General features: G+C 72.5%; 49 protein-coding genes, 1 tRNA gene and 1 pseudogene (1 of these 51 running past the window's edge). 39 read left to right on the forward strand and 12 right to left on the reverse strand.

What is annotated here, in order from left to right; all coding sequences use genetic code 11:
• Positions 1-252: 252 nt before the first annotated feature.
• Together IE182_RS12080 and fxsT are read left to right on the forward strand one after the other, a co-directional pair.
• Complete coding sequence (locus tag IE182_RS12080) at positions 253-1461, forward strand: aKG-HExxH-type peptide beta-hydroxylase (protein ID WP_229844753.1); 1209 nt, start codon at positions 253-255, stop codon at positions 1459-1461.
• 57 nt (positions 1462-1518) lie between these two features.
• Positions 1519-4533 (forward strand): FxSxx-COOH system tetratricopeptide repeat protein, encoded by a 3015-nt coding sequence (gene fxsT / locus IE182_RS12085; RefSeq protein ID WP_190109761.1) that lies wholly within the window; start codon positions 1519-1521, stop codon positions 4531-4533.
• A gap of 64 nt (positions 4534-4597) precedes the next feature.
• On the opposite strand, the gene lon is transcribed toward fxsT, so the two are convergent.
• Both lon and IE182_RS12095 read right to left on the reverse strand, forming a co-directional pair.
• On the reverse strand, positions 4598-7006 hold the full coding sequence (gene lon / locus IE182_RS12090; RefSeq protein ID WP_190109762.1) for an endopeptidase La: 2409 nt from the start codon (positions 7004-7006) through the stop codon (positions 4598-4600).
• Between the two features lie 27 nt (positions 7007-7033).
• The gene (locus IE182_RS12095) at positions 7034-8083 is read right to left on the reverse strand and encodes a GlxA family transcriptional regulator (protein ID WP_190109763.1); all 1050 of its coding nucleotides are present in this window, start codon (positions 8081-8083) and stop codon (positions 7034-7036) included.
• Between IE182_RS12095 and IE182_RS12100 the strand changes: the two genes are divergently transcribed.
• Both IE182_RS12100 and IE182_RS32755 read left to right on the forward strand, forming a co-directional pair.
• Positions 8082-9101 (forward strand): NAD(P)-dependent oxidoreductase, encoded by a 1020-nt coding sequence (locus IE182_RS12100; RefSeq protein WP_190109764.1) that lies wholly within the window; start codon positions 8082-8084, stop codon positions 9099-9101. The two genes, IE182_RS12095 and IE182_RS12100, sit on opposite strands and share 2 nt — an antisense overlap.
• A gap of 17 nt (positions 9102-9118) precedes the next feature.
• Positions 9119-9676: a maleylpyruvate isomerase N-terminal domain-containing protein gene (locus IE182_RS32755; protein ID WP_373303551.1), complete on the forward strand. Its 558-nt coding sequence runs from the start codon at positions 9119-9121 to the stop codon at positions 9674-9676.
• Positions 9677-9736: 60 nt separating this feature from the next.
• Here the strand turns inward: IE182_RS32755 and IE182_RS32760 are convergent.
• Positions 9737-10705, reverse strand: a pseudogene (locus tag IE182_RS32760) (rhomboid-like protein); the annotation flags it as partial.
• Here IE182_RS32760 and IE182_RS12110 point away from each other — a divergent pair.
• The 5 genes from IE182_RS12110 (at position 10586) to IE182_RS12130 (ending at position 20411) form a co-directional block, all read left to right on the forward strand.
• Positions 10586-11299: a spermidine synthase family protein gene (locus IE182_RS12110; protein WP_190109766.1), complete on the forward strand. Its 714-nt coding sequence runs from the start codon at positions 10586-10588 to the stop codon at positions 11297-11299. The pseudogene IE182_RS32760 and the gene IE182_RS12110 overlap by 120 nt on opposite strands.
• An 88-nt stretch (positions 11300-11387) precedes the next feature.
• Complete coding sequence (locus IE182_RS12115; protein ID WP_190109767.1) at positions 11388-12125, forward strand: response regulator transcription factor; 738 nt, start codon at positions 11388-11390, stop codon at positions 12123-12125.
• Positions 12122-13210: a HAMP domain-containing sensor histidine kinase gene (locus tag IE182_RS12120; protein ID WP_190109768.1), complete on the forward strand. Its 1089-nt coding sequence runs from the start codon at positions 12122-12124 to the stop codon at positions 13208-13210. Before IE182_RS12115 ends, IE182_RS12120 begins: the two co-directional genes overlap by 4 nt.
• Before the next feature lie 252 nt (positions 13211-13462).
• Positions 13463-17242 carry a multifunctional oxoglutarate decarboxylase/oxoglutarate dehydrogenase thiamine pyrophosphate-binding subunit/dihydrolipoyllysine-residue succinyltransferase subunit gene (locus IE182_RS12125; RefSeq protein ID WP_190109769.1) on the forward strand — a complete coding sequence of 1260 codons (3780 nt, stop codon included), beginning with the start codon at positions 13463-13465 and terminating at the stop codon, positions 17240-17242.
• Positions 17243-17564: 322 nt separating this feature from the next.
• Positions 17565-20411 (forward strand): M4 family metallopeptidase, encoded by a 2847-nt coding sequence (locus IE182_RS12130; protein ID WP_229844756.1) that lies wholly within the window; start codon positions 17565-17567, stop codon positions 20409-20411.
• A gap of 114 nt (positions 20412-20525) precedes the next feature.
• On the opposite strand, the gene IE182_RS12135 is transcribed toward IE182_RS12130, so the two are convergent.
• Entirely contained in the window at positions 20526-21446 is a 921-nt protein-coding gene (locus IE182_RS12135; RefSeq protein ID WP_190109770.1) for a lysozyme, read from the reverse strand.
• Between the two features lie 223 nt (positions 21447-21669).
• Here IE182_RS12135 and IE182_RS12140 point away from each other — a divergent pair, with 223 nt between their 5' ends.
• The gene (locus IE182_RS12140) at positions 21670-22164 is read left to right on the forward strand and encodes a MarR family winged helix-turn-helix transcriptional regulator (protein ID WP_373303546.1); all 495 of its coding nucleotides are present in this window, start codon (positions 21670-21672) and stop codon (positions 22162-22164) included.
• Positions 22165-22189: 25 nt separating this feature from the next.
• On the opposite strand, the gene IE182_RS12145 is transcribed toward IE182_RS12140, so the two are convergent.
• Positions 22190-22963 carry a hypothetical protein gene (locus IE182_RS12145; RefSeq protein ID WP_190109771.1) on the reverse strand — a complete coding sequence of 258 codons (774 nt, stop codon included), beginning with the start codon at positions 22961-22963 and terminating at the stop codon, positions 22190-22192.
• A gap of 164 nt (positions 22964-23127) precedes the next feature.
• Between IE182_RS12145 and IE182_RS32440 the strand changes: the two genes are divergently transcribed.
• From IE182_RS32440 to IE182_RS12170, 5 genes are read left to right on the forward strand one after another with little or no spacing between them, the layout of a single operon-like run.
• Positions 23128-25746, forward strand: coding sequence for a sensor histidine kinase (locus IE182_RS32440; protein ID WP_190109772.1), 2619 nt, complete (start codon positions 23128-23130; stop codon positions 25744-25746).
• The gene (locus tag IE182_RS12155) at positions 25743-26291 is read left to right on the forward strand and encodes a roadblock/LC7 domain-containing protein (RefSeq protein ID WP_190109773.1); all 549 of its coding nucleotides are present in this window, start codon (positions 25743-25745) and stop codon (positions 26289-26291) included. Before IE182_RS32440 ends, IE182_RS12155 begins: the two co-directional genes overlap by 4 nt.
• The gene (locus tag IE182_RS12160) at positions 26288-26710 is read left to right on the forward strand and encodes a DUF742 domain-containing protein (protein ID WP_190109774.1); all 423 of its coding nucleotides are present in this window, start codon (positions 26288-26290) and stop codon (positions 26708-26710) included. Before IE182_RS12155 ends, IE182_RS12160 begins: the two co-directional genes overlap by 4 nt.
• Positions 26691-27320, forward strand: a complete 630-nt coding sequence (locus tag IE182_RS12165) for a GTP-binding protein (RefSeq protein WP_190109775.1) — start codon at positions 26691-26693, stop codon at positions 27318-27320. Before IE182_RS12160 ends, IE182_RS12165 begins: the two co-directional genes overlap by 20 nt.
• 26 nt (positions 27321-27346) lie before the next feature.
• The gene (locus IE182_RS12170) at positions 27347-28603 is read left to right on the forward strand and encodes a styrene monooxygenase/indole monooxygenase family protein (protein ID WP_190109776.1); all 1257 of its coding nucleotides are present in this window, start codon (positions 27347-27349) and stop codon (positions 28601-28603) included.
• Positions 28604-28645: 42 nt separating this feature from the next.
• Here IE182_RS12170 and IE182_RS12175 read toward each other — a convergent pair whose 3' ends face one another.
• The 4 genes from IE182_RS12175 to IE182_RS12190 all read right to left on the reverse strand — a co-directional run bounded on the left by IE182_RS12175 (position 28646) and on the right by IE182_RS12190 (position 32008).
• Positions 28646-29767: a C40 family peptidase gene (locus IE182_RS12175; RefSeq protein ID WP_229844757.1), complete on the reverse strand. Its 1122-nt coding sequence runs from the start codon at positions 29765-29767 to the stop codon at positions 28646-28648.
• Positions 29768-29905: 138 nt separating this feature from the next.
• On the reverse strand, positions 29906-30196 hold the full coding sequence (locus IE182_RS12180; RefSeq protein ID WP_190109778.1) for a DUF8847 domain-containing protein: 291 nt from the start codon (positions 30194-30196) through the stop codon (positions 29906-29908).
• Between the two features lie 93 nt (positions 30197-30289).
• A complete protein-coding gene (locus IE182_RS12185) occupies positions 30290-31012 on the reverse strand; it encodes a TetR/AcrR family transcriptional regulator (RefSeq protein ID WP_190109779.1) in 723 nt (240 codons plus the stop codon).
• Between the two features lie 60 nt (positions 31013-31072).
• The gene (locus IE182_RS12190) at positions 31073-32008 is read right to left on the reverse strand and encodes an AurF N-oxygenase family protein (RefSeq protein ID WP_190109780.1); all 936 of its coding nucleotides are present in this window, start codon (positions 32006-32008) and stop codon (positions 31073-31075) included.
• A 177-nt stretch (positions 32009-32185) separates the two neighbouring features.
• Between IE182_RS12190 and IE182_RS12195 the strand changes: the two genes are divergently transcribed.
• Both IE182_RS12195 and IE182_RS12200 read left to right on the forward strand, forming a co-directional pair.
• The gene (locus tag IE182_RS12195) at positions 32186-33295 is read left to right on the forward strand and encodes a ferritin-like domain-containing protein (protein WP_190109781.1); all 1110 of its coding nucleotides are present in this window, start codon (positions 32186-32188) and stop codon (positions 33293-33295) included.
• Positions 33296-33447: 152 nt separating this feature from the next.
• The gene (locus IE182_RS12200) at positions 33448-34275 is read left to right on the forward strand and encodes a polysaccharide deacetylase family protein (RefSeq protein WP_190109782.1); all 828 of its coding nucleotides are present in this window, start codon (positions 33448-33450) and stop codon (positions 34273-34275) included.
• On the opposite strand, the gene IE182_RS12205 is transcribed toward IE182_RS12200, so the two are convergent.
• Both IE182_RS12205 and IE182_RS12210 read right to left on the reverse strand, forming a co-directional pair.
• Entirely contained in the window at positions 34235-34792 is a 558-nt protein-coding gene (locus IE182_RS12205; RefSeq protein WP_190109783.1) for a hypothetical protein, read from the reverse strand. The two genes, IE182_RS12200 and IE182_RS12205, sit on opposite strands and share 41 nt — an antisense overlap.
• A gap of 114 nt (positions 34793-34906) precedes the next feature.
• The gene (locus IE182_RS12210) at positions 34907-36106 is read right to left on the reverse strand and encodes a helix-turn-helix transcriptional regulator (RefSeq protein WP_229844758.1); all 1200 of its coding nucleotides are present in this window, start codon (positions 36104-36106) and stop codon (positions 34907-34909) included.
• Between the two features lie 205 nt (positions 36107-36311).
• Here IE182_RS12210 and IE182_RS12215 point away from each other — a divergent pair, with 205 nt between their 5' ends.
• The 3 genes from IE182_RS12215 to IE182_RS12225 all read left to right on the forward strand — a co-directional run bounded on the left by IE182_RS12215 (position 36312) and on the right by IE182_RS12225 (position 37620).
• A complete protein-coding gene (locus IE182_RS12215; protein ID WP_190109784.1) occupies positions 36312-36602 on the forward strand; it encodes a response regulator transcription factor in 291 nt (96 codons plus the stop codon).
• 62 nt (positions 36603-36664) lie between these two features.
• Entirely contained in the window at positions 36665-37258 is a 594-nt protein-coding gene (locus IE182_RS12220; protein ID WP_190109785.1) for a DUF6875 domain-containing protein, read from the forward strand.
• 167 nt (positions 37259-37425) lie between these two features.
• Positions 37426-37620 carry a hypothetical protein gene (locus IE182_RS12225; protein WP_190109786.1) on the forward strand — a complete coding sequence of 65 codons (195 nt, stop codon included), beginning with the start codon at positions 37426-37428 and terminating at the stop codon, positions 37618-37620.
• 355 nt (positions 37621-37975) lie between these two features.
• Here IE182_RS12225 and IE182_RS12230 read toward each other — a convergent pair.
• Positions 37976-38047 (reverse strand) — tRNA-Arg (locus tag IE182_RS12230).
• A gap of 106 nt (positions 38048-38153) precedes the next feature.
• Between IE182_RS12230 and IE182_RS12235 the strand changes: the two genes are divergently transcribed.
• The 19 genes from IE182_RS12235 to IE182_RS12325 form a co-directional block, all read left to right on the forward strand.
• Positions 38154-38621 (forward strand): response regulator, encoded by a 468-nt coding sequence (locus IE182_RS12235; protein WP_190109787.1) that lies wholly within the window; start codon positions 38154-38156, stop codon positions 38619-38621.
• 44 nt (positions 38622-38665) lie between these two features.
• Positions 38666-39484, forward strand: a complete 819-nt coding sequence (gene nrtL, locus IE182_RS12240) for an ArgS-related anticodon-binding protein NrtL (RefSeq protein WP_190109788.1) — start codon at positions 38666-38668, stop codon at positions 39482-39484.
• A gap of 17 nt (positions 39485-39501) precedes the next feature.
• Positions 39502-40893, forward strand: a complete 1392-nt coding sequence (lysA, locus tag IE182_RS12245; RefSeq protein ID WP_190109789.1) for a diaminopimelate decarboxylase — start codon at positions 39502-39504, stop codon at positions 40891-40893.
• Positions 40894-41065: 172 nt separating this feature from the next.
• On the forward strand, positions 41066-42358 hold the full coding sequence (locus IE182_RS12250; protein WP_190109790.1) for a homoserine dehydrogenase: 1293 nt from the start codon (positions 41066-41068) through the stop codon (positions 42356-42358).
• A gap of 31 nt (positions 42359-42389) precedes the next feature.
• Positions 42390-43481: a threonine synthase gene (gene thrC / locus IE182_RS12255; RefSeq protein ID WP_190109791.1), complete on the forward strand. Its 1092-nt coding sequence runs from the start codon at positions 42390-42392 to the stop codon at positions 43479-43481.
• 290 nt (positions 43482-43771) lie between these two features.
• Entirely contained in the window at positions 43772-44686 is a 915-nt protein-coding gene (thrB, locus tag IE182_RS12260; protein ID WP_190109792.1) for a homoserine kinase, read from the forward strand.
• A gap of 413 nt (positions 44687-45099) precedes the next feature.
• On the forward strand, positions 45100-47142 hold the full coding sequence (gene rho, locus IE182_RS12265; RefSeq protein WP_190109793.1) for a transcription termination factor Rho: 2043 nt from the start codon (positions 45100-45102) through the stop codon (positions 47140-47142).
• Positions 47143-47464: 322 nt separating this feature from the next.
• Entirely contained in the window at positions 47465-48580 is a 1116-nt protein-coding gene (locus IE182_RS12270) for an LCP family protein (protein ID WP_190109794.1), read from the forward strand.
• A 182-nt stretch (positions 48581-48762) separates the two neighbouring features.
• Complete coding sequence (gene rpmE / locus IE182_RS12275) at positions 48763-48972, forward strand: 50S ribosomal protein L31 (RefSeq protein WP_190109795.1); 210 nt, start codon at positions 48763-48765, stop codon at positions 48970-48972.
• 134 nt (positions 48973-49106) lie between these two features.
• Positions 49107-50186 (forward strand): peptide chain release factor 1, encoded by a 1080-nt coding sequence (gene prfA, locus IE182_RS12280; RefSeq protein WP_190109796.1) that lies wholly within the window; start codon positions 49107-49109, stop codon positions 50184-50186.
• Positions 50187-50298: 112 nt separating this feature from the next.
• Complete coding sequence (gene prmC / locus IE182_RS12285; protein ID WP_190109797.1) at positions 50299-51144, forward strand: peptide chain release factor N(5)-glutamine methyltransferase; 846 nt, start codon at positions 50299-50301, stop codon at positions 51142-51144.
• 59 nt (positions 51145-51203) lie between these two features.
• Positions 51204-51851, forward strand: coding sequence for an L-threonylcarbamoyladenylate synthase (locus IE182_RS12290; RefSeq protein ID WP_190109798.1), 648 nt, complete (start codon positions 51204-51206; stop codon positions 51849-51851).
• Entirely contained in the window at positions 51848-52501 is a 654-nt protein-coding gene (locus IE182_RS12295; protein ID WP_190109799.1) for an arsenate reductase/protein-tyrosine-phosphatase family protein, read from the forward strand. Before IE182_RS12290 ends, IE182_RS12295 begins: the two co-directional genes overlap by 4 nt.
• 103 nt (positions 52502-52604) lie before the next feature.
• Complete coding sequence (glyA, locus tag IE182_RS12300) at positions 52605-53939, forward strand: serine hydroxymethyltransferase (RefSeq protein WP_190109800.1); 1335 nt, start codon at positions 52605-52607, stop codon at positions 53937-53939.
• A 112-nt stretch (positions 53940-54051) separates the two neighbouring features.
• The gene (locus IE182_RS12305; RefSeq protein WP_229844759.1) at positions 54052-55368 is read left to right on the forward strand and encodes an MraY family glycosyltransferase; all 1317 of its coding nucleotides are present in this window, start codon (positions 54052-54054) and stop codon (positions 55366-55368) included.
• A gap of 273 nt (positions 55369-55641) precedes the next feature.
• A complete protein-coding gene (locus IE182_RS12310; RefSeq protein ID WP_190109801.1) occupies positions 55642-56079 on the forward strand; it encodes a Cg1360 family ATP-synthase-associated protein in 438 nt (145 codons plus the stop codon).
• Positions 56080-56343: 264 nt separating this feature from the next.
• Positions 56344-57156, forward strand: a complete 813-nt coding sequence (atpB, locus tag IE182_RS12315) for a F0F1 ATP synthase subunit A (protein WP_190109802.1) — start codon at positions 56344-56346, stop codon at positions 57154-57156.
• 81 nt (positions 57157-57237) lie between these two features.
• Positions 57238-57489: an ATP synthase subunit C-like protein gene (locus IE182_RS12320; RefSeq protein WP_190109803.1), complete on the forward strand. Its 252-nt coding sequence runs from the start codon at positions 57238-57240 to the stop codon at positions 57487-57489.
• 39 nt (positions 57490-57528) lie between these two features.
• A protein-coding gene (locus IE182_RS12325) for a F0F1 ATP synthase subunit B (protein ID WP_190109804.1) crosses the window boundary here: on the forward strand, positions 57529-57671 show its start. 421 nt of this gene lie beyond the right edge of the window; the window shows 143 of its 564 coding nt (coding positions 1-143); it begins with the start codon at positions 57529-57531; the stop codon falls past the right edge of the window.

The raw sequence follows: 57671 nt of genomic DNA on the forward strand, positions 1-57671 counted from the left end.
CCACGGCCGAGGCGGTCAGGCCCGCGGCCCGGGCGCCCCGGGCCTGCCGGCCTCTCGGCCGGCCGGACGGCGGGTGCGGCGCCCCCGTCGCCCCGGCCGGGGAAAGCCCCCGCAGTACTGCCCCGGGACGGGGGCGGACCGTTTGCGGGCGTCGGCGGGGCGGGGGCGGGGGCGCTGGCCCGGCTGGCGTGTACGCGGTCCGCGCCCGGCGACGTCGCGCTGCTGCTCGATGGTGCCCACAGCCGGCGGCTGGTGCTGCTCAGGTCCCTGCTGACCCGGCTGGAGCGGCGGCCCGACGCCGTACCGGCCGATGTCCGGGAGCGCTTCGAGGCGCACTGGCGCCTGCTGGAGCGCGCCGAGGCGCAGCACCCGCGCGCGGTGCGCGACACGCTCGGCTATCCCTCGGTGGGCACCTGGCTCACCCGTGCCCTGACCGCGCCCGACGGCGACGCCCTCGCCCGCTGCCTCGGGCACCTCGGGCCCCTCGCCGCGGCGGCCGCCCTGCGCGCGGGCGGCCGGTTCGCCCTCGACCTGCCGGCGCCCGCCGGGCGGCTCGTGCTGCCCGCCACCGGCCTCGTCGAGACCGGCGCGAGCGTCCTGCGGCTGACCGCCCACGGCCGCAGCGCCCACCTGACCGCCGGGGGCCGGCGCACCGGGCCCGTCCTGCTGCGGCTGCCGGGCCGGGTCCTCGGCGCGGGCACCGGCTGGCGGGGCCTGCGGCGGCTGCCCGGCAGCGCCGCCTGCCTCGACGACCTCGACCCCTACCGTGCGCCGGCCGAGGGCGTGGGCAGTGCCGCGCTGCTCGCCGCCTCCCCGGCCGAGACCGGCGGCGAGCCGTGGGGGCAGCGCTGGCGGGGGGCGCTGGCCCTGCTGCGCGCCGTGGACCGGGCCCGGGCCGCGGAGGTGACGGCGCTGCTGCGCTGCGTGGTGCCGCTCGCCCGCCCGGCGGCCTCCCCCGGCGGGGCGGGCCCGAAGGTCAGTGCGACGTTCCGGGCGGCGCCGGGGGCCGTGTTCGCCACCCTGCCCGAGACGGCGGCGGACCTCGCCGAGGTCCTCGTCCACGAGACCCAGCACAGCAAGCTCTCCGTCCTGCACGACCTCCTGCCGTTGCACGGGGCCGGCCCGCGCGAGGCGTACCGGGTGGCGTGGCGCCCCGACCCGCGGCCCTTCGCCGGGGTCCTCCAGGGCACGTACGCCCACCTGGCGCTGGCCGACTTCTGGGCCCGGGCGGCGCTGCGCCGCCCGTTGCCGGCCGCCGCCCGGCGCGGCGCCGGCACGCGCCGCGATTCCTACCTCCAGCAGGTCGCGGAAGCCCTGCCCATCCTGCTTGAATCGGCTGAACTGACGGCCGCGGGGCGGGAGTTCGTCACCGGCATGCACCGGCACCTCGCCGCCCTGGCGCGGTCCGGGGAGCGCCCCGTGGCCATTGGCGCTATGTCACCATTTGGTGACGTACGGTAATCTTGCTCCGCGCCGGCTCCCGGCCGGCGCGGTGCGGAGAACAAGGGAGACGTGCGGATGGCCACGCAGCGGCAAGCGGCCGGCAGTGCGCAGGGGCGGGAAAGCGAGCATTTCGTCGTCGTCTTCGCCGGTTTCCACCGGCCGTGGGCCACCTGGATCGCCCACCGGCTGGAGAGCCACGGCCACCGGGTCACCCTCCACCGCTGGGACCCGCCCCGCGAGGTGCCCCTGGAGGTCGCGCTCGGCGACCTGCTGCTGGCCTCCGGCCGGATACTGCTCGTCCTCAGCGACTGGTTCTTCCAGCTCGGCCCGCGCCCCGAGGCCGAGTGGAACGACGCCCTGCGCGGCATCGTCCACGCCAACGCCGAGCGCTTCGCCGCCGTCAACCTCACCAACCGCGCCCTGCTGACCGCCACCACGGTCCTGGAGCCCGTCGACCTGTGGAGCGTGGGCGCGCAGGAGGCCGAGCGCCGCCTGCTGGGCCGGCTCGGTCTGCCGGTCGTGCCCGCCCGCCGGTCCCTGACCGCCGGCGCCGGCTCCCGCTACCCCAACGACCCGCCGGCCGTCTGGGGCGAGGTGCCCCGCCGCAACGTGCGCTTCACCGGCCGCGACGACCTCCTCAACCGGCTGCAGCAGCAGCTGATGGACGCCGACCAGGGCACCGCCGTCGTCACCCTCCTGGGCATGTCCGGCATCGGCAAGACCCAGATGGTCGCCGAGTACTGCCACCGCTTCAGCTCCGACTACGACGTCATCTGGTGGGTCAACTCCGACACCCGCGGCACCTTGCGCGAACGCCTGGGCGAACTGGCCCCGGAGCTCGGCCTGGCCAGCGGCTCCGAACCCGGCGAACGCATCCGCGCCGTCCACGAGGCGCTGCGCCGCGGCGACCCGCACAGCCGCTGGCTGCTCGTCTTCGACGGCTGGGACGACATCGACACCGCCGAGGACCTCCTCCCCGACGGCCCCGGCCACGTACTGATCACCTCGCGCAACCGCCGCTGGAACGACAGCCGCACCAACGTGATGGAGATCCCCGGGTTCGAGCGCCACGAGTCCACCGGCTACCTCATGCGCCGCGCGCCCCGCATCACCGCCGTCCAGGCCGACGAGGTCGCGGCCGAACTCGGCGACATCCCCCTCGCCCTCGTCCAGGCCGCCGCCTGGCTGGGCGAGTCCGACATGGCCGTCCCCGACTACCTGCGCATGGTCCGCGACGGCGAGCTGTCCGAACTCGCCGACCAGGGAGGCTTCGACGGCGTCCCGCGCTCCTCCCTCACCTCCTGGTCGATACTGATCAACCGGCTCCGCGACTCCCAGCCGCACGCGGTGGAGCTGCTCTCACTGTGCGCCTCCTTCGCCCCCGGCCGCATCCCCATCGGCCTCGTCCGCCACCTGCGCCCCACCGAGCTGCCCGAGGGCCTCGACTGGCTCGCCAGCGACCTGGCCGGCTGGACCCGGGCCCTGGACACCCTCGTCAACTACTCGGTCCTCACCCGCGACACCCGCAGCGTCCTCGCCGGCGAGGAGCCGGGCCCCGAGCAGGAGTCGGTGCACATGCACCGCATCGTCCACGACATCGTGGCCCGCCTGACCTCCCCCGAGGACCGCAAGCTGCACCGCCAGGTCGTGCGCCGCACGCTCGCCGCCGCCGACCCCGGCAACGCCCAGGACTCCCGCCTGTGGCCCCGCTACGCCGAGCTGCTGCCGCACCTGGAGTCCTCCGGCGCCCTGAGCAGCCACAACGAACGCGTCCAGGAGACCGTGCTCAACCTGCTGCGCTACTGCTACCGCAGCGGCGAGTTCCGCACCGGCGTGGAGCTGGCCGAGCAGGTGCGCGCCCAGTGGTCGGAGCTCCTGCCGCCCGTCCACCCGCGCATGATCGAGCTCAGCACCCAGCAGGGCAACATCCTGCGCGCCAACGGCGCCTTCCGCGCCGCCTACGAGCTCGACCGCGAGCTGCTGGACCGGCTGCGCGCGACCCCCGCCCACGACGGCGCCGGCCTGATGACCGCCACCAGCTGCCTCGCCGCCGACCAGCGCTACCTCGGCCAGTACGCCGAGGCCCTCCAGACGCAGCGCGAGGTCCTGGAGACCGCTCTCGAACTCTTCGGCCCCGACGACTACCTCACCCTCCTCGCCCAGCACAACCTCGCGGCCGGACTGCGGCTCCTGGGCCGCTACACCGAGGCGTACGACATGGACCTGGAGACCCTGCGCAAGCGGGAGGCGCTGCTGCGGGCCCGGCACGCCGCCACCCTCGTCTCCGGCATCGCCTGCGCCCGCGACCTGCGGCTGATGGGCTGCTACCGCGACGCGCTGGCCAGCCAGGAGCTCAGCATGCGGCTGCACCTGCAGGTCCTCGGCCCCCAGCACCCGCAGACCCTGCGCGCCCGGCACAACCTCGTGCTGTGCGAGCGGCGCGCGGGCTCCCCGCAGGACGTGGGCGGCTCCATGGCCAGCCTGCTCGAACAGTCCGAGCAGGTGCACGGGCGCCGGCACTACGCCACGCTCGGCGTCCTCATGGACTACGCCAACTACGCCCGGGAGAACGGCGATCTGCAGCAGGCCCGGGACCTGGGCGCCGAGGGCGAGCAGGGCTTCAGGGAACTCCTCGGCCCCGCCCACCCCATCAGCACCGGCATGCTCTCCAACACCGGCCTCATCCTGCAGGCCGCCGGGGAGCGGAGCGAGGCCCTGACCATGTTCGAGGCGGCCCTCGCCGGTCTGTCCGCCACCCTCGGCCCCGACCACCCCTGGGTCCTGGGCTGCGCCCTCAACGCCGCCGGGGGCCGCAACTTCACCGGCCGCCTGGACGCCGCCGCGGACCTCAGCCGCGACACCCTGCGCCGCGCCCGCCGGGCGCTGGGCGAGGACCACCCCCTGACCCTCTCCTGCGAGGTGGCCCTGGCCATGGACCTCCGCGGCCTGCGCGAGCACGAGGAAGCGGGCAAGGTCGAGGAGGACGCCCTCCAACGCCTCACCCGCACCCTGGGGGCACAGCACCCCCACACCCTCTCGGCACGGCAACGGATCCGCCCCTACTGGGACTTCGAGCCGTACCTGGGCTGAGACCCCGCACGGGTGGCAGCCCGGCCCCGCACGGGGGCCGGGCCGCGGGCCCCGGCCGCGCCCGTCACGCCGCGACCGGGACCTCCGGGGCCGCCGTCGAGGCGGCCGTCAGCGCCAGCTCCAGGACCTGCCGGACATCGGAGACCGGGTGGACGTCGAGCGCGGCGAGGACCTCGGCCGGCACGTCGTCCAGATCGGGCTCGTTGCGCTTGGGGATGATCACCGTCGTGATGCCGGCCCGGTGCGCGGCCAGCAGCTTCTGCTTCACCCCGCCGATCGGCAGCACCCGGCCCGTCAGCGAGACCTCGCCCGTCATCGCCACGTCCGGCCGCACCTGCCGGCCCGAGAGCAGCGAGGCCAGGGCCGTCGTCATCGTGATGCCCGCGCTCGGGCCGTCCTTGGGGACCGCGCCCGCCGGCACGTGCAGGTGGACGCCGCGCTCCTTGAAGTCGCCGACCGGCAGCTCCAGCTCGGCGCCGTGGGAGCGCAGGAAGGACAGGGCGATCTGCGCGGACTCCTTCATCACCTCGCCCAGCTGGCCGGTCAGGGTCAGGCCCGCGCCGCCGGTCTCGGGATCGGCCAGCGACGCCTCCACGAAGAGGACGTCGCCGCCGGCGCCCGTCACCGCCAGCCCCGTGGCCACGCCCGGCACGGACGTACGCCGCTCGGCCGCATCCTGCGCGGACTCGGGCGTGTGGTGCGGACGGCCGATCAGGGGACGCAACTGCTCCACGCCCACCGTGAAGGGCAGTTCCTGCTCGCCCAGCTCGTGCCGGGCGACGATCTTGCGCAGGAGCCGGGCCACCGCGCGCTCCAGCGTGCGCACCCCCGCCTCCCGCGTGTACTCGCCCGCCAGCCTGCGCAGCGCCGCCTCCTCCAGCACGACCTCGCCCGGCTCCAGGCCGGCCCGCTCCAGCTGCCGGGGCAGCAGGTGGTCGCGGGCGATGACGACCTTCTCGTCCTCGGTGTAGCCGTCGAGACGGACCAGCTCCATGCGGTCCAGCAGTGCCTCGGGGATCGCCTCCAGGACGTTGGCCGTCGCCAGGAAGACCACGTCGGACAGGTCGAGCTCGACCTCCAGGTAGTGGTCGCGGAAGGTGTGGTTCTGCGCCGGGTCCAGGACCTCCAGCAGCGCCGCCGCCGGGTCGCCGCGGAAGTCGGAGCCCACCTTGTCGATCTCGTCGAGCAGGACGACCGGGTTCATCGAACCGGCCTCCTTGATCGCCCGGACGATCCGGCCGGGCAGCGCGCCCACGTACGTGCGCCGGTGGCCGCGGATCTCCGCCTCGTCGCGGACGCCGCCGAGCGCGACGCGCACGAACGTGCGGCCCATGGCACGGGCCACGCTCTCGCCCAGCGAGGTCTTGCCCACGCCGGGCGGGCCGACGAGCGCGAGCACCGCACCCCCGCGCCGGCTTCCGGCCATGCCCAGCCCCCGGTCGGCGCGCCGCTTGCGCACCGCCAGGTACTCGGTGATCCGTTCCTTGACGTCCTCCAGCCCCGCGTGGTCCCGGTCGAGGACGGCCTTGGCGCCGGGGATGTCGTAGGCGTCCTCGGTGCGCTCGTTCCACGGCATCTCCAGGACCGTGTCGAGCCACGTGCGGATCCAGCCGCCCTCCGGGCTCTGGTCGGAGGCGCGTTCGAGCTTGTCGACCTCCTTGAGCGCGGCCTCGCGGACCGCCCCGGGCAGGTCGGCGGCCTCGACGCGGGCCCGGTAGTCGTCGGACTCGCTCTCCGGATCGCCGCTCAGGCCGGCGAGCTCCTTGCGCACGGCCTCCAGCTGACGGCGGAGCAGGAACTCGCGCTGCTGCTTGTCGACGCCCTCCTGGACGTCCTTGGCGATGGACTCGGCGACGTCCTGCTCGGCGAGGTGGTCGCCGAGCCGCTTCACGGCGAGCTTCAGCCGGGCCACCGGGTCGGCGGTCTCCAGCAGCTCGACGCGCTGGGCGACGGTGAGGAAGGGCGAGTAGCCGGAGTTGTCGGCGAGCTGGCCGACGTCCTCGATCTGCTGGACGCGGTCGACGACCTGCCAGGCGCCGCGCTTGCGCAGCCAGCTGGTGGCCAGCGCCTTGTACTCCTTCATCAGCTCGGTGACCGCGCCGGGCAGCGGGTCCGGCGTGACCTCCTCCACCGGGGTGCCCTCGACCCACAGCGCGGCCCCGGGCCCGGTCGTACCGGCCCCGATCCGCACCCGGCGGACACCGCGGATGAGCGCACCCGGGTCGCCGTCGGAGAGCCGCCCCACCTGCTCGACCGTGCCGAGCGTGCCCGTGGCCGCGTACGTGCCGTCGACGCGCGGAACAAGCAGCACACGCGGCTTGCTGCCACCCGTGGAGGCCGCGGCCTGCGCCGCCTCCACGGCCGCCCGCACCTCCGTGTCGGACAGGTCCAGCGGGACGACCATGCCGGGCAGGACCACCTCGTCGTCGAGGGGCAGCACGGGCAGGGTGAGCGGTGTCGACATCGAAGCCATGATCTCCCCTTAGGCAGGCAAGTTGAGCTACATCGACTCAATGCCCGGGGTCGCCGCGATGTTCCCGGCCCCGTGTTCGCTCTGAGCGATCACGGCCGCCGGGAAGGCCCGCCGGTACTCGCTCGGCGTCACCCCGAAGTGCAGGGTGAAGTGCCGGCGCAGATTCGCCCCCGTCCCCAGCCCGCTCAGCTCGCCGATCCGCTCCACCGGCAGCGTCGTCGACTCCAGCAGCGACTGGGCCCGCGCCAGGCGCTGGGTGAGCAGCCACTGCAGCGGCGTCGTCCCGGTGGTCGCCTGCAGCCGGCGGAAGAACGTCCGCGGGCTCATCCGGGCGCGGCGCGCCAGGTCCTCGACGGTCAGCGGCCGGTCCAGGTGCTCGGTGGCCCACTGGAGCACGGGCGCGAGCCCCTCGTCCCCGCCGGCCGGCACGGAGAGCTCCACGAACTGCGCCTGCCCGCCCGTCCGGTGCGCCGGAACGACCAGGCGGCGCGCGAGCTGGTTGGCCACGTGCGCCCCGAGGTCGCGGCGGACCAGGTGCAGGCACAGGTCGAGCCCCGCCGTGACGCCGGCGCTGGTGAGCACGGAGCCGTCGTCCACGTAGAGGACCGAGTCGTCGATGCGGACCTGCGGGTACTGCTGTGCGAGCTGCCCGGCGTGCATCCAGTGGGCGGTCGCGCGGCGCCCGTCGAGGATCCCCGCGGCGGCGAGCGCGAAGGCCCCGGCGCACAGGGAGACCATGCGGGCGCCGTCGTCCGCGGCACGGCGCAGGGCTGGGGCGAGCTCCGGCGGCAGCTCGCGGTCGCCCTCGATGACGGCCTCCGGGACCGAGGGGACGATCACCGTGTCCGCGCCGGCCAGCCCCTCCAGCCCGTACGGGGTGCGCAGTGCGAAGCCGCCGCCGGCGGGCACCGGCAGGCCCGACGTCCCCCCGGCGGAGCACAGCCGCAGGTCGTACCAGGGGTCGGCCAGGTCGTGATGCGGGATGCCGAAGACGGTGCAGACCACCCCCAGCTCGTACAGGTCCCAGAACGGGACGTCGTCGTCGATCACCACTACGGCTACGGAACCGGCGCTCATGGCGGCAGCCTATGGCAGGAATTTTGCGGCAGTGGGCACTCCTGCCACTGTCCGGCCCGGGGTGCCCCTTGGAAGGGTGGAGGTACGTGATCGACACGGAGGAAAACCCGTGAACACGGGGAAACCTCGCAAGGGGGAGAAAAGTATGAATACCACCGTCACCGTCCTCGGCCTCGGACAGATGGGCTCGGCCCTGGCCCGCGCCTTCCTCGCCGCCGGCCACACCACCACCGTCTGGAACCGCTCCGCCGCCAAGGCCGGGGCGCTCGTCGCCGAGGGGGCCGTCCGGGCGGAGTCGGTCCGCGAGGCCGTCACCGCGAGCGAGGTCGTCGTGGTCTGCGTGACGACGTACGACGACGCCCACGCCGTCCTCGGCCCCGTCGCCGACGCACTGGCGGGCCGCACGCTCGTCAACCTCACCTCCGGCTCGCCGGAGCAGGCGCGCGAGCGCGCCGCCTGGGCCGCCGCGCACGGCGCCGACTACCTCGACGGGGCGATCATGACGACCCCGCCGGGCATCGGGAGCAGCGCGTTCATGCTGCTGTGCAGCGGCTCGCCGACCGCGTTCGCCGCCCACCGGGACACGCTGGCCGCCCTGGCCGCCCCGGTGGACCTGGGCGCCGACCCGGCGCTGGCCTCCCTCTACGACACCGCGCTGCTCGGCCTGATGTGGGCCTCCCTCAGCGGCTGGCTGCACGGGGCGGCGCTGACCGGTTCCGAGGAGGTCCCCGCCACGCGGTTCACCGAGGTGGCCACCCGCTGGATGAATGCGGTGGGCGGCTTCATGACCACCTACGCGCCGCAGATCGACGCGGGCCGCTACCCGGGCGACGACGCGACCTTGGACATCCACCTCGCGACGATGGACCACCTCGTCCACGCCAGCGAGGCCCGCGGCCTGGACACCGGGCTGCCGAAGCTGCTCAGGGACGTCACCGCCCGGGCCGTCGCCGCGGGCCACGGCCGCGACGGCTACGCGGCCCTCATCGAGCTCGTCCGGGCCGGGGGCCGGGCGTGAGCGACTGGGCCGGCCTGGTGGTCTCGGCCGCCGAGGAGTGCACGGCCCTGCTGGAGAGAGGGGCGGGCCGCGACTGGTCCCGGCCCGCGGGGGACGTCGACTGGTCCTGCCACGCCACCCTCGACCACCTGGCGCTCGGCCTCGTCGGCTACGCGGGCCTGCTGACCGCCCGGCCCACCGACCGCTACATCACGCTCTTCGCCTCGCTGGACGCCCACGCCCCGGTCTCAACGCGACTGGAGGGCATCCGCATCGCGGCGTCCCTGCTCGCCGCCACCGTCCGCGCCGCGGCGCCCGGCGACCGGGCCTGGCACCTGTGGGGGAACTCCGACGCCCCCGGCTTCGCCGCCATGGGCGTGGTCGAGACCGTCGTGCACACCCACGACATCGCGCGCGGCCTCGGGCTCGACTGGAGCCCGCCCGACCGGCTCTGCGCGCCGGCCCTCGAACGGCTCTTCCCCGACGCCCCGGCCGGCCACCCCGCCGGGCCCGCCCTCCTGTGGTGCACGGGGCGGGGCGTACTGCCGGGGCAGCCACGGCGGGAAGAGTGGCAGTGGGACGGGACCGTCCGCTGAGGCCGCGCCCGCCGCGGCCGCCCCCGCCCGGCCGGCCCGGCGGGCGCCGTCGCGGACGAGCGGCAGGCAGGCGAGCCCGGTCAGCAGGGCGATGGGGTGGCCCCAGCTGGAGAGCGGGTCGACGAGCTCTATCAGGTCCTGGGCGCACATCGCCCCGGCCACGCCCAGCAGGGCCCAGCGGCCGGGCGGCCGCAGCAGCCCGGAGAGGGCGCCGACGCACGCCATCAGGCCGAAGCTGATGCCGTAGTCGAGGCGGTGCAGCGACGCCTCCGGCAGCTGCCCGGCCGCGACGGCGCCCGCCACGGGCAGCTCCGTGGCCAGCGTGGCCAGCACGTGGCCGAGGAGGAAGACCCCGGCCGTCCGGGCCCCGCCGACGCGGCGTTCCAGGGCGGTCAGGACCAGCACGAAGGCCACGCCGTACGCCGAGCAGAGCCCGCCGGCCACCCACAGGGCACTGGCGACGAGGACGAACACCGGATTGTCGGCCAGGTGCGCGGCGTCCGTGCTGGAGTCGCGGAGCAACTGATCGACGGTGGCCTCGTCACCGAGGTCCGCGTAGACGGCGGTACCGAGGAGGACCAGGCCGTAGACGAGAGTGAACGGCGCGCCCTTGGGGGAGGGCAGCAGCCGGCCCAGGACCCGCAACGCGCGGCGGCGACGCCCCGCGGAGGCGGCCGCCCCCGCGCCGGCTCTTTCGTCGTCGGCGTCAACCGGAGTCACTCGGCCAAGCCCCTTTCCGCGCACTTCCCAGGACGTCCCGGGCCGTCGTACACACCCGTGATGTTCCTGAACATTAAGGTGCACAGCCGTCTGCCGAATCAACCTCTGGCCGTGACTCCGCTCACCCCTTGTCAACCTTTTGACGCCGGGGCGCGTCGGCCGGGTGACCGACGACTTCAGGAGGCTCTCATGACTGTCCCGAACGTCCGGCCCGCCGGCGGCCCGCGCACCGCCACCGAGGAGCCCGTGGTGGTCGAGCGGCGCGACGGCCCGTACGGCGAGGTCGTGCTGCGGCGGCGGGGACCGCACCACGAGATCATCGCCAACGGCTGCTTCCTCATGGACACCGCCGACGGCCGTTCCGAGCGCCTGCTCGTCGACGCGGCCCTGGCCGCCCTGCCCCGGGACCGCCCGGCACCGGCCGTCCTGATCGGCGGGCTGGGCGTGGGCTTCTCGCTGGCCAGGGCGGCGGCACAGCCGCGCTGGGGGCGGATCACGGTCGTCGAACGCGAGGGCGCGGTCATCGACTGGCACCGCACCGGCCCGCTGGCCCCGCTCTCCCGGGACGCACTGGCCGACCCCCGCACCGAGATCGTCCACGCCGACCTCGTCGAGCACGTCCGCACCGCCGGACGCCGCTACGACGCGCTCTGCCTGGACATCGACAACGGCCCCGGCTGGACCGTCACCGACGGCAACGCCGGCCTGTACGCGCCGGCCGGCCTCGCCGCCTGCCGGGCCCGGCTGACGCCCGGCGGGGTGCTCGCCGTCTGGTCCGCACAGCCGTCCACAGCATTCGAACAAGCCCTCCGGAATGCCGGATTCGCCGGGGTAATGACGGAAGAGATCAGCGTTGCCCGAGGCGTCCCGGACGTCGTCCACCTCGGCATCTGTGCCGCGTAGCCGATCCCCGCCGGGTGCCCGTACCCTGCCTTCCACACCTGCAGGACTGGTAGTGAGAACGCTACGGAAGACGCTAGGGGCGGGGCGCATGGAGCAGACACACATCGGCCCGGGTGGCGTCGCAGCCTCAGCCGGGGCACAGCGCCGGGTGCTGATCGTCGAGGACGACAGAACGATCACGGACGCCATCGCGGCCCGGCTGCGGGCCGAGGGATTTCAGGTACGGACCGCGGGGGACGGGCCCGCGGCGGTGGACACCGCGGAGGCGTGGCAGCCGGACCTGCTGGTCCTGGACGTCATGCTGCCGGGCTTCGACGGCCTGGAGGTCTGCCGCAGGGTGCAGGCCCAGCGGCCGGTGCCCGTCCTCATGCTCACCGCACGCGACGACGAGACCGACATGCTGGTCGGGCTCGGCGTCGGGGCGGACGACTACATGACCAAGCCGTTCTCGATGCGCGAGCTGGCCGCCCGGGTGCACGTCCTGCTGCGCCGGGTGGAGCGGGCCACGCTGGCCGCCCACACACCGCGCAGCGGCATCCTGCGGCTGGGCGAGCTGGAGATCGACCACGCGCAGCGCCGGGTGCGGGTGCGCGGCGGGGACGTCCACCTGACGCCGACCGAGTTCGACCTGCTGGTCTGCCTGGCCAACACCCCGCGCGCGGTCCTCTCCCGCGAGCAGCTGCTGGCCGAGGTGTGGGACTGGGCGGACGCCTCGGGCACCCGGACGGTGGACAGCCACATCAAGGCGCTGCGCCGGAAGATCGGGGCGGAGCGCATCCGCACCGTGCACGGCGTCGGCTACGCGCTGGAGACCCCGGCCGCATGAGGAGGGCGCGGGGTGTGTGGGACCGGGTCTGGGAGGCGCTGCGCCCCCTGGACCCGTACCGGTCGGTGAAGGCGGCGCTGGGCGCGCTGGTCATCGGGTCGGTGGTGATCACGACCTTCCTGGTCTTCGTCGCGATCCACTCGGCCACCGAGATCCGGGTGATCACCGTCTTCTCGATCATCGCCTCGCTGTTGATCACCCAGTTCGTGGCGCACGGACTGACCGCACCCCTGGACGAGATGACCGACATCACCCGTTCGATGGCACAGGGTGATTACACCCGGCGGGTGCGGGCCGCCCGCCGGGACGAGTTCGGCGACCTGGCGATCGCCTTCAACCGGATGGCGGCCGACCTGGAGGCGGTGGACACCCACCGCAAGGAGCTGGTCGCCAACGTCTCCCACGAGCTGCGCACCCCCATCGCGGGGCTGCGGGCGGTGCTGGAGAACGTGGTGGACGGCGTCTCGGCCGCCGACCCGGAGACGATGCGCACCGCGCTGAAGCAGACCGAACGGCTGGGCCGGCTGGTCGAGCAGCTGCTGGACCTGTCCCGGCTGGACAACGGCGTGGTGCCGCTGCACGCCCGCCGCTTCGAGGTGTGGCCGTACCTGGCCGGGGTGCTGAAGGAGGCGAGCATGGCCTGCGGCAGCGGCTCCTCGCCGCGCGCCCGCAAGGACGTCCACCTGCACCTGGACGTCTCCCCGCCGGAGCTGACCGCGCACGCGGACGCCGAACGGCTGCACCAGGTGGTGGCCAACCTCGTGGACAACGCGGTCAAGCACAGCCCCCCGCACGGCAGGGTGACCGTCCGGGCCCGCCGCGGCGAGGGCGCGCAGTCGCTGGCCCTGGAGGTCCTCGACGAGGGCCCGGGCATCCCGGAGGCCGAGCGCCACCGGGTCTTCGAGCGCTTCAACCGCGGCCCCTACGGCAAGCAGGGGCCGGGCCACGACGGCGGCACCGGGCTGGGCCTGGCCATCGCCCGCTGGGCCGTCGACCTGCACGGCGGGAGCATAGGAGTGGCCGAATCCCCCCGGGGGTGCCGCATCAGGGTCACTCTTCCGGGCGGACCTCGGGAACAGACTTGACGTAGGGTCGTTGGTGGGAGCACACGTCCGTACCGGGCGTGGGGCAGGCTCCGGCGAACCCAGGAGACCCCGGGAAGACCTCGGAAGAAGAGGAACCTCCGGGTTTTCCCGCCTGGTCCTGCCCTGAAACCCGGGGCAGAGTGTGACTTAGGCGACGACTGGCCCGGGTGGCCTGCATCTAAGGTCCCGACAGGCGTAGCCTTTATTCCCGCTGTCCACCACCTTAGGAAGCGGAAGAGGGCGGTTGCCGCCGTGTCGCCACAGTCCCCCAACACCTCATCGAGCATCTCGACCGATCAAACGGGGCAGGCCAAGAGTCCTGCCGACGTGTTCGGTCCCAATGAGTGGCTCGTCGACGAGATCTACCAGCAGTACCTCCAGGACCCGAACTCGGTCGACCGAGCCTGGTGGGACTTCTTCGCCGACTACAAGCCGGGCCAGGCGGCGGCTGCGCCGCCGGGCACCGAGGCTCCCGTGACGCCGGGCACCGCCCCGGCCCAGGCCCCGGCCGCCCCCGCGGCCCCGGCCACCCCGGCGCCCGCCCCCGCCCCCGCGGCTCCCGCCGCCCCGGCACCGGCGAAGCCGGCCGCGAAGCCCGCCGCGGCCGCACCGGCCGCCAAGCCGGCCGCGAAGCCCGCCGCCAAGGCCCCGGCCGAGCCGGCCGCCGGCCCGGAGCTGGTCACCCTGCGCGGTCCGTCCGCCGCGGTCGCCAAGAACATGAACGCCTCCCTGGAGCTGCCGACGGCCACGTCCGTCCGCGCGGTCCCGGTGAAGCTGCTGTTCGATCAGCGCATCGTGATCAACAACCACCTGCAGCGCGCCCGCGGTGGCAAGGTCTCCTTCACGCACCTCATCGGCTACGCCATGGTGCAGGCGCTGAAGCTGATGCCGTCCATGAACCACTCCTTCATGGAGAAGGACGGCAAGCCGACCCTCGTCAAGCCCGAGCACGTCAACCTCGGCCTGGCGATCGACCTGGTCAAGCCGAACGGCGACCGCCAGCTCGTGGTCGCGGCCATCAAGAAGGCCGAGACGCTCAACTTCTTCGAGTTCTGGCAGGCGTACGAGGACATCGTCCGCCGCGCCCGCGTCGGCAAGCTGACGATGGACGACTTCACCGGGGTCACCGCGTCGCTGACCAACCCCGGCGGCATCGGCACCGTGCACTCCGTGCCGCGCCTGATGCCGGGCCAGGGCCTCATCATCGGCGTGGGTGCCATGGACTACCCCGCCGAGTTCCAGGGCACCTCGCAGGACGCCCTGAACAAGATGGGCATCTCGAAGGTCATGACCCTGACCTCGACGTACGACCACCGGGTCATCCAGGGTGCCGCCTCCGGCGAGTTCCTGCGGATCATGCACCAGCTGCTGCTGGGCGAGAACGGCTTCTACGACGAGATCTTCGAGGCGCTGCGGATCCCCTACGAGCCGGTCCGCTGGCTCAAGGACATCGACGCCTCGCACGACGACGACGTCACCAAGGCCGCCCGCGTCTTCGAGCTGATCCACTCCTACCGGGTCCGCGGCCACGTCATGGCCGACACCGACCCGCTGGAGTACCGCCAGCGCAAGCACCCCGACCTCGACATCACCGAGCACGGCCTCACCCTGTGGGACCTGGAGCGCGAGTTCGCGGTCGGCGGCTTCGCCGGCAAGTCGATGATGAAGCTGCGCGACATCCTGGGCGTGCTGCGCGACTCGTACTGCCGCACCACCGGCATCGAGTTCATGCACATCCAGGACCCCAAGCAGCGTCGCTGGATCCAGGACCGCGTCGAGCGCCCGCACTCCAAGCCGGAGCGCGAGGAGCAGCTGCGCATCCTGCGCCGCCTGAACGCCGCCGAGGCGTTCGAGACGTTCCTGCAGACGAAGTACGTCGGCCAGAAGCGGTTCTCCCTGGAGGGCGGCGAGTCCGTCATCCCGCTGCTGGACGCCGTGCTGGACGCGGCCGCCGAGGCCCGCCTGGACGAGGCCGTCATCGGCATGGCCCACCGCGGCCGCCTCAACGTCCTCGCCAACATCGTCGGCAAGTCCTACGCGCAGATCTTCCGCGAGTTCGAGGGCAACCTCGACCCGAAGTCGATGCACGGCTCCGGCGACGTGAAGTACCACCTGGGTGCCGAGGGCGTCTTCACCGGCCTGGACGGCGAGCAGATCAACGTCTCGCTGGCCGCCAACCCCTCCCACCTGGAGACGGTCGACCCGGTCGTCGAGGGCATCGCCCGCGCCAAGCAGGACATCATCGGCAAGGCCGGCACGGACTTCACCGTCCTGCCGATCCAGCTGCACGGCGACGCGGCCTTCGCGGGCCAGGGCGTCGTGGCCGAGACCCTGAACATGTCGCAGCTGCGCGGCTACCGCACCGGCGGCACCGTGCACATCGTCATCAACAACCAGGTCGGCTTCACCGCGCCGCCGGAGTCCTCGCGCTCGTCGATGTACTGCACCGACGTCGCCCGGATGATCGAGGCGCCGATCTTCCACGTGAACGGTGACGACCCGGAGGCCGTGGTCCGCGTCGCGCGGCTCGCCTTCGAGTTCCGCCAGGCGTTCAACAAGGACGTCGTCATCGACCTGATCTGCTACCGCCGCCGCGGCCACAACGAGTCCGACAACCCGGGCTTCACCCAGCCGCTGATGTACGACCTGATCGACAAGAAGCGCTCGGTGCGCAAGCTGTACACCGAGTCCCTCATCGGTCGCGGCGACATCACGCTGGAAGAGGCCGAGCAGGCGCTGCAGGACTACCAGGGCCAGCTGGAGAAGGTCTTCATGGAGGTCCGGGAGGCCGACACGGCCCCCGTCGCCGCCGAGGTCCCGGTCCCGCGCGCCGACTTCCCCGTGCACGTGGACACCGCGATCTCCCAGGAGGTCATCAAGCGGATCGCCGAGTCGCAGGTCAACCTGCCCGAGGGCGTCACCGTCCACCCGCGTCTGCTGCCGCAGCTGCAGCGCCGCGCCTCCAGCGTCGAGGACGGCACCATCGACTGGGGCATGGGCGAGACCCTCGCCTTCGGCTCCCTGCTGATGGAGGGCACCCCGGTCCGGCTCGCCGGCCAGGACTCCCGCCGCGGCACCTTCGGCCAGCGCCACGCGGTGCTCGTCGACCGGGAGACCGGCGAGGACTTCACCCCGCTGCTGTACCTGTCCGAGGACCAGGCCCGCTACAACGTCTACGACTCGCTGCTCAGCGAGTACGCGGCGATGGGCTTCGAGTACGGCTACTCCCTGGCCCGCCCGGACGCGCTGGTGATGTGGGAGGCGCAGTTCGGTGACTTCGTCAACGGTGCCCAGAGCATCGTCGACGAGTTCATCTCCTCCTCCGAGCAGAAGTGGAACCAGACCTCTGGTGTCACCCTGCTGCTGCCGCACGGCTACGAGGGCCAGGGCCCGGACCACTCCTCGGCCCGTGTCGAGCGCTTCCTCCAGCTCTGCGCGCAGAACAACATGACGGTCGCCATGCCGACGCTGCCGTCGAACTACTTCCACCTCCTGCGCTGGCAGGTCCACAACCCGCACCACAAGCCGCTCATCGTCTTCACCCCGAAGTCGATGCTGCGTCTGAAGGCCGCGGCGTCGAAGGCGGAGGAGTTCACCACCGGCGGCTTCCGCCCGGTGATCGGCGACGACACCGTGCGTCCCGAGGACGTCCGCAAGGTCGTCTTCTGCGCCGGCAAGGTCTACTACGACCTCATCGCCGAGCGGGACAAGCGCGGCGTGACCGACACCGCCTTCATCCGCCTGGAGCGCCTGTACCCGCTGCCGGGTGCCGAGCTCCAGGCCGAGATCGCCAAGTTCTCGGGCGCCGAGAAGTACATCTGGGCGCAGGAGGAGCCGGCGAACCAGGGTGCGTGGCCGTTCATCGCGCTCAACCTGATCGACCACCTGGACCTGGCCGTGGGTGCCGACATCCCCGCCCGGGAGCGACTGCGCCGGATCTCCCGGCCGCACTCCTCCTCCCCGGCGGTCGGTTCGGCCAAGCGCCACCAGGCGGAGCAGCAGGCACTGGTCGCCGAGGTCTTCGACGCCTGATCCCGCGCCGGAGCGCCGTAGACGGGCCGGGCCCCCACCGCACCAGCGGTGGGGGCCCGGCCCCGTTGACTTTGGCCACGTTCGGGGCGCGGGGACGCACGGCGCCGGGCATGCGGGGGAGGGCCGTGGCCGAGCACGGCCCCGTCCCGTAGGGCAGAGGCCCAACAGCCCCCTGGGGGTTGCCTCCCGCCGGTACCCGTCCCAGGTCGGCCGAAAGGCGACCCCCGAAACGCGCAAACCATTGATCAGCCCCCGCCACACCTGTTGCATATGCGCCGACCACTGATGTTCCGGCGTTCCGGCAGGTACGGAGGGGGAATCCTTGCGTAAGCCCAGAGCACGTTCAGGAAGATCGACCGCGAAGAGCGGGATAGCAGGGGCGGCGGCGCTGCTGGGCGCGGCCGCCCTCGTCGTGTCCGCGGTGCCCGCACAGGCCACCGCGGCGCAGAAGGCCAACGACCCGGCCGAGGTGATTCCGGGGAAGGGAACCTCCACCCCCTCCCTCGTGGACGGCATCCGGGAGGGCGTGAAGGCGAGTGGCAGCCCCGCCGACGCGGCGCGGGGGCACCTCGCGGACAAGAAGGGCCGCTACCGCATCGCCGACCCGGGCCGCGACCTCGCGCCCGTGCAGACCGTCACCAGCGGGCGGACGGAGACGGTGCGGCTGCAGCAGAAGCACCGCGGCCTCGACGTGCTGGGCGGCCAGTACGTGGTGCGGATGGAGAAGAAGGACGGCAAACGGGTCGTCACCGGCACCTCCGGCAAGTACTTCACCGCGCTGAAGACCGACACGAAGGCCGAGGTCGGCGAGGAGCGGGCGGTGCAGCGGGCCGTCGCGGCGACGCTCGCCCGGCTCGGCGGCAAGAAGCTCGGCAAGGGCGACGTCCCCGCCGCCCGGGGCGGGAAGAGCAAGGCGGCCGCGTCGCTGAGCGGCACGGCCCGCGGCCTGGTCGTCCTGCCGAGGGGCGCGGGGGTGCTCACGCACCACGTGACCGTGCGCGGCTCGGACCCCGCCACGGGGCAGCCCGTGCTGCAGGAGGTCTACATCGACGCCAAGGCCGGCTACCCGGTCCTGCAGTACAGCGGGATCAAGACCTTCGGCGCCGCCCGGCAGGCGGCACCGGGCGGGAGCCCGGCCAAGGAGACCGGCGGCGGCAAGGCCCCGGCGGCCGGCGACCGGCACCCCGGGGTCGCCGGGTCCGGCGTCAAGTACGACGGCACCACCGTCGAGCTGGGTCTGTACTTCGACACCGCGCGCGGCGAGTACGTCATGCGGGACAGCTCGCGGATGTGGGACTCCAGCAAGAACGTGATCTCCACCTGGGACGCGCGCGGCAAGGACGTCATGGAGTCGTCCGGCCGCTGGCCCGAGGGGATCAAGGAATTCGGTTCCAAGGGGCCGCAGTTCGACAAGGAGGCCACCGAGGCGGGCGCGGTCGACGCGCACTGGGCCGCGGGCAAGGTCTACGACTACTACAAGAAGGTGCACGGTCGCGACAGCCTCGACGGGCGCGGCACGGCCGTCGACTCCCTGGTCGGCGTGACGTACCTGGGCATGCCGTACGTCAACGCCAACTGGGACGGCACCAAGATGGTGTACGGCTCGGGCGACGAGGAGTACAAGACGCTCTCGGCCGACCTGGACGTCGTCGGCCACGAGATGACGCACGGCGTCGTCGAGAACAGCGCCAACCTCGTCTACGCCGGCCAGTCCGGCGCCCTCAACGAGGCCGTCGCCGACTACTTCGGCAACGCCATCGCCGTGGACGCGGCCGGCATCTCCATGGACGACCCGGACGCGGGCCTGCTCGGCGGCGACCTGTGCCGCACCAAGTCGCGGCGCGCGTGCGCGCTGCGCGACCTCAACGACGGCGCGACGACGTCCAAGAACTTCCTGGGCGTCTCCTTCGGCAGCGACAACGGCGGCGTGCACCTGAACTCCACGATCTTCTCGGGCGCCCTGTGGGACATCCGCGAGGACCTCGGCCGCACCCTCGCCGACAAGATCGCCTACAAGGCGCTGACGGAGTACATGACCCCGCTCGACGGCTTCACCGAGGGCCGCAACGCGGTCGTCGCGGCCGCCAAGGCCCTGGGGCTTTCGGCGAAGGACCTGAACACCGTCACCCGGTCCTTCAACGCCCACGGCATCGTGCCCGACTGGGAGCAGGCCCTGGGCGTCGACACCGACCTGCTCATGGGCAGGCTCAACACCGCCGCGACGGGCGTGGGCGCGGGCGGCGGCTGGTGGGCCACCTCCAAGTCCAACGACGACGGCACCGAGGCGTACTCGGTCTACGCCGGCCGCACGGACGGCAAGGGCAGCCCGAAGCCGATGAGCCCCAACGACGGGCGCTACCACGTCGAGCCCGCCACCGACGGCAAGACCGTGGTGTGGCTGGCCTACGGGCCCACGGGCACGGACGTCCTGTCGCGGCCGCTGGCCGGCGGCCCGGTGAGGAAGCTGTACGGCACCACGGACGACATCCGCGGTCTGGGCGTCGAGGGCGCGGTCGTGGTCTTCGAGGTGATGGACTCCCTCGGCGGACGGCACGCGTCCTATCTGCGGGCCGGCGACAAGCAGCCGACCTGGGTGGACGAGCGGCGCGAGGACACCGCCACGGCGCGTCCGTCCCTGAAGGGGGGCCGCATCGCCTACGCCAAGAGCTACCTTGAGGGCGACACCTACCGGACGGGTGTGGAGGTCCTGGACCTGGGGAGCGGTCAGAAGAAGCTGATGACCCAGCTCGGCGCCCCCGAGGGCATCGGCGCGACGGCCGTCACCGGCAAGCACGTCTACTGGCTCGCCGACGAGGTCGTCGACGACGGCCAGGTGGCGGTGCGGCGCGCCAACCTCGACGGCACCGGCACGACGGACATCAGCAAGGAGAAGGGCGACGGCGCGCTGTTCGCCTCCTCTCTGACGGCCTCCGACGAGGCGGTGACCGTCACCGCTCAGCTGCCGGACACCGCCTACCGCAACGAGACGACGGCCAAGCTGTGGCAGTTCGGCACGGACGCGGCCCCCGCCCGGGTCCGCGTCTCCTGCAACCGTGGCGAGCAGGACTCGGCCGCGGCGGCGGGCGGGAAGCAGGTGGTGTGGATCGACGGCACCACCGGCTACACCGACCTGGTGACCCGCACCCGTCCCGCGGGCCGGTGCGGCTGACGACGCACCGGTGAAGCGGCGCACGAGTGACGTGAGGCCCCGCTGAACCGACGCACCTTCAGCAGGAGGGCCCCCGGCGCCGACGTGCCGGGGGCCCTTCGCCGTGCGTGCCGGTCAGCCGTAGGCGAGGGCCTTCAGCCGGCTGAGCGAGCCGTTGAAGCGGTTGTGGTCGCCGACCGTCGGGCCGGTGTCGGTGTACTGCCAGAAGGTGTAGAAGTCCCAGCCCTTCGGGAGCTCACCGGAGGAGGAGCCGTAGCGCGGCACCCACAGCGGGTTGTACCGGGCGAAGCCGCCGTAGTTGCCGGTGCACTTCTTCCACCAGGTGGTCGAGGTGTAGATGGCCGCGTCGCGCCCGGTGTGGCCCCGGTAGGTGTCCAGGAAGTCGGCGATCCAGTCGATCATCCGTTCCGTGCCCATGCCGTAGCAGGCGGAGCCGTAGGGGTTGTACTCCATGTCGAGCACGCCCGGCAGGGTCCAGCCGTCGTCCGTCCAGCCGCCGCCGTGGTCGACGAAGTAGTCGGCCTGGGTGGCCCCGCTGGAGTTGGCCGGCAGCGCGAAGTGGTACGCGCCCCGGATCATGCCCGCGTCGTACGGACCGTTGTACTGCTGCGCGAAGTAGGGGTTGGTGTAGCTGGTCCCCTCGGTGGCCTTGGTGTAGGCGAACCTGATGCCGCTGTTCCACAGCTTCGACCAGGAGACGTTGCCGTTGTGGCTGCTGACGTCGACGCCTTCGACGGAGGCGCTCTTGGGGCCGCCGGGGGAGAGGTCGGGCAGTGCGGTGCCGGAGGGCGGGAAGCCGGGCAGGGAGTTGCCCTTGGCGGCCGGGCCGCGCTCGCCCTCGTGGGCGCGGACGGTGGAGCCCATCCAGTCGCGCTCGGGGTGGTCGGGACGTCTGTTGTTGCCGGGGTCGGCGCCGGCCGTTCCGGCGAGCGCGAGGATCAGGGCGAGTGCGGTGAGCAGGGAGAGGAGGGAGAGGAGGGTGGCCGCCGCGGTGGGGGGATGCGGGCGGCCCGGGCCGAAGTGGTGCTCGGGCATGACGTGCCTCCGAGGCCATGGTGGGGGGAGCGTGCGGGAGGTTCCATGGTCACCGCATTGGTATGACCATGTCATTTATCAAGTTATGAGGGGAGACGCGGCCCGCGATAGGGACCCGGGGTGCTGCCGTTGGTCTAATCCTGCGAAATACTGACGGAGCTGCGGCTACCCGCCGCAACCCGCAGAATCTTTCAGCGGCTGAAAGAGCAGGAGAGGGCCCGACGTGCACGAGACCAGTAACCCGCCTCGCGAGGAGGGCGGTCCGAGCGCAGGCGACGGCGGCTGCGTGGACGCCGCCTTCCTCGCCCTGGAGCGCGAGCTGGCCGTCTTCCTGCGCCGCGCCCGGGCCTCCTCGGGCGAACTGGCCCGCGAGGTCCACCCCGACCTGGAGCCGGCCGCCTACGGACTGCTCGTCAGGCTGGAGGAGGCCGGCCAGCAGCGGGCCACCGACCTGGCCGCCTACTTCGGCGTCGGCAAGGCGACCATGAGTCGCCAGCTGCGCGCCCTGGGCGAACTCGGCCTGGTCACCCGCGACCCCGACCCCGCCGACGGCCGGGCCTCGCTCATCCAGATCACCGAGGAGGGCCGTGTCCGCTTCACCCGCGTGCGCGACGCCCGCCGCGCGCAGTACATGAGCAAGCTCGCCGGCTGGGACCGCACCGAGGTCGCCGAACTGGCCCGTCTGCTCCACCAGCTCAACGAGCGCGCGGAGTCCTGAGCCGGGCCACGGCCGCCGGCGGGGTCTACAGCTCGGCATAGACGGCCGCCGCGTCGTCGTGCGGTTTGCCGCGCCGGAAGGCCAGCCCGTCCGGGTCCGCCCGTTCCGCCTGCCGCACCCGGTCGATCAGGGCCCGCGGCCCCTCCTTCGCCAGGAGCGCGAAGCACTGCGCCCATCCGCCCTCCCCGAACACTTCGACCCAGCGGGACGCGCCGTCGCTGAGCGCTGCCAGCGCGCGCACCCGTGTGCGCGCCGTGCGACCTGCGACCGCGCGCTCGGCCACGGCCGGATCGGCGGCGGCCGTGAAGAAGCCCCCCTCGGCGTTGCGCTGGGCGTCCGTCACCGGACCCCGCGCCGCCAGGCGGGCGATGCGCTCGTCCAGCACGGCCGACACCGTGCCGTCCACCGCCTCGACGAGCAGGACGGAGTCCGACAGCACCAGGTGCTCCACCGCCGACGCGCCCCAGCGCGCCACCACCACGGTCGCCTGCGGGGTGAGACGGTGCGTCAGATCGCAGCTGCCCCGATGGGCGTCGGCCGTCCGGACGATCGCGGCGGCCAGGCACTGCTGCAGCGTCAGATCGCGCTCCGCGGACGCCAGTTCGAGCAGGGCCCCGCCGAGCCGCGCCGTGAACCACGGCACCCCGTGCACACAGCCGGTCCCCCCGTCCGCCGGCGGGGTCACGCCGTCCAGCAGCACCAGGACGCCGCCCTCGCCCGAGGCGGGCAGGGCGACGGATGCGAAGTCCTCGTTCGGGCGCCCCGGATCCCCGGGCTGGGCGGCCAGTTCGATACGCATGCGGCCAGTGTGCCGGATGCCCGAATTTCCGCGGCGGTTGACGCGCATCCTTCCGGCATGCCGGGCGGTTTACCTGATGGAGCACTTGCCGGGGGAATGCGGTGGGTGCCACCAGCCAGGGGCCACCAGGGTGGGGCACGGACGACAGCAGATTGCGAGCACCGGTGCGGAAGAAGCAGCTTCGCGGCGGCCAGCGCGACCAGCAGACCACGACGGTGCCGGAGCGCACCGCCCGCGTGCGCAACCGCCTCATCGCCTCCGTCGCCGTCGCCTCCCTCGCGGCCCTCGGCGCGAGCGCCTTCGGCATCGCCGACGCCATACGCGACCTGAGCGACTCCCGGCGCCTGGCCGCCCTCGCCCGGACCGGCAGCGCCTCCGTCGCCCTCGCCCACTCCCTGGCCGACGAACGCGACGCCATGACCGAGTACGTGGCCGGCGGCCGCGGCGGTGCACCCTCCTTCGCCGGCGGCGTCTCCGAGGACCAGCGCTCCCGCGTCGACCGGCAGATCCAGGAGTTCCGCGCGGCGGCCCCCGCCTCGCTGCGCCGCCGCCTCGACGACCTGCCCGAGGTCCGCCGCCGCGCCCTGGCCGGGCCCGGAGACGCCCTCGCCGCCTTCGGCGCCTACACCACCACCGTCCAGGCCCTGCACACCGCCGCCGCCGGCCTCACCCACCGGCTGCCGTCCCGCGCCCAGTCCGGCGAGGCGGTCGCCCTGCCCGCGCTCGGGCGCGCCGTCGAGGAGGCGTCCGCCACCCGCGGCCTGCTCCTGGCCGCGCTGGCCGCGCGCGGCACCCAGCCGCAGCTCGCCCTGACGGCCCAGCAGACGGACGTGCGGGAACGGGCCGCGCTCGCCGACTTCCGCCAGCTGGCCCCCGCCGGCCTGCGCGAGGAGTACGCCCGCACCGTCAGTGGCCCGCAGGTCACCGCGGCCGAGGCCCGGCTGGCCCGGCTCGCCGCCCGGCCGCAGCCCACGGCCTCCGAGACCGAGCGGCCCGGCCCCGTCCGGGCCGAGCTGACCGCCCGCATCGACCAGCTGCGCGGCCTCGAATCCGGGCTCGCCACCGAGGAGATGGCCCGCCTGGCGGGCCTGCGCGCCCACGACGTCACCGCCCTGGAGGTCCGCGCCGCGCTCGCCGCCCTGGCCTTCCTCCTCGTGCTCGGCACCGGAGTGCAGACCGCCCGCTCCATGACCCGGCCGCTCGCCGCCCTGAGGCTGGGCGCCCGCCGCGTGTGCGCCGACCCGGTGGCGAAGGAGCCGGTCTCCTTCCGCGGCCGCGACGACGAATTCGCCGAGGTCGCCCGCTCCGTCAACGTGCTGCACGGCACCGTCGTCCGGCTGCGCGAGCGCATCTCGCTGCTGGAGGGCGAGCGCAACCGCCTCGACGTGGCCCGGCAGGACCTCGCCGACGAGCGCGACGCGCTGCGCGGCAGGTTCCAGGAGCTCACCGAGCACATGGCCGGCCTCTCCGGGCGGGTGCACGCCACCTACGTCAGCCTCTCGCGGCGCACGCTCGGCCTCGTCGAGCAGCAGCTGACCGTCATCGAGTCCATGGAGGCCCACGAGGCGGACCCCGACCGCCTCGCCGTGCTCTTCAAACTCGACCACCTCGCCACCCGCATGCGGCGCCACAACGAAAACCTCCTCGGCCTCGCCGGATCCGAGCACGGCGGCGGCCACACCGGGCCCGTTCCCCTGCTGGACGTCCTGCGGGCCGCCGTCAGCGAGATCGAGCGCTACGAGCGGGTGCGCATCCACTCCCTCCCGGCACGGGCCCAGCTCCTGGGCCCCGCCGCCGACGGCGTGAGCCACCTGGTCGCCGAGCTGCTGGAGAACGCGACGGCCTTCTCCCCGCCGGACGTCCAGGTGCAGGTCTCCGGCTGGCTGCTGGAGAACGGCGAGGTCATGCTCTCCATCCAGGACGAGGGCATCGGCATGGCCCCCGAGCGGCTGGACGAGCTCAACGCCCTGCTCGCCGAGGCCGACCCCGACCCGCAGCGCACCCGCAGCGGCGAGCGGGGCGAGCCCGTGATGGGCCTCGGCCTGTACGTGGTGGCGCGCATCGCCGCCCGGCACGGCGTACGGGTCCAGCTGCGCGAGCAGCGGCCGGGCGGCATCACCGCCGTCGTGGTGCTCCCCGGCCACCTGCTGCCCGCCGGGCCCCCGGCCGTCACCGACCCCGCCACCGCCCCCCCGGTGCCGGGCGCGGCGCGCACCGCGCCCCAGGGCGACTTGCCGGGAGCGGTCGCGGAGGCCAACTCCCACACGCTGCCCGGTCGTTCCCCGCACGTCACGGCGCCGGTGCCCGGACCGCGGCGGCACGCCCCCTGGGTGGGCATGGACGACCGGACTATCGAGCTGACGACGGTGCGCCGCCCCGCCCCGGACCAGGGCCCGCCCCCCTCGCCCGCCGGCCGCCACGGCCGCCAGGCCCCGCCGCCGCCCCGCACCCCGCGCGCCGAACCCCTGCGCCCGGAGGTCCTGCGCCCGGAGGTCCTGCGGCCGGAGCCGCGGCGTCAGCCCGGCCGGGCCGCCGAGCCCGCCCCCGCCCCTGACCTGCCCCGGCGGACACCGCGGGTCGTGGCGCAGAAGCCGGTGCCGCTGAGCGTGCGCCAGGGGGTGGACGCCGAGGCGCTGCGCCGCAAGCTCGCCGGATTCCAGCAGGGGGCACGGGAGGGACGCCGCGACGCCGAGGCGGAGCTGACGGGGCTTGAACGTGGTACGGAACGGAACCGAGCAGGGGCGCCGGACGAGGGCGGCACTGTCGAGGAGGCACGCGGTTGACTGCATTTTCCCAGGGGGCGACGCCGGTGACCCCCGTCGGCCCCACCGGTGTCACGGCCTTCGGCGTGAGCGAGGAGGCCCGCAACCTGCACTGGTTGCTGACCGATCTCGTCGAGGAGGTGCCGGGCGTGCTGTCCGTCGCCGTCGTCTCCTCCGACGGGCTGCTGCTCCTGTCGTCGTCCCCCGAACACTCCAGGCCGCCCGGCATCCCCGGCCTGCCCACCCCCACCGGGCCGGGATCGGAGGGCCCGCGCGGCTCCACCGCCGACCTCGCCACGATCGTCGCCGGGCTGGGCAGCCTGACCACCGGCGCGGCGACGCTCATGGACGGCGGCGCGGTCAAGCAGACGATGGTCGCGATGGACGGCGGCGGCCTGTTCGTCATGACCATCAGCGACGGCTCCCTGCTGGGCGTCCACACCGCGCCCGACTGCGACATGAGCGTCGTCGCCTACCACATGGCACTGTTCGTGGGCCGGGCCGGACACGTCCTGACCCCCGAACTCCGCCGCGAGCTCCGTCAGTCGGTGGAGGCCGTCGGATGAGTGCCGCCGCCCGGGAGCTGTGCGCTCCCGCCGGCCCCGCGCCGGCCCTGCGGACCGCGCGCGTACGCCCGTACTCGGTCACCGGCGGGCGCACCCGCCTCGGGCACCTGCTGCTCGTGGAGACCTTCGTCGCGGCGGCCCCGGCCGGCGAGAGCGGCCCGCCGCCCGATGCGGCCCCCGGTGGCGGGATGGCCTCCCGGCTGCTGCCCGAGGTCCGCGCCATCGTCGGCCTCTGCCGCCGGCTGCGGTCGGTCGCCGAGGTCGCCGCCCTGCTGAAGATGCCCCTGGGCGTCGTGCGGGTGCTCCTCGGCGACCTGGCGGACCAGGGAAGGATCCGCGTCTACGGCAGCGGGCACGCCGGCGGGCGGCCCGACCGTGCGCTGCTCGAAAGGGTGCTGAGTGGACTTCGCAGACTCTGACGCGACGGAGGCCCGGGACCCGTCGGCCGACCGGACGCCGTGCTGGCAGACGGACCTGACCCGGGCCCCCGCCGCCACGAAGATCGTCATTGCCGGGGGCTTCGGCGTCGGGAAGACCACCTTCGTCGGCTCGGTCTCCGAGATCACCCCGCTGCGCACCGAGGCGGTCATGACGACCGCCGGGCAGGACACGGACGACCCCACCGCCGTCCCCGGCAAGTCGACGACCACCGTCGCCATGGACTTCGGGCGCATCACCCTCGACGCCGACCTGGTGCTCTACCTCTTCGGCACCCCCGGCCAGCAGCGGTTCTGGTTCATGTGGGACGACGTGGTGCGCGGTGCCATCGGCGCGGTCGTCATGGTCGACACCCGGCGGCTGGCCGACTGCTTCCCCGCCCTCGACTACTTCGAGAGCGGCGGCCTGCCCTACGTCGTGGCCGTCAACCACTTCGAGGGCACGCCCCGCCACGAGGCCCGGGCCGTGCGCGAGGCGCTCGCCCTGGCCCCGGACGTACCGGTCGTGACCATGGACGCCCGGCAGCGGATCACCGTCGTCGACACACTGCTGACCCTCGTCGGCCGGGCCCTCGACGTCAACCCTGCCTGAACACCGAGCGGAGGCGAGCACACCCCGTGCGACGGATTCTCATAGTCGGAGCCGGCCAGTCCGGACTCCAGCTGGCCCTGGGGCTGCAGGGCAAGGGGTACGACGTGACGGTCATGTCGAACCGGACGGCCGAGGAGATCCGCTCCGGGCGGGTCATGTCCACCCAGATCATGTTCCGCACGGCCCTGCGCTACGAGCGCGAACTGGGCCTGAACTTCTGGGAGGGCCTCGCCCCGCGCGTCGAGGGCCTCGGCATCTCGGTGGCCGGCACCGTGCCCGGCGTGCCCGGGGTGCAACGCCTGGTCGACTGGGTCGGACGGCTCGACGGCCACGCCCAGTCCGTCGACCAGCGGGTGAAGATGGCCGGCTGGCTGGACACCTTCGCCGAGCGCGGCGGCCGGCTCGTCGTCCACGGCGCGGCCGTCTCCGACCTCGACTTCCTGGCCCACCGCTACGACCTGGTGCTGGTCGCCGCGGGCAAGGGCGAGCTGGTGTCGCTGTTCGCCCGCGACCCCGCGCGCTCCCCGTACGCCGCCCCGCAGCGCTCCCTCGCCCTCGCCTACGTCCACGGCCTGGGGCCCCGCGCCGAGCACCCGGAGTACGACGCCGCCCGCTGCAACCTCGTGCCCGGCGTCGGCGAGCTGTGGGTCATCCCCACGCTCACCACCTCCGGCCGCGCCGACATCCTCTTCTGGGAGGGCGTGCCCGGCGGACCCCTCGACGTCTTCCACGACGTGGAGGGCCCCGGCGCGCACCTGGCCCGCACCCTGGAGCTGCTGGAGCGGTTCGTGCCCTGGGAGTACGGGCGCGCCACCGCGGTCGAGCTGACCGACGCCCGCGCCACCCTGGCCGGGCGCTACGCCCCCACGGTCCGCGACCCCGTCGGGCGGCTGCCCTCCGGCGGGCTGGTCCTCGGCGTCGCCGACGCCGTCGTCGTCAACGACCCGCTGACCGGGCAGGGCTCCAACTCGGCCGCCAAGTGCGCGGCGTCCTACCTCGCCTCGATCGTGGAGCGGGGCGAGGAACCCTTCGACGCGGACTGGATGCGGACGGCCTTCGAGCGCTACTGGGCGTCGGCCCGGCACGTCACCCGGTGGACCAACGCCATGCTGGCGCCGCAGGCCGGGCACGTGCGCAGCCTGCTCGGCGCGGCGGGCGGCCTGCAGCGGGTCGCCGACCGCTTCGCCAACGGCTTCGACGACCCGTCGGACTTCGAGGACTACTTCTTCGAGGCGGCGAAGGCCGAGGCGTACGTGGCGGAGGCACTGGCGGCCGCGGGGTGAGGACCCCGCGGCCGCCGGCCCGCGCCGGTGGCCCGGCAGGTGTCAGCCGGCGGGCGGTGCCGGTGGTGTGTAGGAGCTCATCGGAGCCTGGTCCGCGTCCGGGCGGACCGCGCCCAGCAGCGGGTTGGAGGCGATGGGGGAGATCTTGACGACGTCGCCGGTCCGGGGGGCCTGGACCACCTGGCCGCCTCCGATGTAGAGGGCCACGTGCGTGGCGCCCTCGAAGTAGAGGACGAGGTCGCCGGGGCGCAGCCGGTTCAGCGGCACCCTGGGCAGCGACTTCCACTGCTCCTGGCTGGTGCGGGGGATGGCGCCGCCCGCCCGGGCCCACGCCTGGGAGGTCAGCCCGGAGCAGTCGAAGGAGTCCGGGCCCGTCGCGCCCCACACGTAGGGCTTGCCGACCTGCTGGAAGGCGTACTCCAGGGCCTTGCTGCCCGCTCTGGACGGCGCCTGGGCGCCGCCGAGCGCACGCGGGCCGAGCGCACCCGAGGCGAGCAGCTTGCGCTGGGCCTCGCTTATGCCGTGCTGTTCCAGCGAGCGCAGCTCGGTGAGCTGGGACGGGGACAGCGAGGCCAGCAGCCGCTCGACCTCGGCCAGCTTCCCCTTGACCGCGTCCTGCTGTTTCTTCTGGTCGGCGGCCAGGGTCTGCTGGCTGTTGAGCGCCTGGCGGGCGCGCTGGGCGAGGCCGGCGGCCCGCTGTTCACCGCTGGAGAGGCGGTCCACGGTGGACGCCCGGCGGCCGGCGGCCCGCCTGATCTCGTGGCTGCGGTCCAGGGCCTGCTGCGGGTCGGCGCTGAGCAGGAACTCCATGTAGGGGGAGAGGGAGCTGCCGTGGGTGCCGCGGTACTGCTCGCGGGCGAGCCGGCCGGCGTCGTTGCGGCTGTCCGTCAGCGCGATGCGGGCGTCGGCCAGTTGGTCGGTGAGCCGCTCGACCTCGGCGCGCTGCTTCTTCAGCTTCTCCTCGGTCGCGTTGTAGGTCTCCGTGGCCTCCTCGGCCTCCCGGTAGAGCGTCTGGAGCCGGTTCAGCAGCGCACTGACCGGCTGGTCCGGCGGGGCCGCGGGTGCGGCGGGTGCCGCGCCCGCCGGCGGCGCGGGTACGGCGGCGAGGGCGGTGCCCGCCACGAGCGCCGCCGTGCACACCGTGCGCACGAACCGTCCTGACACAGGGTCACCTCCGTTGGCAGACATGATCACGCCCTTGTGGAGGATCGTGCCATGCGCAGTATTACTAACAGGGGCGCTGTGGGCGAAACCGCCTAATGTGATTTACTCTCCGTTGACGGATCGTCACTCACGTGGCGGCTAGGACGCCGGGGGCTGCTGCGGCGGACGGGACCAGGGCCAGCGCAGACCGCCGTCGCCTCCGGTGCCCTCGCGCTCGTAGAGGTACTTCCACCCCTTCGGCAGCCCGAGCCGGCGCGTGGTGGCCGCCGGGACGCGCCGGTAGACGTACACGGTCGGCGCACCGCCCTCCTCGACGGCCGGCACGGGGACCTTGTACGTCTTGGGCGGCAGCCCGTTCACGCCCACGAGCACGGGCAGCACGCGCCCGTCCAGGGGGCCGCCCTCGAAGGGCGTCTCTTCGCTTCTCACGCCGCCCAGTCTCCGTCAGCGGCGTCCCTCCCTTGGCAGCAGGGGCCGCGGACGCCCTCCGGGTCACTCGGATACCGCCGTGGCCGGCGGGGGTCACAGCAGGTGCCGGGCCTCCGCGACGACCGGCGCCACCCGGCGGGCCAGCTCGCCCACCCGCCCCTCGGCCGGCTCCAGGGCCAGCGCGGCACGGGTGACCGAGGCCGTCTGCGGGTCGCTCGCCGCCGTGGCCGTGAGCAGGGCCACGAAGTGGTCGACCAGCCAGTCGCGCAGCTGTGGCAGGGGCGGCTGCTTCTCCTCGTCCAGCCAGATCAGGGACGCCGCCTCGACGGCCGTTATCCACGTGCGCACCATCATGCGCAGCCGCACCCCCGGGTCGGGCACCGCCAGATGCTTGAGGATCTGGCCCGCGGCGGCCCGGCGCACCTCGTCGACGATGGCTCCCGTGCGGGAGGTCTCCGCGACGCTGCCGCCCTGCAGCAGGGCGCTGAAGCCGGCGTCGTGCTCGTCGACGAAGGCGAGGTAGCGGTCGAGCGCGGCGGCGAGCCGGCCCGCGAGGGGGCCGGTCTGCGGCTCGGCGAAGCACAGCTGAAGGTCGTCGGCGGCGCTGCGCAGGGCGGCCTCGTACAACTGCGGCTTGCCGCCGGGGAAGTAGCGGTAGACCAGCGGCCGGGAGACTTCGGCGGCGGCCGCGACGTCGTCGAGGGAGACGTCCTCGGGGGTGCGGTGCGCGAAGAGGCCGAGCGCCGCGGCGATCAGCTGGGCGCGGCGCTCGGGGACGCTGAGCCTGCGGTAGGAGGCGGTTCCGCTGCCGGTCATGCACGGCAGGGTAACGGGCCGCCCCGCGGCCCCGGAGCCCCGCCGGGTGTCCGGCGGCCCTCAGGCCAGCAGGCCCGAGCTCTTCCACAGCCGCCGGCCCACGCCCCGCAGGATCCCGATCTCGTCCAGGAAGTCCGTGAGGCGGCGGGCGCCCGTCTGCATCACCTCGCGGCGGTGGGCGCTGGCTCTGACCTGGGCGACGGCCTCGCGACGGTCCAGGCCGACGGCCGTGTAGACCTGCGGGTTGACGAACGCGACGGAGAAGACGCGGGCCGCCTCGCCCGCGCTGACGCGCGTCAGCGCGGCCTCCCAGCGCGGGCAGGTGGCCATCTGGCGCCGCAGCTCCTCGCGGGCGTAGCGCACGTGGCGGGCCTCCTCCACGACGTGGATGCGGGTGACGCCGCGGACGAGGGGCTGGACGCGCTCGTCGGGAAAGGTCAGCCGCTGCATGTGGTCGAGGATCTCCTCGCCGAGGAGGGTGCAGGCGAAGGAGCCCGGCGTGGTCGAGACGGTCTTCAGGACCCGGGCCAGGTTGTGGTGGAGCCGGCCGACGGGGTAGGCGGGGGCACCGCCCTTCTCGATCATGCGGGCGAACATCGTCGAGTGCCGGCACTCGTCCGCGATCTCGGTGAGCGCGTAGCGGACGTGCGCGCTGGTGACGGGCTTGTCGTAGACGTGCCGGACCAGCAGCTGCATCAGGATGATCTCGAACCAGATGCCCAGCGAGGCGAGCGCGGCGGCCTCGTGCCGGGCGAGCTCCATGCGCTGCTCCTCCGGCATCCGCCGCCACAGCGGGGTGCCGTAGAGGGAGACCAGCTCCGGGGGCCAGTACCACTTGCCGGGCTCGGGGGGCGCGGCCCAGTCGAGTGCGGTGCCGGGGTCGAAGGAGTGCTTCGCGGAGGCGTCGAGCAGGCGCTCGGCGACGTGCTCGCGGTCCTTGAGCGGGCCCAGCGCGTCCTGGAGCCGGAGCAGGTGTCCATCGGGCGTGGTCGTCATGGCCGGTTCCACCTCATGTTCGAGTTACCCCAGGTAAGTTCTTATGAGACCGCTTGTCAGCAAGGGTCGTCAAGCCCTGTCGCACCGCCCCCTCCGGGTGATTGACCCCGCGACAAAAGCCGTGTGAGCCTGCCGAATACCCATGCGTGCCACGCCGGCAAGGGACAGGAGACGTCCATGACGACCCGTGAGCTCTACGTACAGGACCCCGGCCGCCCCACGTGGGAGGTGCCCGCCAGCGGCGCCGCCCGCTTCGGCTGGGACTACGACGACGGCCGCGAACGGCTCCTCGCCCTCTACCGCAAGGGCAAGGACAAGCAGTGGGACGCCGCCAAGCGCATCGACTGGGACCAGGAGGTCGACCCCTACGACCCGCTCGGCGTGCCCGACGAGAACCTCACCGTCTACGGCACCCCCTACTGGACGCGGATGAGCGAGGCCGACAAGCGCGACCTGCGCCGCCACTACGCCTCCTGGCAGTTCAGCCAGTTCCTGCACGGGGAACAGGGGGCGCTGGTGTGCGCGAGCCGCATCGTGGAGTCCGTGCCGGACCTGGACGCGAAGTTCTACTCCGCCACCCAGGCCATGGACGAGGCCCGGCACGTGGAAATCTACAGCCGATTCCTGCACGAGAAGATCGGAATGCTCTATCCGGTCAACACCAGCCTGCAGTCGCTGCTGGACGACACCCTGCGCGACTCCCGCTGGGACATGCCCTACCTCGGTATGCAGGTATTGATCGAGGGTCTCGCCCTCGCGGCCTTCGGAATGCTGCGCGATTCGACGGAAAAACCCCTTCCGAAGCAGATCCTCGCCTATGTCATGCAGGACGAGGCACGCCACGTCGCTTTTGGCCGGATGGCGTTGCGGGACTACTACAAGCAGCTTTCGGACGCCGAACTGCGTGAGCGCGAGGAGTTCGTGATCGAGGGCTGTTACCTGATGCGCGACCGGCTGCGCGGCGAGGAGGTGCTGACCGGCTTCGGCATCCCGGCCGCCGAGGCCGCCCGGCTCAGCGAGCGCTCCGAGTACCTCCAGATCTTCCGGAAGTTGCTCTTCAGCCGCATTGTGCCGTGTGTGCGGGACATCGGCCTGTGGGGCGAAAGGCTCCAGCGTGCCTACGCGGACATGGGGGTGTTCGAGATGGGCGATGCGAATCTCGATCAACTCATGGCGCAGGACGAGGAGATCGCCGAGGAGATCGACGCCCGACGATTCGCGGCGGAAGAGGCCGCGCGCACGGAGGAGATCGCCGGGGCGATCGCCGAGGCGGTCGCGGAAGAGTAACAGTAGTGCGCTAATCCGGGACTTTACATGGACCGGGTGCGTGTCCTGTCTGAATTCTGTGAGCAATGGCGCGTGACGGAACGTCGTGCGGTAGGCGGACCGTCTACGCGGGCAGGGACACACACGGGTGCGCGAGGGGGTGTGGGAAGTCCATGGCTCGACTGACTGCCCAGAGGCGGCACATCGCGATCGCAGCGGGAGGGGTACTGGCGCTCGCGGGGGTGATATCGGGGACCGTGGCGGTGGCCACGGAGGACTCCGGCGGCAGGGATCCGTTCACCCAGGGGCCGGTGGTGCCGTCCCCTGACGAGGGGAAGGGGCGCACCGGCACGCCGGGAGCGCCCGGGCCGGCCCCCGACGCCGGGCCGTCCGGCCCGGTCTCGGCGGAGCTGGCCCACGAGACCGAGCGCGGCGGCAGGACCGTCGCCCTCACCATCGACGACGGGCCGGACCCGAAGTGGACGCCGAAGACGCTGGCCGTGCTGAAGGAGAACGGCGTCAAGGCCACCTTCTGCATGATCGGCCCGTCGGCCAAGGCGTTCCCCGGGCTCGTCAAACAGGTCGTCGCCGAGGGCCACCGGCTCTGCGACCACTCCGTCGACCACAACACCGCGATGGACAAGCGGTCCGAGGAGTACCAGAAGCAACAGGTCCTGGACGCCCAGAAGATGATCGAGGGCGTGGCGGGCGGCGCCAAGGTCCGCTACTACCGCGCTCCCGGCGGCGCCTTCACCCCGTACAGCCGTCAGGTCGCCGCCGGCGCCGGCATGCGGCCGCTGGGCTGGAGCGTCGACACCCACGACTGGCAGCGGCCGGGCGTGGAACGCATCGTCGAAACGGTCAAGCGCGAGATCGGCAACGGGCCCATAATCCTCCTCCACGACGGCGGAGGGGAACGCAGCCAGAGCGTCGAGGCGCTGGCCCGCTGCATCACCTGGCTCAAGGAGCAGGGGTACGGATTCGACTTCCCGAAGATCTGACGCCCGGGGCGCCGGGGGAGGGGAAGGTGATGACCAGCAACGGCGAGGACGCGTGCCGGCCGGAGACCCGCATGGCGAAGTCCTGCGGCACGTAGAGCACTTCCCCCTTGAGCAGACGCATGCGCAAGGGGGCGGGGCGGGCCGGCGGGTGGACGCTGCAGTCGCAGCCGCGGTCGACGGGAATGACGAGCAGGTCACCGTCGGCCAGGATCTCCCGGCCCGGGACCCCGGGCGGCGCGTAACCGTAGCGGGCGGTCACGGCACAGCCGAGCGCCTCGCCCAGGAAGCCGGACAACGGACCGGCTTCGGGGCCGGCCGCCACGAGCGCCGCCGGGGACGGCTCGGCCGGCGCGGTGGCCAGCCGGGCCGCGGCGTGGGTGGCGAGCCCGTCGAGGAGACCGGACGGCTCGGTGTCCGGCCACACCAGGGCGGGGTCGACACCGCGGTGCACCGACAGGGCGAGCGCGATGTCCGCGGCGTACGAGCGGACCGCGTCCCTGACGTCGGCGTTGTGCACGGTCCCCTCCGGCCGGTCGGCTCCTGGAGGGAGCCTGCCCCGGACGGCGGTGGCGCGCCAGTCACGAATTCACGGTCCCGTGAGGGTGGAGGTGCGGGCGTTACGGCGGGGGCGTCACGGCTGGGGCGTCGCGGCGTCGCCACCGCTCGCCGGCCCGGCGGCGGCCGTGGTGCTTCCGGTCGGCCCGTCGTCGATCAGCCCTGCCCGGGAGGCCAGGATCCCGGCCTGGAAACGGCTTTCGGCGCCCAGCGTCTCCATGATGTCGGCGATGTGGCGGCGGGTGGTGCGCAGGGACATCCCCAGTCTGCGGCCGATGGACTCGTCCTTCAGGCCGGCTGCGAGCAGCCGGATGATCGTGAGGTCGACCTCCTTGGCGACGCGTTCGAGCCCGTCCTGGCCGGCCTCGGAGAAGAGCGTGGCGTGGGTCCAGGTCTGTTCGAATATCTCGCAGAGGTAGGCGACGACGGACGGGTCGCGGATGGCGACGGCTCCCCAGCTGCCGAGGTGATCGGGGATGAAGGCCAGTTCGCGGTCGAAGATGATGATCCGGCCGAACAGCTCGTGTGCGGTGCGGTATTCGGCTCCCAGCGCCGAGGCCGCGGCGACGTACGCCTGGCTGGGCCCGTTGAAACGGGCGGTGTGGTGGTAGAGCGTGCGGATCCGGATGCCGCGCTCCAGCAGGGCGGTGTCGCGGGCGAGGGCCTCCGTCATGGCCTCGGGGTCGCGGGTGCCGCCGGGCTGGCTGGTCATCATCTCCGTGCGGCACTCGGCGGAGGCACGGTTGAGTGCGGCGCGGACCTCCTCCAGACTGGGGATGACCTCCAGCGAGCACGGGGAGGCTTCGGCGCGGCCGCGCAGGAAGCGTTCTCTGAGCCGTTCGAAGTCGTCGCGCACGCGCTGGAGCCTGAGTTGGCTCTCGTGGATCGACTCCTGTAAGGGGGCGGTGAGCGCGGTGACGACGGCATCGGGGTCGACGGCGCGGGCCGGGGCCGGGCGGCCGGGGTTCGCTCCGGCTACGGGCTCGGGGACGACCAGCCGGAGGGCGATCAGCCGGTCGAGCGCCGCGCGGCCGGCCTCCGGGGCGATGCCGAGGTCGGCGGCGGCCCGCGAGGGGTCGGCGCTCTGGTGGTCGAGGACCCAGCCGTAGACGGCGGTCTCGTCCTCGCCGAGCGGAACGGGCGGTGCGGGCGGGACAGGCGGGGCGGGTGGGGCCGGTGGGTCGGTCTGCAGGGGGGCCGTGGGGCCCGCCGCGGGGCCCGTCGAGGGTGCCGATGAGGGCTCAGAGGCGCGATCGTCGCGTATGTCCATACTCATCCCCTGCTCGCCTTGCTGCCAGGCAGCTTGGTGATCCGTTCCGTGCGTGGTGGCGGAACCGGGAATCCGGCAGGCTGGACCCGCCGGCCAAGCCCCCACCACGGGATGTCCCGGGCCCGAACCGCTGTGCGGATCTTAACGACGAATGCCCGTAATGCGGTGAACCGACGGAGCCCGCGCCCCCACAGGAAGGCGACACGACAGGATGAATCAAGGGATTCCGCAACCCCTGGCGGTGCTCTCCGAGCGCGAGCTCGAAGTGCTCGGCCACCTCGCGGACGGCCACACCTACGCCGCGATCGCCCGCCGCATGGGCGTCAGCGCCCACACCGTCGACACCTACCTGCGCCGGATCCGCGGCAAGACGGGCATCCGCAACCGCACCCAGCTCGCCCTGCTCGCCGCCTCCTTCGGCCGCCCCCACGTGGCCGCTCCGGCCGCGTCGATGCCGCGCAGGGGCCCCTGGGTGCGGCGTACGGGTCCCGACATCACGTGACTTGAGGGGAATGGGCGAGGACGGAAGACTCTCTCGTACAAACCGTTCGAGAGGGGAACCGGATGTCCTTCCCTTCCACCCGGGTCAACGCCTCCCGGGTCCTGGACGACCCCACGGCCCCCGCCTGGGCGGCGGAGACCGCCCGCTGGGCGCGCGACGAGCTGGGCACCCCCGTCCCGGCCCTCGGCAGGCCCGGCACGCTGTGCCCGTACATGCCCAGGGCGCTGCGGGAGGAGCGGGTCGAGCTCACCGAGTGCGGGCTGCCGGGCGTCTGTGCCGCGGACCTGGTGACGCACCTGCGCGGCTCGGCACGGGAGTTCGCCGAGGAGGCCGGCCGCCTGCCCCCCGCGCAGGCGCTGCTGAGCTGTCGGATCGTGGTGTACACGGCGCTGGCCGTACCGGACCGCGTCCTGACCGAGGTACGCCGCCGGGTGAAGCCGGACCTCCTGGCACAGGGCCTGACGACCGGCGAGTTCTTCCCCGAGAACAACGACAGGAGCGTCCGCAACGCCACCGTACCCATCGCCCGTTCACCCTGGCCGGCCCTGGTGCTGCGCCACTCCACCCCGCACGACCGCATCTTCCTGACCGACCGGCCGGACCTCTACCGGGTCTTCCGCGAAGCGGGCCCGGGGATCACCGCTACCGCAGCCTGAAAACCCTGATAGGCCCAGTATTGCCCCGATTTATTCCCCATTCTCTTTCGTGCACGGCAGTTTGGTGACACGCGTGATCCCTGGCTGCCGGGCCGCACATCCCCGCATATTGGTCCTGTCGGCCGACACCGGCGCCCCTCCACACCCCGCGATCTCAAGAGGACTCCATGAAGCGCATCGCCGCCCTGGTCACCCTTCCGGTGGCCGCGGCCCTGCTCGCCCTGGCCGCCCCCGGCCTCACGGCCGACTCCACCCCCACGGCCACCGAGGCGAGCGCCTCCTCCCAGCATGTCGTTGTCACCCCCGTGCCGGCCCAGCGCTCCGGCACGAAGGGCACCAACGACAGCAGCTGGGGCGGCTGAATCCCCCGCAGCCGCCCTCCCGAGCCCCCGGCCCGCCCCCCGTCGGCGCCGGGGGCTCGGTGCGTCCGAAGTCGGGCTCGGCCTCGACGCCGAGGTCATGCCGCAGGGTGACCCGCAGCAGGTGCACGCCGTCGGGCTGCGGGCCGCTGAACCAAGCCTTCGCCCGGCCGTATGACCTGTCCGGGTCGGGGCTGTTCGGAAGCCGCTTCACTACGGAGCGCCTCAAGATCCCGTCCCCGCCTCGTCCGTGGCTCCCGACGCACGCCCGCTCCGAACGGCATACGCCCGCACATACGCGAAGACCCCGTCTCAGCGTTTCCGCTGGTGACGGGGTCTTCGGGCACTTCCTGCGAAGTGCCCCCGGCAGGATTCGAACCTGCGCACACGGCTCCGGAGGCCGTTGCTCTATCCCCTGAGCTACGGGGGCGTGTCGTCCGCTCGTTCGCGGCGACGGAAAGAACATTACCAGCTCCCGGGGGGTGTGCGGCAACGGTGATCGAAAACGGGGTCGTGGTCGCCCGGGCGGGGTGGAAGTGGGGAAAAGCCGGACGCGGGAAGGGGGGCGCGCCTACTCTCGGGGTGTGCCTGGCTTGTCCGGCCGGGTCCTTGTTGTGGACGACAACAGGGTCATCCGGCAGTTGATCAGGGTCAACCTTGAGCTCGAAGGCTTCGAGGTCGTGACCGCGGCCGATGGTGCCGAGTGCCTGGAGATCGTGCACCGGGTGCGTCCCGATGTGGTGACCCTGGACGTCGTGATGCCCCGGCTCGACGGGCTGAACACGGCCGCCCGGCTGCGGGCCGACGCGCGGACCAGGGACATCCCGATCGCGATCATCAGCGCCTGCACGCAGCCCGAGGCCGAGAGCGGATGGTCCGCGGGGGTGGACGCCTTCCTGGCCAAGCCCTTCGAGCCGGCCGAGATGGTCCGGCTGGTGCGCAGGCTCATGCCGGGAGCCGTGGCGCCGGGGGACGCGGAGCCGGTGGTCCGTCCCGCAGGGTGAAACCTGTTCGCGGAAGGGACCCCCCTCTCCCCTAGGCTTGCCTTGTGACCCCCGCCGATCTCTCCCGCACCGTGTTGCACACCGTGCGCTGCGCCGTCGAGGCCGACGAGCTGCGCGCCACGGTGCCGGCGCGGGTGAGCGTGCGGGTGCCGCCCCGGCCGGGGTGCGGGGACTACGCCACCAACGTCGCGCTGCAGCTCGCCAAGGAGAGCGGACGGCCCGCCCGGGAGATCGCCGAGCTGCTGCGGGGGCGGCTGGCCGGCCGGCCCGGTATCGCCCGCGTCGAGGTCGCCGAGCCCGGCTTCCTCAACATCACCCTCGACACCGCCTCCCGCGGCGACGTCGTCCGCGAGCTCCTCGCCGCGGACCTCGCCGGCGAGCCCCTCCCGCTGCAGCCCCCCGCCGCCCTCCTCGCCCGGCTCGGTTCCGATGCCGCGCGCTGGAGCCTGACGTGCCCCCCGGGCCTCGACCGCGACCTGCTGCTCGTCCAGCGGGAGACCAACCCCCTCTTCCGCGTCCGGTACGCCCACGCCCGTAGCCGGGCGCTGCTGCGCAACGCCGGGGACCTGGGCTTCGCGTCCGAAGCCGGCGACGTCCGCGACGAGAGCGCCGCACCGCTGCTCGCCGCCCTCGGCGACCACGCCCGGGTGAGCTCCACGCGCGCCCCCGAGCGAGTAGCCCGGCATCTGGAGCGGGTCGCCGACGCCTTCCTCCGGTGGCAGGCCGACCGTCCCACGCTGCCCCGGGGGGACGAGAAACCCTCGGTCGTCCACCGCGCCCGCCTGGCCCTCGCCGAGGCCACGGGCACGGTGCTCGCCGACGGCCTGCACCAGCTCGGCATCACCGCACCCGCACATCTGTAAAAAAGGGGATCGCCACCATGAGCCGCTCCGCCCACCCCGCCGGGCCCCGTTACGCCGACGTCCTTCCCGAGGGTCATTACACCGCGCCGCCCGCCGACCTCAACGCGCTCGACGCCCGCGTGTGGTCCCGGACCGTCGCCCGCGACGCCGCGGGCGTCGTCACCGTCGGCGGGATCGACGTCAAGCAGCTGGCCGAGGAGTTCGGCACGCCCGCCTACTTCCTCGACGAGGACGACTTCCGGGCGCGGTGCCGTGCCTGGCGGGACGCCTTCGGGCCCGACGCCGACGTCTTCTACGCGGGGAAGGCGTTCCTCTCCCGCGCCGTCGTGCGCTGGCTGCACGAGGAGGGGCTCAACCTCGACGTCTGCTCCGGCGGCGAGCTCGCCACCGCGCTGGCCGCCGGCATGCCCGCCGAGCGCATCGCGCTGCACGGCAACAACAAGTCGGCCGAGGAGATCACCCGGGCCGTCGAGGCCGGCGTCGGGCGCATCGTGCTCGACTCCTTCCAGGAGATCGTGCGCGTCGCGCACATCGCCGAGCGGCTCGGCACGCGCCAGCGCGTGCAGATCCGGGTGACGGTCGGTGTCGAGGCGCACACGCACGAGTTCATCGCCACCGCCCACGAGGACCAGAAGTTCGGCCTCCCGCTCGCCGGCGGGCAGGCGGCCGAGGCCGTGCGCCGGGCGCTCAAGCTCGACGCCCTGGAGCTCATCGGCATCCACTCCCACATCGGCTCGCAGATCTTCGACACGTCCGGCTTCGAGGTCGCGGCCCACCGCGTCGTCAAGCTGCTCGCCGAGGTCCGCGACGAGCACGGCGTCGAGCTGCCCGAGATCGACCTGGGCGGCGGCCTCGGCATCGCGTACACCTCCGACGACGACCCGCGCGAGCCCCGCGAGATCGCCGTGGCCCTGCGCGACATCGTCACCCGCGAGTGCGCGGCCGCCGGGCTCGCCGTGCCGCGGATCTCCGTCGAGCCGGGCCGGGCGATCGTCGGCCCCACCGCGTTCACGCTGTACGAGGTGGGCACGATCAAGGAGCTCCCGGGGCTGCGGACGTACGTCAGCGTCGACGGCGGCATGTCCGACAACATCCGTACCGCGCTCTACGACGCCGAGTACTCCGTCGCGCTGGTCTCCCGCACCTCCACCGCCGAGCCGATGCTCTCCCGCGTCGTCGGCAAGCACTGCGAGTCCGGCGACATCGTCGTGCGCGACGCCTTCCTGCCCGCCGACGTGGCGCCCGGCGACCTGCTCGCCGTCCCGGCCACCGGCGCGTACTGCCGCTCGATGGCGAGCAACTACAACCACGCCCTGAGGCCCCCGGTGGTGGCCGTGCGGGACGGCGAGGCGCGGGTGATCGTCCGGCGCGAGACGGAGGAGGACCTGCTCCGTCTCGACGTCGGCTGAGACGTCGGCTGAGGGGCCGACGGCTCCGGCTGAAAGATCCCGGCGGAAGGACTCCGCCGGGACATGCTGAGGAAAACAGACATACCCATCTCGGATACTGGACCGGGGGAGGGATCCCCCATCCAGTGAGTGAGACTGGTATCTACCAAAGATGTGCGAGAAACGAGGTCGGATGATGCGTACGCGTCCGCTGAAGGTGGCGCTGCTGGGCTGTGGAGTGGTCGGCTCTGAGGTGGCGCGCATCATGACGACGCACGCGGACGACCTCGCGCAGCGCGTCGGGGCGCCCGTGGAGCTCGCCGGGATCGCCGTGCGCCGCACCGGCCGGGTGCGTGCCGGGGTGCCGGAGGAGCTGATCACCACCGATGCCACCGCGCTGGTCAAACGCGGCGACATCGACGTCGTCGTCGAGGTCATCGGCGGCATCGAGCCCGCCCGCACCCTGATCACCACGGCCTTTGAGCACGGTGCCGGCGTGGTCTCCGCGAACAAGGCGCTGCTCGCCCAGGACGGCGCCGCCCTGCACGCCGCCGCCGAGCGGCACGGCGCGGACCTCTACTACGAGGCCGCCGTGGCCGGTGCCATCCCGCTGGTCCGGCCGCTGCGCGAGTCCCTGGCCGGCGACAAGGTCAACCGCGTGCTGGGCATCGTCAACGGCACGACCAACTTCATCCTCGACCGCATGGACTCCAGCGGCGCCGGCTACTCCGAGGCGCTCGACGAGGCCACGGCGCTCGGCTACGCCGAGGCCGACCCGACGGCCGACGTGGAGGGCTTCGACGCCGCGGCCAAGGCCGCCATCCTCGCCGGGATCGCCTTCCACACCCGCGTGCGCCTCGACGACGTCTACCGCGAGGGCATGACGGAGGTCACCGCGTCGGACTTCGCTTCGGCGAAGGAGATGGGCTGCACCATCAAGCTCCTGGCGATCTGCGAGCGGGCCGCCGACGGGCAGTCCGTCACCGCCCGCGTGCACCCGGCGATGATTCCGCTCAGCCACCCGCTGGCGTCGGTGCGCGAGGCGTACAACGCGGTGTTCGTCGAGGCCGAGGCAGCCGGGCAGCTGATGTTCTACGGCCCGGGCGCGGGCGGCTCGCCGACCGCCTCCGCGGTCCTCGGCGACCTCGTGGCCGTCTGCCGCAACAAGCTCGCCGAGTCCACCGGCCCGGGCGAATCCGCCTACACGCGGCTGCCGGTGAGCCCGATGGGCGACGTGGTGACGCGCTATCACATCAGCCTGGACGTGGCCGACAAGCCCGGTGTGCTCGCGCAGGTCGCCACCGTCTTCGCCGAGCACGGGGTGTCCATCGACACGGTCCGCCAGCAGGGCAAGGACGGCGAGGCGTCCCTCGTCGTGGTCACCCACCGGGCCGCCGACGCCGCGCTGTCCGCGACGGTCGAGGCGCTGCGCAAGCTGGAGACCGTCCGTGGCGTGGCCAGCATCATGCGGGTCGAGGGCGAGTAGGGCACCGGGATCTAAGGGGATTACGAAAGCTATGTCTGCCAACACCAACCGCCCCGGCGGCGCCCGTACCCACCAGTGGCGCGGCATCATCGAGGAGTACCGCGACCGTCTTCCGGTCACGGCCGACACGCCGGTCGTCACCCTCCGCGAGGGCGGCACCCCGCTCGTCCCGGCGCAGGTGCTCTCCGAGCGCACGGGCTGCGAGGTCCACCTCAAGGTCGAGGGCGCCAACCCCACCGGGTCCTTCAAGGACCGCGGCATGACCATGGCCATCACCCGGGCGAAGGAAGAGGGAGCGCGCGCCGTCATCTGCGCCTCCACGGGCAACACCTCCGCCTCCGCCGCGGCCTACGCGGTGCGGGCCGGCATGGTCTGTGCCGTCCTGGTGCCGCAGGGCAAGATCGCGCTCGGCAAGATGGGCCAGGCCCTCGTCCACGGCGCCCGCATCCTCCAGGTCGACGGCAACTTCGACGACTGCCTGGACCTGGCCCGCTCCCTGTCGGACAACTATCCGGTGGCGCTGGTCAATTCGGTCAACCCGGTGCGTATCGAAGGCCAGAAGACCGCCGCGTTCGAGATCGTGGACGCCCTCGGCGACGCGCCCGACATCCACGTCCTGCCGGTGGGCAACGCGGGCAACATCACCGCCTACTGGAAGGGCTACCGGGAGTACGCGGCCGACGCCCTCGCCTCCCGCACCCCCCGCATGTGGGGATTCCAGGCTTCCGGTTCTGCGCCGATCGTGCGCGGGACGCCGGTGAAGGACCCGCACACCATCGCCACCGCGATCCGGATCGGCAACCCGGCCTCCTGGCAGTTCGCCGAGCAGGCCCGGGACGAGTCCGGCGGCCTCATCGACGAGGTGACCGACCGCCAGATCCTGGCCGCCTACCGCCTGTTGGCCTCGCAGGAGGGCGTCTTCGTCGAGCCGGCCTCGGCCGCGAGCGTCGCCGGTCTGCTCAAGGCCGCGGAGCAGGGCCTCGTCGACCCGGGCCAGCGCATCGTCTGCACGGTCACGGGCAACGGCCTCAAGGACCCGGACTGGGCGGTGGCCGGTGCGCCCCAGCCCGTCACCGTGCCGGTGGACGCCGGCGCGGCCGCCGAGCACCTCGGCCTGGCGTAACCACCCGGCGGGTTTGTCGGGGCCGGCAACGAAACGGCCGGGGAACACGGCCGAAAAGTGCCCCGACAACCCGCTCACCAGGGCTTAAAGCCGACAAAGAAGCACAGGTGATGGCGCGACACGCATCGTGCGCCTCCTGTGCGCCCTATGTCGCCACTGAACCTTCCTTCGATAGGCTGTGCTCACTCCGCCCCGTCGCTGACCGTGCCGCCCCCACGCGGCATCGCCGTCGCGGCCCTTGCGGATGTCGCACGCCCTGCCAAGGCCACACCAAGGAGAGTCATCGAGCGATGGCCGGTCCCGCATTCCGCGCCGCCGCCGTCCGAGTGCGCACCCCCGCCACCAGCGCAAACCTCGGCCCCGGCTTCGACGCACTCGGCCTGTCCCTGGGGCTCTACGACGACGTCGTGGTCCGGGTGGCGGAATCCGGGCTGCACATCGACATCGCCGGGGAGGGCGCCGACACCCTTCCGCGCGACGAGCGTCATCTCCTCGTCCGGTCCCTGCGCACCACCTTCGACCTGCTCGGCGGCCAGCCGCGCGGCCTGGAGGTCGTCTGCGCCAACCGCATTCCGCACGGCCGGGGCCTGGGCTCCTCCTCCGCCGCGATCTGCGCGGGCATCGTCGCCGCCCGCGCCGTGACCATAGGCGGGGCCGAGCGGCTCGACGACGCGGCGATGCTGGAGCTGGCCACCGAGATCGAGGGCCATCCGGACAACGTCGCCGCCTGTCTGCTCGGTGGATTCACCCTCGCCTGGATGGAGTCGGGCGTCGCCCGCGCCATTCGGATGGACCCGGCGGATTCCATCGTTCCGGTGGTCTTCGTGCCGTCGAGACCCGTGCTGACCGAGACCGCGCGCGGGCTGCTGCCGCGCAGCGTCCCCCATGTGGACGCAGCCGCCAACGCCGGGCGCGCGGCACTGCTCGTGGAGGCCATGACCAGGCGTCCCGAGCTGCTGCTGCCGGCCACCGAGGACCGGCTCCACCAGGAATACCGCGCCCCGGCGATGCCGGAGAGCGTGGCCCTGGTCAACCGACTGCGGGCGGACGGCGTCCCTGCAGTCATCTCCGGCGCGGGCCCCACGGTCCTCGCGCTGGTCGAGAACGGTGCGGCCGAGAAGGTCGCACAGCTGGCGGGCGAGGGGTGGGCGGCCAACCGGCTGGCCCTCGACGCCGGGGGGACGAGCGTGCTGCCGCTCGCCTGATCCGTGGCGCCCGGGCACCCCGGGCCCACGAAAAACGCGGTTGCCGGTCTTGGAGAGGGGGAATGTTTGTGGGATCCGGTAGTGTTAACCTCAAGTCTGCACTCGAAGCCACATCGGCTCGGTGCGCTGTGTCCCGATCAGGGACCGCTTTTCTTCCGGGAGCCTCCCCAACTGCCTGAGCAGCCTGCCTGAGCAGTTTCGAGCACGCTCCGGAATCGGCGTGGGCGACATGAGTGAAGTGTTATGTCGTGCCCTTCCCTCATTCTTCACGCCGGCACCAATGCACTGATTCTTCCGCCGTAACGCGGCGGACCACCGCCCCGGCCCGGTCCGCACTCAAGGACCGCAGCCGGACAGCACAACCGGTCGCCGAGCCAGACAGGCCGACGCCCGCTCCAGGGAAGGACCCCTTCGTGAGCGACACCACCGATCTGATGGGCGTGAACGCCGGCGCCGCCGGCAATGCCTCCGCGCCCGCCACGGACGCTCCCGCCGCGCCTGCCACCGGTGCTGCCACCGCCCCCAAGCGGCGCCGCTCGGGCACGGGCCTCGACGCCATGGTCCTGGCCGAGCTCCAGCAGCTCGCTTCCGGCCTCGGCATCAAGGGCACCGCGCGGATGCGCAAAGGCCAGCTGATCGAGGTCATCAAGGAGAGGCAGGCCGGCTCCGCCGCGCCCGCCAAGACCGAGGCGCCCGCCGCCGAGGCCACCGAGACCAAGCCGAAGCGTCGCGCCACCTCCCGCGCCCGTACGGGTGAGACCGCGGCCGACAAGCCCGCCGAGAAGGCTGCCCAGCAGCAGATCGAGATCCCGGGCCAGCCCAGCAGCGACGAGGCCCCGGCCGGCGAGCGCCGCCGCCGCCGCGCCACCGCGGCCGCGGGCAGCCCCGAGCCGGCCGCCGAGGCCCGCACCGAGGCCAAGACCGAGGTCCGCACCGAGGAGCGTGCCGAGGCCAAGGCGGAGACCGCCGTGGACACCGCCGAGGGCAAGGGCGCCAAGGCCGGCGAGCGCCAGGACCGCGCCGAGCGCGGCCAGAAGGGCGAGCGCCGCGAGCGCGGCGAGCGTGCCGAGCGCGGCCAGCGCGACCGCGACCGTGACCGCGACCGCCGGGGCGGCCGCGACGGCGACGCCGGCCAGAAGAGCGGCGACCGCCAGCAGCGCGGCGACCGCGGCGACCGCGGCCCCCAGGGCGGCGGCCTGCAGGACGAGGACGACTTCGAGGGCGGCCGTCGTGGCCGTCGCGGCCGCTACCGCGACCGTCGTGGCCGTCGTGGCCGTGACGACTTCGGCAACGAGCCGCAGGTCTCCGAGGACGACGTCCTGATCCCCGTCGCGGGCATCCTGGACATCCTCGACAACTACGCCTTCATCCGGACCTCCGGCTACCTCCCGGGCCCGAACGACGTCTACGTCTCCCTCGCCCAGGTCCGCAAGAACGGCCTGCGCAAGGGTGACCACGTCACCGGTGCGGTCCGGCAGCCGAAGGACGGCGAGCGCCGCGAGAAGTTCAACGCCCTGGTGCGTCTGGACTCGGTGAACGGCATGGCGCCCGAAACCGGCCGCGGCCGCCCGGAGTTCGGCAAGCTCACCCCGCTCTACCCGCAGGACCGCCTGCGGTTGGAGACGGACCCGGGCGTGCTGACGACCCGCATCATCGATCTGGTCGCCCCCATCGGCAAGGGCCAGCGCGGTCTGATCGTGGCCCCGCCGAAGACCGGTAAGACCATGATCATGCAGGCGATCGCCAACGCGATCACCACCAACAACCCCGAGTGCCACCTGATGGTCGTCCTGGTCGACGAGCGTCCGGAAGAGGTCACCGACATGCAGCGGTCGGTCAAGGGCGAGGTCATCTCCTCGACCTTCGACCGTCCGGCCGAGGACCACACCACCGTCGCCGAGCTGGCCATCGAGCGCGCCAAGCGCCTGGTGGAGCTGGGCCACGACGTGGTCGTCCTGCTCGACTCGATCACCCGTCTGGGCCGCGCCTACAACCTGGCCGCCCCGGCCTCGGGCCGCATCCTGTCCGGTGGTGTCGACTCGACCGCGCTCTACCCGCCGAAGAAGTTCTTCGGTGCCGCGCGCAACATCGAGGACGGCGGCTCGCTGACCATCCTGGCCACCGCGCTCGTCGAGACCGGCTCGCGCATGGACGAGGTGATCTTCGAGGAGTTCAAGGGCACCGGCAACATGGAGCTCAAGCTCGACCGGAAGCTCGCCGACAAGCGCATCTTCCCGGCCGTCGACGTCGACCCCTCGGGCACCCGCAAGGAGGAGATCCTCCTGGGTGGCGAGGAGCTGGCGATCGTCTGGAAGCTCCGCCGCGTGCTGCACGCCCTCGACTCGCAGCAGGCCATCGAGCTGCTTCTCGACAAGATGAAGCAGACGAAGTCCAACGCCGAGTTCCTGATGCAGATCGCCAAGACCACGCCCTCCTCGGGCAACGGCAACGACTGATCCGCACCACGGCCCAGGAACCTCCCCGTCACCGCTCGGTGGCGGGGAGGTTCTTTGCGTTCCCCCACCCGCCACCACGTCGTGATCTTCCTGTGACCTTTTGAGAGATGTACCACAGCACCGGCAGCCGCTCCCGGGGGAATCAATGGCGCCAGACTGGCCGAAATCGCAGGTGGCGAGGGGCGCGGCGGCCGCAGGAGCCCGGCCGCGGCGACCGGATTTCTCAGACGGTCCTCAGGATCCGCTGTGCAACCCTGGCGCAGGCTCACCCGTCTGCCAGCACGGGGTAGCCGGAAAGACACAGCGAAGGACTGAGGAGCGCATGGCCGACGACAGCAGCAGCACGACGGCGGACCCGCGCCGCCGGCGTGCCGGCGGCAAGGGCCGCCGTCGCAAGCCGCCGGTGCGCCGCAAGGGCCGCCGAATAGCCGCCTGGAGCGCGGCGACCCTGGTCGTCATGGGCGGCGCGGGCGCCGGGTTCCTCTACTTCAAGCTCAACGGCAACCTCAGCAGCGTCGACATCAACGCGGCCCTGGGCAAGAACCGGCCGGACAACATCGACAACGGCTCCCAGGACATCCTCGTCCTCGGCTCCGACTCGCGCGCCGGGGACAACGGCAAGTACGGCCGGGACGAGGGCAGCTCCCGCTCCGACACCGCGATGATCGTCCACGTCTTCGCCGGCCACAAGCAGGCCAGCGTCGTCTCCGTCCCCCGCGACACGATCGTCGCCCGCCCCGAGTGCACCACCCCGTCGGGCAAGAAGAGCCCGGCGGTCAAGCGGGCGCAGTTCAACGAGGCGTACTCCATCGGCGGCGCGGTCTGTGCGGTCAAGACCGTCGAGGCGATGACCAACATCCGCATGGACCACTACCTGGAGGTCGACTTCGCCGGCTTCCAGAAGCTGATCGACAAGCTGGGCGGGGTCGAGGTCACCACCACCAAGGCCATCCACGACAAGGACAGCCACCTCAGCCTCGACGCCGGCACCCACAAGCTCAACGGCGAGCAGTCCCTCGGCCTCGTCCGCACCCGCAAGGGCGTCGGTGACGGCAGCGACCTCGGCCGGATCAAGCTGCAGCAGGCGTTCATCAAGGCCCTGCTGGACCAGGTGAAGTCCATCGGCCTGTTCACCAGCCCCACCAAGCTCTACGGGATCGCCGACACCGCCACCAAGGCGCTCACCACCGACCGCGAGCTGAACTCGGTGGACAAGCTCTACGGCTTCGCGAGCGGCCTCAAGGGCATCGGCTCGGAGGACATGCACATGGTGACCCTCCCGGTCGGCGCGGACCCCCGGGACCCCAACCGGGTCGTGCCGCTGACCGCCCAGGCCGACGAGGTCTGGCGGGCCCTGCGCGCCGACCAGCAGATCCCGGAGTCCGCCCTCAAGGACGGCGAGGGAACGAAGACGGACGCGGACGGCGTCGTGAAGTGACCCCGTCCGGCCCCCGGCCCTGCGCCCCGGACGGCCCCCCGGACGACCCCTGGGAATAACCGGCCCCCACCCCCCGTTTTGGGGGATACGGCCAGGACTGGCAGACTGGTACGTCGGCCCCGGTTCACGTAAGGCAATCCCGCCTCTACGACCCGGAGCCCTCCCGAAACTAGGAGAACCCCTTGAAGCGCGACATCCACCCGGAGTACGTCGAGACCCAGGTCAGCTGCACCTGTGGCGCCTCGTTCACCACCCGTAGCACCGTCGCCGACGGCACCATCCGTGCCGACGTGTGCTCCGAGTGCCACCCGTTCTACACGGGCAAGCAGAAGATCCTCGACACCGGTGGCCGTGTGGCGCGGTTCGAGGCCCGCTACGGAGCCAAGAAGTAGCGACTCGCAGGCGCCGGTCCTCGGTCGCCCAGTTCCGGCTGGGCGAGTGGACCGGCGCTTTGTCGTCCAGCAGGCCCGGCCCGTGCGGCCCCACGGCCCGCAGGCCCGTCACTTCCAGCAGCTAGGGAAACTTGATGTTCGAGGCAGTCGAGGAACTCATCGGTGAGCACGCCGACCTCGAAAAGCGGCTCGCCGACCCCGCCGTGCACGCGGACCAGGCGAACGCCCGCAAGCTCAACAAGCGCTACGCCGAGCTGACCCCGATCGTCGGGACCTACCGCTCCTGGAAGCAGGCCGGCGACGACATCGTGACCGCGCGCGAGCTCGCCGCGGACGACCCCGACTTCGCGGCCGAGGTCAAGGAGCTGGAGAAGCAGCGCGAGGAGCTCACCGAGAAGCTGCGCCTGCTGCTCGTCCCCCGGGACCCCAGCGACGACAAGGACGTCATCCTGGAGATCAAGGCGGGCGCGGGCGGCGACGAGTCGGCGCTCTTCGCCGGCGACCTGCTGCGCATGTACCTGCGCTACGCCGAGCGCGTGGGCTGGAAGACCGAGATCATCGACACCACGGAGTCCGAGCTCGGCGGCTACAAGGACGTCCAGGTCGCGGTGAAGACCAAGGGCGGCAACGGCGCCACCGAGCCCGGCCAGGGCGTCTGGGCCCGGCTGAAGTACGAGGGCGGCGTGCACCGCGTCCAGCGCGTGCCGGCCACCGAGTCCCAGGGCCGCATCCACACCTCCGCCGCCGGCGTGCTCGTCACGCCCGAGGCCGAGGAGGTCGACGTCGAGATCAACATGAACGACCTGCGGATCGACGTCTACCGTTCCTCCGGCCCCGGCGGCCAGTCCGTGAACACCACCGACTCCGCGGTGCGCATCACCCACCTGCCGACCGGTGTCGTCGCCTCCTGCCAGAACGAGAAGAGCCAGCTCCAGAACAAGGAGCAGGCCCTGCGCATCCTGCGCTCGCGGCTGCTGGCCGCGGCCCAGGAGAAGGCCGAGGCGGAGGCCGCGGACGCCCGCCGCAGCCAGGTCCGCACCGTCGACCGCTCCGAGAAGATCCGGACCTACAACTTCCCGGAAAACCGCATCTCGGACCACCGGGTCGGCTTCAAGGCGTACAACTTGGACCAGGTGCTCGACGGCGAGCTGGACCCCGTGATCCAGGCGTGCGTCGACGCCGACTCGGCGGCCAAGCTCGCCGCCGCGAGCTGACCGGATGCCATAGTCCGGGGTGCGAGAGCCCGGGCTCCCCAGCCCGGGTGCGAAAGAATCGAGCCCGTCCGGTGATCGAGGACGACCGGGGCGCCGATGCGAGAGGAACAACGTGAACCTGCTGCTAGCAGAGGTGGCGCAAGCCACTCAGCGGCTGGCCGACGCCGGCGTACCGTCCCCGCGCTTCGACGCGGAGGAGCTCGCCGCGTTCGTGCACAACGTCAAGCGCGGTGAGCTGCACCTGGTCGCCGACGCCGACTTCGACGCCCGGTACTGGGAGGCCGTCGCGCGCCGCGAGGCCCGCGAGCCGCTGCAGCACATCACCGGCCGCGCCTTCTTCCGCTACCTGGAGCTCCAGGTGGGCCCCGGCGTCTTCGTGCCCCGCCCCGAGACCGAGTCGGTCGTCGGCTGGGCCATAGACGCCGTCCGGGCCATGGACGTCGTCGAGCCGCTCATCGTGGACCTGTGCACGGGCTCGGGCGCCATCGCCCTGGCCCTCGCCCAGGAGGTGCCGCGCTCGCGCGTGCACGCCGTCGAGCTCGACGAGGGCGCCCTGGGCTGGGCCCGCAAGAACGTGGCGGGCTCGCGCGTCCAGCTGCACCACGGCAACGCCCTGACCGCCCTGCCCGAGCTGGACGGCCAGGTCGACCTCGTCATCTCCAACCCGCCGTACATCCCGCTCACCGAGTGGGAGTACGTGGCCCCCGAGGCCCGCGACCACGACCCGGAACTCGCGCTGTTCTCCGGCGAGGACGGGCTCGACACCATCCGCGGCCTGGAGCGCACCGCGCACCGCCTGCTGCGCCCCGGCGGCGTCGTCGTCATCGAGCACGCCGACACCCAGGGCGGCCAGGTGCCGTGGATCTTCACCGAGGAGCGGGGCTGGGCCGACGCGGCCGATCACCCCGACCTCAACAACCGGCCGCGCTTCGCCACCGCCCGCAAGGCGACGCCGTGACGGCCCCGCACGCCGACCGGCACCCGACGACAGAGAACCAGCCCGAGGAGGTCCGTTAGATGGCACGGCGTTACGACTGCAGCGACGCGACCGACCGCAGGACCGGTCTGCGCGAGGCGGCCGCGGCGGTCCGCCGCGGCGAGCTGGTCGTGCTGCCCACCGACACCGTCTACGGCATCGGCGCGGACGCCTTCAGCCGCGAGGCCGTCGGCGATCTCCTGCAGGCCAAGGGCCGCGGCCGGGGCATGCCCTCGCCCGTCCTGGTGGGCTCCCCGAACACCCTGCACGGCCTCGTCACGGACTTCTCCGAGCAGGCGTGGGAGCTCGTCGACGCGTTCTGGCCCGGCGCCCTCACCCTCGTCGCCAAGCACCAGCCGTCGCTGACCTGGGACCTCGGCGAGACCCGCGGCACGGTCGCCGTGCGCATGCCGCTGCACCCGGTCGCCCTGGAGCTGCTCACCGAGTTCGGCCCCATGGCCGTCTCCAGCGCCAACCTCACCGGCCACCCGGCCCCGCAGAACTGCGACGCGGCGCAGGAGATGCTCGGCGACTCCGTCTCCGTCTACCTCGACGGCGGCTCCACCCCCGCCGACGTGCCCTCCTCCATCGTGGACGTCACCGGCAAGGTGCCCGTCCTGCTGCGCGCCGGCGCCATCGGCGCCGAGCAGCTGCGCGAGGTGGTACCCGAACTTGAGGTGGCGAATTGATCGCCCCGCAGGGGCGTGGCATAGCGGGACCGGACCTCACCACCGACACCTTCCGCATCCTCCACGTCAGCACCGGCAACGTCTGCCGCTCGCCCATCACCGAGCGGCTGACCCGCCATGCCCTCACCCACCGCCTGGGCGACCCGCAGGCGGGCGGCCTGGTGGTGGAGAGCGCCGGCACCTGGGGGCACGAGGGCGCACCCATGGAGGCGCACGCCGCCACCGTCCTGGCCGACTTCGGCGCGGACGCGCACGGCTTCACCGGCCGTGAGCTCCTCGACGAGCACGTCATCCGCGCCGACCTCGTCCTGACGGCCACCCGCGACCACCGCGCCCAGGTCATCTCCATGGGCCACTCCGCGGGCCTGCGCACCTTCACGCTGAAGGAGTTCACCCGGCTGGTGCGGGCCATAGACCCCGCGACCCTCCCGGACCCCGAGCGGGCCGGCGGGGTGGTCGACCGCGCCCGCGCCCTGGTGCAGGCCGCGGCCGCACTGCGCGGCTGGCTGCTGGCGCCCAACGCGGAGGCCGACGAGGTGCACGACCCCTACGGCGCGCCGATCACCTTCTTCCGCTCCATCGGCGACGAGATCAACCAGGCCCTGGACCCGGTCGTCACCGCCCTCACCGGGGTCGCGGCCCGCTCCTGACCCCGGCCCCGGCAGGGCCGGAGCGGTAGATACCGGGCATACCACCCGTGGCGGGCCTACAGTGGGTGCTGAGACCATCGCGCCGCACAGCCCGGAGCCAGCGATGCCCGTCAGCCCCGTCACCCCCGTCGACCCTGCGCCCGCCCGGGCCGCCGCCCGCCCCGGCGCCGCCGCGGCCGCCGCAGCCCACCCGCCGCACCCCGTGTGGGGGCACGGCTTCGAGGCGCTGCTGCGGGAGGACCCCGAGCTCGCCGGGCTGCTCCTCGGCGAGGCCGAGCGCCAGGCCACCGGACTCCAGCTCGTCGCGGCCGAGAACTTCACCTCGCCCGCCGTCCTCGCCGCCCTCGGCTCCCCGCTCACCAACAAGTACGCCGAGGGCTACCCCGGCGCCCGCCACCACGGCGGCTGCGAGCTCGTCGACCTCGCCGAGCGCATCGCCGTGGAACGCGCCAAGGCCCTCTTCGGCGCCGAGCACGCCAACGTCCAGCCCCACTCCGGCACCGCCGCCGTCCTGGCCGCCTACGCCGCCCTGCTGCGCCCCGGGGACACCGTCCTGGCCATGGGCCTGCGGCACGGCGGCCACCTCACCCACGGCTCCCCGGCCAACTTCTCCGGCCGCTGGTTCGACTTCGTCGGCTACGGGGTGCGCGAGGACACCGGCCTGATCGACTACGCGCAGGTACGGGCCCTGGCCGGAAAGCACCGGCCCAAGGCCATCGTCTGCGGCTCGATCTCCTACCCGCGGCACGTGGACTACGCCGCCTTCCGCGAGATCGCCGACGGGGTGGGCGCCCGTCTCATCGTCGACGCCGCCCACCCCATCGGCCTGATCGCCGGGGGAGCGGCACCCAACCCGGTGCCGTACGCCGACGTCGTGTGCGCCACCACGCACAAGGTGCTGCGCGGCCCGCGCGGCGGGCTCCTCCTGTGCGGCGCGCGGCTGGCCGAGCAGGTGGACCGCGCGGTGTTCCCCTTCACACAGGGCGGGGCCCAGATGAACACGGTCGCCGCGAAGGCCGTCGCCTTCGGGGAGGCCGCGACGCCCGCCTTCACCGACTACGCCCACCAGGTGGTCGCCAACGCCCGCGCCCTGGCCGCCGCGCTGGCCGCGGAGGGCCTCGGCATCGTCACCGGAGGCACCGACACCCACCTGCTGGTCGTCGACGTCTCCCCGCTCGCCCTGGACGCCGCCACGGCCCGCAGGCGGCTCGCCGCGGCCGCCGTCGTGCTGGACGTGTGCGCCCTCGCCCCCGGCGCCGCACGCGGCCTGCGGATGGGCACCGCGGCCCTCACCACGCAGGGCATGGCGGAGGCCGAGATGGCGGTGGTGGGAAGGCTCCTGGGGGCCGCTCTGCGCGGCGAGGGCGGGGAGGGGTCGGTCCGTGCGGAGGTCGCCGATCTGGCCGGAAGGTTCCCGCCGTACCGGTCCCACATGTGATCATTTGCAACCACCTGGCCCGGGGAGGCGTCTCCTGGTGCATTCACGGATCAGGGGCGGACGCGAATATGGTGTGGGGCTGTGATGTCCAGCGCGATCCCTGGGGCAGCCCGTGCGTGAATACCTGCTGACGTTGTGCGTCACCGCGGCCGTCACCTATCTGCTGACGGGCCCGGTGCGGAAGTTCGCGATCCTGGCCGGAGCCATGCCGGAGATCCGCGCGCGCGACGTGCACCGGGAACCGACGCCACGCCTCGGCGGCATCGCCATGTTCGGCGGCCTGTGCGCCGGCCTGCTGGTGGCCGCGCACCTGTCCAACCTCAAGCACGTCTTCGAGCTGTCCAACGAGCCGCGTGCGCTGCTCTCGGGCGCGGGCCTGATCTGGCTGCTCGGGGTGCTGGACGACAAGTGGGGCGTGGACGCCCTGGTGAAGCTCGGCGGGCAGATGATCGCCGCCGGTGTGATGGTGCTGCAGGGCCTGACCATCCTGTGGATCCCGGTGCCCGGCGTGGGCACGGTCTCGCTCACCCCGATGCAGGGCACGCTGCTGACGGTCGCGCTGGTCGTGATCACTATTAACGCGGTGAACTTCGTCGACGGCCTGGACGGCCTGGCCTCGGGCATGGTGTGCATCGCAGCCGCCGCGTTCTTCCTGTACGCCTACCGGATGTGGTTCGGGCACGGCCTGGAGGCCGCCGCCCCCGCGACGCTGTTCGCCGCCATCCTGATGGGCATGTGCCTGGGCTTCCTGCCGCACAACATGCACCCCGCGCGGATCTTCATGGGCGACTCGGGCTCGATGCTCATCGGGCTCGTCCTGGCGGCGGGAGCCATCTCGGTCACCGGCCAGGTCGACCCGGACGCCCTCAAGCTCTGGGCCGGATCGGAGCGGGCGGCCGTGCACACGATGGTGCCGGTCTACATCCCGCTGCTGCTGCCGCTGACGGTGATCGCGGTGCCGGTCGCCGACCTGCTGCTGGCCATCGTGCGCCGCACCTGGAAGGGCCAGTCGCCGTTCGCGGCCGACCGCGGCCACCTGCACCACCGGCTGCTGGAGATCGGCCATTCCCACAGCCGCGCCGTGTTGATCATGTATTTCTGGTCCGCGCTCATCGCCTTCGGCGCGGTGGCGTATTCGGTGAATTCGGCGAGCGGGTGGATCCTGCTGCTGATCACGGTGCTCAGCGCGGTGGGCCTGGTGCTGCTGCTGATGCCGCGCTTCACCCCGCGCGCGCCGCGGTGGGCGGAGCGCTTCGTACCGCCCCGCTACCGGCGCCGGGCGGTGCCCGTGGCCCTTGCGGAGCAGAACGCCGGGGACGGTGCGGACGAGGAGCGGCGCGAGCCCGTGCCGGCCGGTCTGCACGGTGCGACGGCCATCGGCGACCGCTCGCGCTTCACCCAGCGGGGGACGATCGGCAGCAATCGCTGAGGCGGTTCAGAACGTCGGATTCCGGCCCCGCATAGCAGAAGCGGAAGCCCTCCGTCAGTGCCATGACCAGCGGATTGACCCTTCCGTGTGACATGCGGCACACGATGTAGGTAAAGACCTCATCAAATAGTTTGTGATACCGTTCACGAAACCCGGTGCTAGAGCCGAAGGACCGTAGTGCGGCGGCCCTTCGTCGCGAGCCATGTCTCATTCCCGGGGATACGCTCGTCCACGACGAATCGTTGCTTCCGACCTTCGCCGGAGAAACCCTTCATGCAGTCCAACGACGCCCGAACGCTTTTGCAGTGCGCCGTCCCGACCGCCCTCGTGGGCGTCGTCGCCGTCGTCGTCAGCTCGGTGCTCGCCGGGGGCAAGGGAGGGATCGGCTCCGCTGTCGGCACGCTCCTCGCCGGTGGCGTCATGGCGACGGGTCTGATCATTCTGAACCGCACGGCCAGGCACCTGCCCCACCTGTTCCAGGCGATGGGCCTCGCGCTCTATCTGGCGCAGTGCCTGCTGGTCGCGGTCTTTGTCGTGATCTTCAAGGACACCACGCTCTTCAACACCAAGGCTTTCGCCTTCTCGCTGCTCGCCGCGACCCTCGCATGGATCGCGGCCCAGACCCGTACCTACATGAAGGCAAAGATCCTTTACGTGGATCCGGAGTCCGTCGAGGCGCAGAAGTCCGCGCCGACCGGGTCTCCGTCATGACAGGTAGGGCCGGAATAAATGCTCGCGTGCTCACCTGCTATCGTCCGGTGCCATCTGAGGCGCAGCGGACGCAGGCGGCCGAATCCCCGGGTTTCACGGGTGAGAGTCGGCTTCCCGTGCAGCTGACGCCTGCGATGACTTCCGGCCGCCGGCCGAACCGCCGCATCCCCATCCGTAAGTCCAGTCCAGTGCCGTTCCGTGGCCGTGCGCCGCGCCGACACAACGAGGTTGCCGTACCTATGCGCCACGCTGAAGGAGCTCGCGGTGAGTGCTGACCAGACGCTGCTCGCCTTCGAGACCGATTGCCACATCTTCGATGGGTGCGGCTTCCCGGCCCCAGGGCTCCACTCGTTCGTCTTCGAGCCGCTCTTTACGATCGGTGGATTCGAGTTCAACAAGCCGATGCTGCTGGCCATCCTTGGCTCGCTCGTCGTCGTGGGGTTCTTCTGGGCGGCGTTCGGCAGGGCCAAGGTGGTCCCCGGCAAGCTGCAGATGATCGGTGAGGCCGGTTACGACTTTGTCCGGCGCGGGCTCGTCTACGAGGCGCTGGGCAAGAAGGAGGGCGAGAAGTACGTCCCCCTCATGGTCTCCCTGTTCTTCTTCATCTGGATGATGAACCTCTGGTCGATCATCCCGGTGGCGTCGTTCCCGGTGACGTCGATCATCGCCTACCCCGCGGGCCTCGCCCTGCTCGTCTACGTGCTGTGGGTCGGTCTGACGTTCAAGAAGCACGGCTTCGTCGGCGCCTGGAAGAACATGACCGGCTACGACAAGTCGCTCGGCGGGATTCTGCCCCTGGTCGTGGTGCTCGAATTCTTCTCGAACCTGATCATCCGCCCGTTCACCCACGCGGTCCGGCTCTTCGCCAACATGTTCGCCGGCCACATGCTGATCGTGATGTTCACGATCGCCAGCTGGTACCTGCTGAACGGGATCGGCATCGCCTACGCGAGCGCGTCCTTCGTGATGACCATCGTGATGACCGCCTTCGAGCTCTTCATCCAGGCCGTGCAGGCGTACGTCTTCGTCCTCCTGGCCTGCAACTACGTCCAGGGCGCGCTCTCCGAGCACCACTGAGCCAGCCCGCCTCCCGCCCCAGTCCAATAGACGTCCGGTGGCCAACCCCCACCGGTCCGTGAAAGAGAAGGAAGTAACGGCATGTCCGCTGCTCTCGAAATGGTCACCCTCGCCTCCAAGGACGCGTTCACCGGCAGCGCCAGCGCGATCGGCTACGGCCTCGCCGCCATCGGCCCCGGCGTCGGCGTCGGCATCATCTTCGGTAACGGCACCCAGGCGCTGGCCCGTCAGCCCGAGGCGGCCGGTCTGATCCGTGCCAACCAGATCATGGGCTTCGCCTTCTGTGAGGCGCTCGCCCTGATCGGTATCGTCATGGGCTTCGTTTACCAGTAAGCCGACCCACGACCACCCTTTTCGACGAAAGGCACTGATGTGACCGCCCTGACGCACCTGGCGTCCGAGGAGATGGAGAACCCTCTCCTCCCGCCGATGCCAGAGCTCATCATCGGCCTGATCGCCTTCCTCATCGTCTTCCTGTTCCTCGGCAAGAAGCTCCTCCCGAACATCAACAAGGT

Source organism: Streptomyces cinnamoneus (assembly GCF_014650495.1).
In the GTDB taxonomy this organism is placed as follows: domain Bacteria; phylum Actinomycetota; class Actinomycetes; order Streptomycetales; family Streptomycetaceae; genus Streptomyces; species Streptomyces cinnamoneus.

Coding starts and splice junctions, on each gene's coding strand:
- fxsT (WP_190109761.1), top strand. CDS start 1,519: ATGGCCACGCAGCGGCAAGCGGCCGGCAGTGCGCAGGGGCGGGAAAGC.
- lon (WP_190109762.1), bottom strand. CDS start 7,006: ATGGCTTCGATGTCGACACCGCTCACCCTGCCCGTGCTGCCCCTCGAC.
- IE182_RS12100 (WP_190109764.1), top strand. CDS start 8,082: ATGGCGGCAGCCTATGGCAGGAATTTTGCGGCAGTGGGCACTCCTGCC.
- IE182_RS12095 (WP_190109763.1), bottom strand. CDS start 8,083: ATGAGCGCCGGTTCCGTAGCCGTAGTGGTGATCGACGACGACGTCCCG.
- IE182_RS12110 (WP_190109766.1), top strand. CDS start 10,586: ATGACTGTCCCGAACGTCCGGCCCGCCGGCGGCCCGCGCACCGCCACC.
- IE182_RS12115 (WP_190109767.1), top strand. CDS start 11,388: ATGGAGCAGACACACATCGGCCCGGGTGGCGTCGCAGCCTCAGCCGGG.
- IE182_RS12120 (WP_190109768.1), top strand. CDS start 12,122: ATGAGGAGGGCGCGGGGTGTGTGGGACCGGGTCTGGGAGGCGCTGCGC.
- IE182_RS12135 (WP_190109770.1), bottom strand. CDS start 21,446: ATGCCCGAGCACCACTTCGGCCCGGGCCGCCCGCATCCCCCCACCGCG.
- IE182_RS12145 (WP_190109771.1), bottom strand. CDS start 22,963: ATGCGTATCGAACTGGCCGCCCAGCCCGGGGATCCGGGGCGCCCGAAC.
- IE182_RS12160 (WP_190109774.1), top strand. CDS start 26,288: ATGAGTGCCGCCGCCCGGGAGCTGTGCGCTCCCGCCGGCCCCGCGCCG.
- IE182_RS12185 (WP_190109779.1), bottom strand. CDS start 31,012: ATGACCGGCAGCGGAACCGCCTCCTACCGCAGGCTCAGCGTCCCCGAG.
- IE182_RS12190 (WP_190109780.1), bottom strand. CDS start 32,008: ATGACGACCACGCCCGATGGACACCTGCTCCGGCTCCAGGACGCGCTG.
- IE182_RS12195 (WP_190109781.1), top strand. CDS start 32,186: ATGACGACCCGTGAGCTCTACGTACAGGACCCCGGCCGCCCCACGTGG.
- IE182_RS12200 (WP_190109782.1), top strand. CDS start 33,448: ATGGCTCGACTGACTGCCCAGAGGCGGCACATCGCGATCGCAGCGGGA.
- IE182_RS12210 (WP_229844758.1), bottom strand. CDS start 36,106: ATGAGTATGGACATACGCGACGATCGCGCCTCTGAGCCCTCATCGGCA.
- IE182_RS12215 (WP_190109784.1), top strand. CDS start 36,312: ATGAATCAAGGGATTCCGCAACCCCTGGCGGTGCTCTCCGAGCGCGAG.
- IE182_RS12220 (WP_190109785.1), top strand. CDS start 36,665: ATGTCCTTCCCTTCCACCCGGGTCAACGCCTCCCGGGTCCTGGACGAC.
- IE182_RS12225 (WP_190109786.1), top strand. CDS start 37,426: ATGAAGCGCATCGCCGCCCTGGTCACCCTTCCGGTGGCCGCGGCCCTG.
- lysA (WP_190109789.1), top strand. CDS start 39,502: ATGAGCCGCTCCGCCCACCCCGCCGGGCCCCGTTACGCCGACGTCCTT.
- IE182_RS12250 (WP_190109790.1), top strand. CDS start 41,066: ATGATGCGTACGCGTCCGCTGAAGGTGGCGCTGCTGGGCTGTGGAGTG.
- thrC (WP_190109791.1), top strand. CDS start 42,390: ATGTCTGCCAACACCAACCGCCCCGGCGGCGCCCGTACCCACCAGTGG.
- thrB (WP_190109792.1), top strand. CDS start 43,772: ATGGCCGGTCCCGCATTCCGCGCCGCCGCCGTCCGAGTGCGCACCCCC.
- IE182_RS12270 (WP_190109794.1), top strand. CDS start 47,465: ATGGCCGACGACAGCAGCAGCACGACGGCGGACCCGCGCCGCCGGCGT.
- prfA (WP_190109796.1), top strand. CDS start 49,107: ATGTTCGAGGCAGTCGAGGAACTCATCGGTGAGCACGCCGACCTCGAA.
- IE182_RS12290 (WP_190109798.1), top strand. CDS start 51,204: ATGGCACGGCGTTACGACTGCAGCGACGCGACCGACCGCAGGACCGGT.
- glyA (WP_190109800.1), top strand. CDS start 52,605: ATGCCCGTCAGCCCCGTCACCCCCGTCGACCCTGCGCCCGCCCGGGCC.
- IE182_RS12310 (WP_190109801.1), top strand. CDS start 55,642: ATGCAGTCCAACGACGCCCGAACGCTTTTGCAGTGCGCCGTCCCGACC.
- IE182_RS12320 (WP_190109803.1), top strand. CDS start 57,238: ATGTCCGCTGCTCTCGAAATGGTCACCCTCGCCTCCAAGGACGCGTTC.